The sequence below is a fragment of the Pseudomonas sp. TE31087 genome (assembly GCF_057284075.1).
Genome location: NZ_JBXVNN010000001.1, coordinates 2,872,501 through 2,928,382 on the forward strand (window position 1 = coordinate 2,872,501; position 55,882 = coordinate 2,928,382).

A 55,882-nucleotide genomic window follows, 5' to 3' on the forward strand; every position below is an offset into this window, starting at 1 on the left:
ACAGGAAATTCCACCACCCTCTACCGTACTCTAGCTTGCCAGTTTTGGATGCAGTTCCCAGGTTGAGCCCGGGGCTTTCACATCCAACTTAACAAACCACCTACGCGCGCTTTACGCCCAGTAATTCCGATTAACGCTTGCACCCTCTGTATTACCGCGGCTGCTGGCACAGAGTTAGCCGGTGCTTATTCTGTCGGTAACGTCAAAATTGCACGGTATTAACGTACAACCCTTCCTCCCAACTTAAAGTGCTTTACAATCCGAAGACCTTCTTCACACACGCGGCATGGCTGGATCAGGCTTTCGCCCATTGTCCAATATTCCCCACTGCTGCCTCCCGTAGGAGTCTGGACCGTGTCTCAGTTCCAGTGTGACTGATCATCCTCTCAGACCAGTTACGGATCGTCGCCTAGGTGAGCCATTACCTCACCTACTAGCTAATCCGACCTAGGCTCATCTGATAGCGCAAGGCCCGAAGGTCCCCTGCTTTCTCCCGTAGGACGTATGCGGTATTAGCGTTCCTTTCGAAACGTTGTCCCCCACTACCAGGCAGATTCCTAGGCATTACTCACCCGTCCGCCGCTGAATCAAGGAGCAAGCTCCCGTCATCCGCTCGACTTGCATGTGTTAGGCCTGCCGCCAGCGTTCAATCTGAGCCATGATCAAACTCTTCAGTTCAATACTGCTTGGGTTTTTAAGAAACCCTAAACTTGGCTCAGCAATCTCAAATGACTATGTGATTTCTCGCATGGCCACTTGTGATGCTGATAATCTTGGCGACTATCAGTCCATACTCACAAGCACCCACACGAATTGCTTGATTCAATTTGTTAAAGAGCGATTGGTTAAGAGCTTTTCATCTCAACCGAGGCGCGCATTCTACGCTTTCCTCTTTTGCTGTCAAGCGTTGTTTTGAAGTTTTTTTCGAAGCTGCTTTCTGCAAAACACCTTCAACCTCAACAACTTACCGCTTGCCTCGTGGCGTTCAACGCTGCGAGGAGGGCGAATAATACGCGGTTTGATTTCAGAGTCAACACCTTGATCTGAAAAAACTTTCGATCGCCATCCGGCGGCCGCTCGGCAACTATTCGGCGCGGTTGCCGCTCTGTAGAGAAACACGCAAGCGGAGCGGCTGCCATGAGCGATGCACAGAGCGAGAAGACCCCGGGGCTGTCGCCGGACGAAGAGCAGGAAGTCAGCCATAACCAGCCGCCCCGGGCGGCGGTGCTGCACGAGATCATCCGCGCCCAGGGCGACCAGGAGTTGGAGCGCACCCTCGCCGCCCTGTGGTGGTCGGCGCTGGCGGCCGGCCTGACCATGGGCCTGTCATTGATGGCCATGGGGCTGTTCTATGCTCGCCTGCCCGAGGGCGACAGCGCCCAGGTAGTCGCCAGCCTGGGCTACAGCGCAGGCTTTCTGGCAGTGATCCTCGCCCGCCAGCAACTGTTCACCGAGAACACCCTGACCGCCGTGCTGCCGTTGATGACCACCCCCACCCTCATCAACCTGTGCCGCCTGCTGCGCCTGTGGACCATCGTCCTGCTCGGCAACCTGGCCGGCACCCTGCTGGTGGCCTGGGTAATGCTCGAACTGCCGATCTTCGACAGCAAGACCGACATCGCCTTCCTGGATGTGGGCCGCAAGGTGATGGAGAACGGTATCGGCCAGATGTTCGCCAAGGGCATCGTCTCGGGCTGGATGATCGCCACCATGGTCTGGATGATCCCGTCCATGGAGCACGCCAAGATCTGGATCATCCTGATGATCACCTACCTGATGGCCCTGGGCGACTTCACTCATATAGTAGTGGGCTCGGTCGAGGTGTCCTATCTGGTCTGGGCCGGCGAGCAGAGCTGGAGCGCCTTCTGGCTCGACTTTGCCCTGCCCACCCTGGCCGGCAACATCATTGGCGGCAGTTTCATCTTCGCCTTGATCAGCCACGCCCAGGTGCGCAGCGACAGCGGCAAGCCGCCCTCGAAACTGTTGAAGGACGACAAGCAGGTCAAGGACTAGCGCGCTGCCACCGCCCGCTCGGATGACCTGCCCCGCTGCGGCAATGGCCGCGGCCGCCACCAGTTCTGCCCCGGATGCGGCGAGTCAAGGCTGACCCGCTCGCCCATCTGCGGCGTACTCAGTTGCACCTGGGCGGCATTGGCCAGCGCCAGGATGCGCTCGAAGGGTTCCTGCCAGCTGTGGATCGACAGGTCGAAGGTACCGTTGTGAATCGGCAGCAGCCAACGGCCTTTCAGATCCCGGTGCGCCTGCAGGGTCTGCTCCGGCTGCATGTGCACATTGGGCCAGGCAACGTTGTAGGCGCCGGTCTCCATCAAGGTCAGGTCGAACGGCCCGTAGCGCTCGCCGATCTCGCGAAAACCGGCGAAGTAACCGGTGTCGCCGCTGAAGAACAGCCGCAGCCCTTCGTCGATCATCACCCAGGACGCCCACAGCCTGCGGTTACTGTCGAACAACCCGCGCCCAGAGAAGTGCTGTGCCGGCGTGGCGGCGAAGCGCACGCCTTCGATTTCGGTTTCCTGCCACCAGTCCAGCTGCCGCACCTTGGCCGGCGGCACGCCCCACTCGATGAGCAGGTCGCCCACCCCCAGCGGTGCGAGAAAATGCTCGGTGCGTGGCGCCAGCCGGCGGATGGCCTGCTCGTCGAGGTGGTCGAAATGGTCATGGGACAGGATCACCGCGGTCAGCGGCGGCAGGTCGTCGAGCGCCAACGGTGGCGCATGGAAGCGCAACGGCCCGGCCCACTGTACCGGCGAGGCGCGCTCGGCGAACACCGGGTCGGTAATGAAGAAGCGCCCGCGCAGCTTGAGCAGTACGGTGGAGTGGCCGAGGCGCCACAGACTGTGATCCGGCGCGTCGGCCACCTGCTGGCGGGTCATCGGCTGCAGGCTCAGCGCCGCATCTGGCCGGGTGTGCGGCGGCTTGCGCAACAGCAGGTACTTGACGCCGATGCGCAGCTTCTTGAGCACGCCATCCCGGGGCAGCTCGACCCTGGTTGTGAAAGCGTCCGTCCCGGTGCGGTGCCGGCTCGCCGGCGGGGGTAGCCATGGGGACCATGAGCAGCAGCACTCCGCATAAGAGGAAAGCCTTCATATTACTCCACAGGGTCGGATCAACCGTGAAATGGCTTGTAAGGTCATTTTTCGCCGATGAACGATTGTTCAACAATATTCACACGACTTATGCGATAAACGGCGCCCCACAGAAGAACGACAACCATGATCGACAACCGCAGCGGCAAGGGGCTCTCTTTCGTCAGGCGCATCTACCTGCCGCGCATCATCGGCCTGGGGATCGGCCTGTTCAGCGTGATGGCCGCCATCGCCCCGCTGAACCCGCCGCAGTGGGCCTGGGCCCTGCTGCTGTTCAACGGCTTGCTCTGGCCTCATGTGGCCTATCAGTGGGCTCGGCGCTCGGCCACGCCCTACCAGGCCGAACAGCGCAACATCCTGCTGGACTCGCTGATGGGCGGGTTCTGGACCGCGGCGATGCATTTCAACCCGCTGCCCACCGTGACCATCCTGTCGATGATGACCATGAACAACGTCGCCGCCGGTGGCAAACGGGTGCTGCTGCGCGGCCTGCTGGCCCAGCTGGGCGGCATGCTGCTGGCCAGCGCCCTGCTCGGCACCGGCCTGCAGCTCCAGGCCACGCAGTTGCAGGTGCTCGCCTGCCTGCCGATGCTCACCTTCTACCCCCTGGCCCTGGGCTGGGTGTGCTACCAGCTGGCGATCAAGCTGGCCGAGCACAAGCGCCGCCTCAGCGCCCTGAGCCGCACCGACAGCCTCACCGGCCTGCTCAACCATGGCTCATGGAAAGACCTGCTGCTGCTCAAGTTCCAGATCTGCCAGCAACAACAGCTGCCGGCGGTCATCGCCCTGATCGACATCGACCACTTCAAGACCATCAACGACACCTACGGCCATGTGGTCGGCGACTGCGTGCTGCGCCAGCTCAGCCAGGAACTGCGGCGCAGCCTGCGCGAGGACGACCTGGCCGGGCGCTACGGCGGCGACGAGTTCTGTGTGATCCTCCCCGGCGCCCAGGAGGCCCAGGCCTGCCAGGCCATGGAACGCCTGCGCGAGCGCGTCGGCGCCTACCGCAACCCGCAACTGCCGGACCTGCGCATCAGCCTGAGCATCGGCCTGGCGGACTTCCGCGCCACCCTCGCCTCGCCCGAGCATTGGCTGGAACAGGCCGACAAGGCCCTGTACGCCGCCAAGCACCAGGGCCGCGACCAGGTCAATTTCGCCCGCGGCGAGGCCGCCATGCTCAAGCTGGCCTATCCTGACTGAACCTTCGCCCAGGCCGCGGGCGCAGACAGCAGTTGAAGGAGTCGCCCGTACATGGACAGGAACGTCGACCTTTCATCCTCCAGCCCCACCTCGCGCCTGCAGGTGCGACGCCTGGTCGGCGGCTTCTGCGCGCTGTTCGGGCTTGCCTGCGTGTTCACCCTGGTGGCGCTGTTCAACATCGCCGCCACGCTGGACCGCCAGGCGCAGGAGCAGAGTACCTTCCAGGCTACCCAGGCGCTGGAGCAGCGGCTGGTGGCCTCGCGGCAGTTCCTCTCCAGCTACGCCGTCTGGGACGTCGCCTATGAACATCTGGTCGGCAAGGTCGACTGGCAGTGGGCCTATGACGAGAAGAACGTCGGCGAGTCGCTGTACAGCGCCAGCGGCTACGAAGGCGTGTTCGTGGTCGAGGATGGCCGCACCACCTACGCCCTGTTCAAGGGCAAGCCCACCGACTCGCCGGCCAGCGCCCATATCGACAGCCCCTTGGCGGCGCTCATCGACGCGGCGCGCAAGGCGGCCCCCGCCCGCGAGCAGGTGACCCACTTCGTGCGTTTCAACGGCTGGCCCGCAGTGCTCAGCGCGGCGGCGGTGCGCCCGGATAAAGAGGTGAGCGAGGCGGATGTGCGCCAGGCGCCGGTGATGGTGTTCGTCGACCAGCTGACCGAGGCCAAGCTCGCCGTGCTGGGCAAGGGCGCTGGCCTGACCGGCATGCGCCTGGAGAAGAACGGCTCTGCCCAGGCCGGACAACCGTATATAGCCCTGGGCGAAACCGGCTATCACCTGGCCTGGAACACGCCGCTGCCGGGCCGCCAACTGCTCCACGCCTTCCTGCCACCGCTGCTGGCGGTGCTGCTGGTGCTCGGCCTGGTGCTGCTCTACCTGTTTCGCCATGCCCTGCGCAGCTCCCGCGCCATCGACGACAGCCTGCTGCGCCTGCAGCAGAGCAACCGTGCCCTGGAGGCGAGCGAACAGCGCTTTCGCGCGGTAGCCGAGGCCGCGTCCGACTGGATCTGGGAAACCGACCGCCAGCACCGCCTGACCTACCTGTCGCAGCGCTTCGTCAGCGTCACCGGTTACCGGCTAGAGGACTGGATAGGCCAGCCGCTCAACCAATTGCTGGCCTGCGACACTACACCGCTTTTGCCTTGGCTCGACAGCCAGGCCGACGAAAACCCGCAGCAACTGGCCAACCTGCGCTGCAACTACGATGACGCCAGCGGGCAAAACCGTTACTGCCGCGTATCGGCGCGCTCGATCATCTACGAGGGCAAGCTCGCCGGCTTTCGCGGTACCGCCAGCGACATCACCGACGAGGTCGCCGCCCATGCCCGCATCCAGCACCTGTCGATGCACGATGCCCTGACTGGCCTGGCCAACCGCAACAAGTTGTCGCGCCACCTTGAGCAGGCACTGTTGCGCGGCAGCGATTCACCGCCGCTGACCTTGCTGCTGCTCGACCTGGACAGCTTCAAGCCGATCAACGATTCCCTCGGCCACCCGGCCGGCGACGCGGTACTGCAGGAGGTGGCCGGCCGCCTGCGCGACACCACCCGCGACAACGACCTGGTAGCCCGCCTGGGCGGCGACGAGTTCGTCCTGGTGCTGCATGGCCTGGACAACCGCAGCGAGATCGACCGCTTCTGCGCCCGCCTGCTCGACCTGCTGCAGCAACCCATCGCCTACGAGGAACACCAGTTGCACATCGGCGCCAGCATCGGCATCGCCCAGACCCGGGCCCAGGGCTACGATGCCGGCGAGCTGATCCGCTGCGCCGACATCGCCTTGTACCAGGCCAAGGCCGACGGCAAGAACACCTGGCGTTACTTCTCGCCGGAGATGAACCAGCAGATCCAGTACCGCCGGCAACTGGAAAACGACCTGCGTCGGGCGATCAAACAGCACGAGTTCGTCCTGCACTACCAGCCGCGCTACCGCCTGGACGACCTGAGCATCGTCTCGGTGGAGGCCTTGTTGCGCTGGCAGCATCCCGAGGAAGGCCTGCTCGGGCCGGACACCTTCATTCCCCTGGCCGAGCAGAGCGACCTGATCGTGCCTCTTGGTCGCTGGGTGCTGGCCGAGGCTTGCCGCAATGCCCGCGACTGGCCCGACGAACTGCTGGTCTCGGTCAACCTGTCGCCGGCGCAGTTCTCCCGCAGCGATGTGGTCGCTGATGTGCGCCAGGTGCTGCTGGACACCGGCTTCCCGGCCCAGCGCCTGGAACTGGAGATCACCGAGAACGTGATGCTCAACGACATCGAAGGCGCGTTGGGCACCATGCTCGCGCTCAAAGAGCTGGGCGTGCGCCTGAACATGGACGATTTCGGCACCGGGTACTCGTCGCTGGGTTACCTGCGCACCTACCCGTTTGACAGCATCAAGATCGACAAGCGCTTCATCGCCGGGCTCAGCAGCCAGAGCGGCAACGACCGTGCGGTGGTCCAGGCCATCATCAACCTGGGCAAGGCCATGGGGCTGACGGTCACCGCCGAGGGGGTGGAGACCGAGCAGCAGCTGCAGGCGCTGGACAAGGAGCAGTGCCATGAGGTCCAGGGCTACTACCTGAGCAAGCCGGTGGACCGGGCGGGGTTCGAGGCGCTGCTGGCGGGCCGGGAGGTGCGCCAGCAGGATGTGTCTTGAGTCCCTCGGGAGAGGGAGCTGTATCTCTGTGGGAGCGGTCTTGTCGGAACGCCGCACCGCCCGGATCACCGGCAAAGCCGGTGCCAAACATCGCATCGCGGGGCAAGCCCGCTCCCACGCAGGTGATGCTTAAAACTCTTTTTCCTGCGCGACAGCGCAGCCCGAAGGACTGGGCGGGTTCTACAGGGATTGCGTTTGCCCTTGGGAGACGCCTTCAGCGCAGGCTGCGTTCGGCCACGATCTCCGGCAGGTCGGTGCGCTGGAGGTAGATGCGCAGCGGCTCGCCGATGTTCAGCCGGTCGTCCACATGCTGCTCCAGCAACAAGGCCAGGCGCTCCCGGCACAATGCCATGCGCGTATCGGACTCGTGCCGCCAGACGAACTCGTTGCAGGGGGTAATGCTGTCGTCGGCGACATCCATGCCGAACGAATCTTCGGAAAACCGCACGATATGAATGCCGCGCTTGCCGTGGAAGCCGACAAAGCCCTTGAGCTGGTCGGCGGCGTTGCAGATGTCCTGGGAAGTGATGGCCATGGCGTAACCTCGCAAAATTCGGAAGTGACGCACGCAGGGAACGGTCACCTCTGACGGGCGACGCGCAGGTGCCAGCCTAACGCAACTGGCGGAACCTTCGCCACGCTTTCTCACCCTTCCCGTGTCAGCCGGTTGGCGCCGTCACCGGGTCGACCTGCGACGCCAGCAGCGCCGCCAGCCAGTTCATGAACGCCTGCACCCGGCGCGGCACATGGCGCTGCCGCGCATACAAAAGCGACACCGGCATGGCCCGCGCCTGCCAGGGTTCGAGCAGCGATACCAGTTCACCGTTGCGCAGGTGTTCATCGACGCCCACCGCCGGCACCTGGATCAGCCCGAGCCCGGCCAGGCAGGCGGCGGAGTAGGCTTCGGCATTGTTCACCGTGACCACGCCGGCCATGTCCTGAAAGCGCAGCTCGCCATCCTGCTCGTATTCGAACCCGGCGCTGCGGGCACCGAGGTTGCGCACATAGTGGACCAACCGATGGCCAGCCAGGTCCTGCAGGTTCTGCGGCACGCCGTACCGCTCGAGGTAGGCGGGGCTGGCGCAGTTGCGCATGCTCAGGCGCCCCACCGGACGGGCCACCACATCCAGGTCGCTGAGCGCGCCGATGCGCATCACGCAGTCGAAGCCTTCGCGCAGCAGGTCGACCTTGCGGTCGGTGCAACTGAGCTCCACCTCCAGACGCGGAAAACGCTCAAGGAACCCTGGCAGCGCCGGCACGATCAGCCGCCGCGCCATCATGGTCGGCAGGTCGATGCGCAAACGCCCGGCCAACTCGGCATCGTCGGCGCTGAACAGGCTTTCGATCTCGTCCATGCCCGACAGCAGGTCCTTGCTGCGCTCGTAGAGCAAGGCGCCGTCCTGGGTGGTCTGCACCCGTCGCGTGGTGCGGTTGAACAGGCGCGTGCCGAGCAACCGCTCCAGCGCCCGCACCTGCTCGGAGACGGTCGAGCGCGGCAAGCCCAGGCTTTCGCCGGCCAGGGTGAAACTGCTCAGTTCGCTGACCCTGACAAAGGTGCGCAACAGCTCCAGCTTGTTCATCACGGGCTCCGATTGTCCATTCTATACGAACAGTATTTCCGGAATCCGTGGATTTAACAGCCATCAACCGATCAATAACCTGTCATTCAACAGCCACCCCACCGAGGTAATCGACATGACTCGCAAGATCGCACTGATCACCGGCGCCAGCCGCGGCCTGGGCAAGAACACCGCCGAACACCTGGCCGCTCGCGGTATCGACATCATCGGCACCTATCACAGCAAGGCCGACGAGGCCCGCGCCGTGGCCGCCTCGCTGGAGCAGGCCGGCGTGCGCGCCGCCATGCTGCAACTGGATGTCAGCGACAGTGCCAGTTTCGCCGCCTTCGCCGAGCGCCTGGGCGACATCCTCGAACAGCAGTTCGGCCGCCGCCAGCTGGACTTCCTGGTGAACAACGCCGGCATCGGCCTGAACGCGCCGTTCAGCGAGACCAGCGAGGCGCAGTTCGACCAGTTGCTGAACATCCAGCTCAAAGGGCCGTTCTTCCTCACCCAGCGCCTGCTGCCGCTGCTGGCCGACGGCGGGCGAATCGTCAACATCTCCACCGGGCTGACCCGCTTCGCCCTGCCCGGCTACGCTGCCTATGCGGCCATGAAGGGCGCCATGGAGGTGCTGACCCGCTACCAGGCCAAGGAGCTGGGCGCGCGCGGCATCCGCGTGAACATTCTTGCGCCGGGCGCCATCGAGACCGACTTCGGCGGTGGCGTGGTGCGCGACAACCAGCAGGTCAATGACTACATCGCCGGCAACACGGCGCTGGGACGCGTCGGCCTGCCCGACGATATCGGTGCGGCCATCGCCCTGTTGCTGGAGGATGGCAATGGCTGGATCACGGGGCAGCGGCTGGAGGTGTCTGGGGGGATGTTTCTCTAGGCGCGCGTTGTCCAGTCGATGCGCAGTTCCTGTGTAGGAGCGGCCTTGTGCCGCGAAAGGGCTGCGCAGCAGCCCCGGGATTTCAGCGTTGATGCAAAGATTGCCGGGGCTGCTGCGCAGCCCTTTCGCGGCACAAGGCCGCTCCTACACGTAGAAACGCCTACCACCCTTCAAACGCGGCTCAGGGCCTGATGCAGCGCCGCCACGGCGGGCAGTGCCAAGGCCTCGTGGGACATGCACAGCCCGACCCGACGCCGCAGCGCCAGGCCACTGCCCGGCTGCCAGTAGACGCCCGGGCAACGCTCGACCAGCGACTGCGGCAACCAGGCCGCGCCTTGCCCGGCGGCGACCATGGCCAGGACCAGTTGCAACGAACCGGCCTGGCCGACCTGCTCGCCCCCGTCATACAAGCCCATCAGGCGTTGGTGCGAAGGGTGCTGCGGGCAGGTGACCCAGCGCCCGTCCGGCTGGCTGCCGGTGGCCATCACCCGCACGAACGCTTCCTCCCACAGCGCCAGGAACAGTTCATCCTCGCAACGCTGGGCCTCGTCGGCCAAGCGAGCGTCGCCGTCGCAGCCTTCCAGCAGGGTCAACTGCAAACCAGCCACCGCCTGGCTGGCCAGGCGCACGCAGGCCTCGACCTGAGCCGGCGCAATGTCCGCCTCGATGCCCAGCGCCAATGGCACCCGCTCCTGCCCCTGGCGAAACCTCAGGCGCAAGGCCTCGGCCTCGGCCACCATGCGGCAGGCCTGGGGATACAGCTCGCGGGCGTGTTCGCTGACTTCGACGCCGCGGGCCTGGCGCAGGAACAGTTCGGCGCCAAGGTCCTCTTCCAGCTGGCGAATGGTCACCGACAAGGTCGGCTGGGCCACGCACAAACGCTGGGCGGCTACAGTGATGTTGCGCGCTTCGAAGACCGCGATGAATGCCTTGAGATGACGGATATCCATAGATAGAACCGATGCCAGCCAGAGAAATAAGCCGTTTTTCATGGCCGCGAGCGCTATCTAGAATCCTGGCCATCGAAAGCGATTATGCCTTGGAGGCAACCATGAACAAACCCCTGATCATCGTCACTGGCGCCAGCTCCGGTATCGGCGCCGCCACCGCCCGGCGCTTTAGCGCCGCAGGGCATCCGCTGCTGCTGATCGCCCGGCGCCTGGAACGCCTCGAGGCGCTGGCGCTCCCCGATTGCCTGTGCCGCGCCGTGGATATCCGCGACCGGGCGGCGCTGGTCGCCGCCGTGGCCGAGGCCGAAGCGCTGTACGGCCCGGCCGATGCCCTGGTGAACAACGCAGGCGTGATGCTGCTGGGGCAGATGCACGAGCAGGATCCGGAGCAGTGGGAGCGCATGTTCGACATCAACGTCAAGGGCCTGCTCAACGGCGTGCATGCGCTGGTCAGCGGGATGATCGAGCGGCGCCACGGCACGCTGATCAACGTCAGCTCCGTGGCCGGGCGCAAGACCTTCCCCAACCATGTCGCCTACGTGGGCAGCAAGTTCGCCGTGCACGGGCTGTCGGAGAACCTGCGCGAGGAGCTGGCGCCGCACAATGTGCGGGTGGTGACCATCGCCCCGGGCGCGGTGGAGACCGAGTTGCTCGGGCACACCACCGACGAGGGCATCAAGCGCGACTACGAGGCGTGGAAGGCCAATGACATGGGTGGCGTGGTGCTGAGCGCCGAGGATGTGGCCGGGGCGATCGTCTGGGCCTACCAGCAGCCGCAGCAGGTGTGCATTCGCGAGATCGTGCTGGCGGCGACCGCCCAGCAGCCCTGAGATGGATGTATCCGGGGCGCGATGCGCCCCGTTCGTCGGCAGGCCCCACCCCGTGATGAAAATACAGGCAAAAAAAATGGGCGACCGAAGTCGCCCTAAATGCCTTGCGTGCTCGTGAATCGGGAAGGATCAGCGCTGATTGCGCTTTTTCGAGTCCTTCCAGATGAAAATGCCCAGACCGGCGAAGAACGCCAACATCAACCCGACCGTTACCACACCGGCGATAACCACGTTGTCGAAGAACATGTCGGCCCCTCCCTTGATGTGCCGTCATCCGATGGGTGCAAGGTAACCAATGCCGGGAGGGGGAAAATTGACCGGAGTCCAATGGCGCCCGAGGCCGGGCGCGCGAGGCGGGTGCAGGGTTGACCTGCATCAAGTTTCAGCGCTTCTTGGGTTTGCCCTTGGGCTTTTTCTTCTTGGCCTGGGCCAGCGGCATGGCCTGCTCGAAGGCCTGGCGCATGTCGTTCAGGCGCTTGTCGTTGAGGTCGTGGATGCGTTTGGCGCGTTCGGCACCGAAATCGATCAGGTTGTCTTGGCTCATGGTGGGCTCGACGGACAGCAGAGGCCTTCATGATGAAGGCAAGCGACAGTGCTGACTAGGGTCTGTACGAAATGTGTCTGCGCGAAGGCCAGACAAGGCGAAACGGGGGGAGGAAGCGGAGTGTACTGGAGTACATGAGCATTCCGAGCCCCGTTTCAACGCAGTATGGGCGAGTGCAGATACATTTCGTACAGAGCCTGGTCAGACTTCGATATCCACCAACAGCCCCTGGCGCGTGCGCTCGCCCATCGGCGCCACCGGCACGGTGTTGTCGGCGTTGAGCTCCTCGCCGGGCACGGCTTCGTAGCGGTCCCCTTCGGCCTGCTTGCGCCGTTGCTGCTGGCGGCGCTGCTCCTCGCGCAGCAGCAAGGTCTGCTCCTCGGGGTCGCGGTGGTGCTTGAGGTCGATGGTGCCGTCGCTGGAGGTCGGCTGCGCGGGTACCACCGGCGGGATGGTCGGCGGCGGCTTGACCGGATCCTGTTGCGAGGTCACGGGGGCGGCACTGAGCGGGATGATCGGCGGCAGCATGATGGGTCTCCTGTAGCCTTGTTATCGGCTGGTGGTGCGCCGCCTTGAATGCCCGCGGTCAAAGGTGTGCGGCGTATCACAAGGCCACACTGCGCTGGAGTATAGCGCGGGCTTACTCGGCTTCTTCGTCCGGGTCGTCGTCGGGCGCGGCGCTCGACTCGCTCCAGGGCCGCTTGTAGACCTGTTGCCAGACAGCATCCATGTGCTCGCGCACGACCTGCGGGGCGCTCTTGAGCGAGGCGCTGTCCTCGCGCTCGCCGCCGAACGCGTCTTCACCGGGCGGGCTGATCAGCGACTGGCCGGTGATGGTGTAGATCGCCTGGCCCTCACGCATCTCGATGGCGATGTCATGGGGGTCGATGCCGCCGCCGCAGAAAGCATGGCTTGCCACCGTCACTTCGGCGACACCGTCCTTGTTCAGGTCGCCGACATCGCTGACATCGGTATAGAAGTCGACGTCCAGGTCCAGCCCGGCGCAGGTGGTCTCCTGTTCGATCTGCCAGCGCGCCTTGAAGGCGTCACCACCGGCAGCGCGGCCATACAGTGTGGCCTTGAGCACCACCTTGTCGACTTCCTCCTCGGTATCGGGGTCGGTGGCCTGGCCATCGACCCGGCTCAGCACCAGCAGGCCTTCGCCCTCGCGGTCATGGAAGTGCACGCTCTTGATCGGCGTCTGCACACCGAGCACCTCCAGTTGCTCGACCGGAATCGGCGGCAGGACTTCGAAGCTCTTCTGTTCGCAGGCGGCCAGCAGCGCGAGGCTGCCCAGGCCCAGGGTGACGTTCAACCAGCGGTGCTTGGCAACCATGTTGGCGCGTGGCCCTCGTGACGGGACGGTGTTCGTCGATGAAAGCGCTAGACTCTTCACATTCATTGGTCTGGCGAAGCCGATCCGTTAACATAGTCGGCTTTTTCATCGCGGGAGTTTTGGCAGTATGGCGCAGCAGTATCAACCGGGGCAACGCTGGATCAGCGACAGCGAAGCCGAGCTCGGTCTTGGGACCATCCTGGCGCAGGATGGCCGCCTGTTGACCGTGCTCTACCCGGCCACGGGCGACACCCGCCAGTACTCGCTACGCAATGCGCCGCTGACCCGCGTGCGCTTCTCGCCCGGCGACCTGATCACCCACTTCGAAGGCTGGAAGCTGACCGTGCAGGAGGTCGAGGACATCGACGGCCTGATGGTCTACCACGGCATCGACGGCCAGAACCAGCCGCGCACCCTGCCCGAGACGCAGTTGTCGAACTTCATCCAGTTCCGCCTCGCCAGCGACCGCCTGTTCGCCGGGCAGATCGACCCGCTGTCGTGGTTCTCGCTGCGCTACAACACCCTGCAGCACACCAGCAAGCAGATGCTCTCGTCGCTGTGGGGCCTGGGCGGCGTGCGCGCCCAACCCATCGCCCACCAGTTGCACATCGCCCGTGAAGTGGCCGACCGCATCGCCCCACGGGTCCTGCTGGCCGACGAAGTGGGCCTGGGCAAGACCATCGAGGCGGGCCTTGTGATCCACCGCCAGCTGCTGTCCGGGCGCGCCAACCGCGTGCTGATCCTGGTGCCCGAGAACCTCCAGCACCAGTGGCTGGTGGAAATGCGCCGACGCTTCAACCTGCAGGTGGCGCTGTTCGACGCCGAGCGCTTCATCGAGAGCGACGCCAGCAACCCGTTCGAGGATGCCCAGCTGGCGCTGGTGGCCCTGGAATGGCTGGTCGAGGACGAGAAGGCCCAGGACGCGCTGTTCGCCGCAGGCTGGGACCTGATGGTGGTCGACGAGGCCCACCACCTGGTCTGGCACGAGGAGCAGGCCAGCGCCGAATATGCGCTGGTCGAGCAACTGGCCCAGGTCATCCCGGGCGTGCTGCTGCTCACCGCCACCCCGGAACAGCTCGGCCAGGACAGCCACTTCGCTCGCCTGCGCCTGCTCGACCCCAACCGTTTCCACGACCTGGCCGCCTTCCGCGCCGAGAGCGAGCACTATCGCCCGGTGGCCGAAGCCGTGCAGGAACTGCTCGACGAAGGCCGTCTGTCGCCGAAGGCCCACGCCACCATCCAGGGCTTCCTCGGCGCCGAAGGCGAGGCCCTGCTGGCCGCGGTCAGCGATGGCGACAGCCAGGCCAGTGCCCGCCTGATCCGCGAGCTGCTCGATCGCCACGGCACCGGCCGCGTGCTGTTCCGCAACACCCGCGCGGCGATCCAGGGCTTCCCCGAGCGCCAGCTGCACCCCTACCCGCTGGCCAACCCCGACGCCTACGCCGAGCTGCCCTCGGGCGAGCGCGCCGAGCTGTACCCGGAAGTGGCCTTCCAGGCCCAGGGCGAGAGCGGCGACGACGAGCGCTGGTGGCGTTTCGACCCACGGGTCGACTGGCTGATCGACACCCTGAAGATGCTCAAACGCACCAAGGTCCTGGTGATCTGCGCCCACGCCGAGACCGCCATGGACCTGGAAGACGCCCTGCGCGTGCGCTCCGGCATCCCGGCCACGGTGTTCCATGAAGGCATGAGCATCCTCGAGCGCGACCGCGCCGCCGCCTACTTCGCCGACGAGGAATTCGGCGCCCAGGTGCTGATCTGCTCCGAGATCGGCAGTGAGGGCCGCAACTTCCAGTTCGCCCATCACCTGGTGATGTTCGACCTGCCGGCCCACCCCGACCTGCTCGAGCAGCGCATCGGCCGTCTCGACCGGATCGGCCAGAAGCACACGATCCAGCTGCACATCCCGTACCTGCAGGACAGCCCGCAGGAGCGCCTGTTCCAGTGGTACCACGAAGGCCTCAACGCCTTCCTCAACACCTGCCCGACCGGCAACGCCCTGCAGCACCAGTTCGGCCCGCGTCTGCTGCCGCTGCTGGCCGACAGTGACGAGAAGAGCTGGGGCAAGCTGGTGGCCGAGGCCCGCGCCGAGCGCGAGCGCCTGGAAGCCGAGCTGCACACCGGCCGCGACCGCCTGCTGGAGCTCAACTCCGGGGGCGCCGGCGAAGGCCAGGCGCTGGTCGAGGCCATTCTCGAACAGGACGACCAGTTCGCCCTGCCGATCTACATGGAAACCCTGTTCGACGCCTTCGGCATCGACAGCGAGGACCATTCGGAAAACGCCCTGATCCTCAAGCCGAGCGAGAAGATGCTCGACGCCAGCTTCCCGCTGGGCGACGACGAAGGCGTAACCATCACCTACGACCGTGGCCAGGCGCTGTCACGCGAGGACATGCAGTTCCTGACCTGGGAACACCCGATGGTTCAGGGCGGCATGGACCTGGTGCTGTCCGGCTCGATGGGCAACACCGCGGTTGCGCTGATCAAGAACAAGGCGCTCAAGCCCGGTACCGTGCTGCTCGAACTGCTCTACGTCAGTGAAGTGGTCGCCCCGCGCAGCCTGCAGCTGGGCCGTTACCTGCCGCCGGCGGCGCTGCGTTGCCTGCTGGACACCAACGGCAACGACCTGGGCCCGCGTGTGGCGTTCGAAACCCTCAACGACCAGCTCGAAAGCGTGCCCAAGGCCAGCGCCAACAAGTTCGTCCAGGCCCAGCGCGACGTGCTGGCCAAGCGCATCGCCGCCGGCGAAGCCAAGGTCCTGCCGATCCACGACGAGCGCGTGGCCCAGGCCCGGCAGCGGCTTACCGCCGAGGCCGACGAGGAGTTGGCGCGCCTGACCGCGCTGAAGGCCGTGAACCCGAGCGTGCGTGACAGCGAGATCGATGCGCTGAGCAAGCAGCGCGAAGAAGGGCTGGCGGCGCTGGAAAAAGCGGCGCTGCGTCTCGAGGCAATCCGGGTGCTTGTCGCCGGTTGATCAGGACTCACGCATCCTCTGTAGGAGCGGCCTTGTGCCGCGAAAGGGCCGCAGCGCGGCCCCAGCTTTTTGGCAGTGTCGCTGAAATCGTGGGGCCGCTACGCGCCCCTTTCGCGGCACAAGGCCGCTTCTACAGGGATCGTGCGGGGCAGCGGTATCCGTTTAGACCATCCAGCTATTGCCTTCATATCCAAATGGTAGAAACCAAAGTGCCATTAATCAGGAAGGCTTAAGCACCCGTTCCTATACTCCAGCAGGAACAGTCTCCATCCGTGCTTTTTGGGGACGAGTGAAGACTCGACGAAGAGGCCTGCAATGGAGTGGCTGGGACTGCAATTGTTCGCCGAGCTGCCGGCGACCGGACAGATCATCCTCGACTGTCGACACAACCCCTTCCTGGTGCTGCTCGCCTTTATCGTGGCCAGCGCCGCCTGTTTCGCCACGCTGGACATGAGCGAAAGGCAAAGCCACTGCGATGACCGTTTCGCCCGCCGGCAATGGCGGGTGCTCGGCGCCTGCTGCCTGGCCGGCGGGATCTGGGCCATGCACTTCATCAGCATGCTGGCGTTCCAGGCGCCGCTGGAGATCCACTTCGACGCGCCATTGACCGGCCTGTCGCTGCTGGTGGCCCTGCTCGCCGCCTGGCTGGCGATGAACAGCCTCAACCGCAGCGAAATGCGCATGCGCCACTACCTGCAGACCGCGCTGTTCATCGGCCTGGGCATCAGCCTCATGCACTACACCGGCATGGCCGCCCTGCAGACCAGCGCCCAGCAGTACTACCAGACCGGCCTGCTGCTCGCCTCCATCGGCATCGCCGTACTCGTCAGCCTGCTGGCGCTGCTGATGGCCCGTTATTTCAACAAGGGCAGCGGCACCTTGCACCTGCTGCTCAAGTACGGCGCCAGCCTGTTGATGGCCGGCGGCATCGTGCTGACCCATTTCACCGGCATGGCTGCCATGACCCTGGTGATTCCTGGCGAAACCGCCCTGCGCCTGCCCTCGGCCGACAACAGTCTGCAACTGGCGCTGACCATCGCCGTCATCACCCTGCTGATCAGCGGCGGCAGCATCAGCGCGGCGCTGGCCGACAAGAAGCTGCAAAGCAAGGAACACGACCTGCGCCGGGTCAATGTGCTGCTCAGCCAGCTCGACCAGGCCCGTGCCTCACTGCAGCAGGCCGCCCACTACGACGCCCTGACCAACCTGGTCAACCGCCGCGGTTTCAACCAGGTGTTCGCCGAGCGCCTGGCCGAGCAGGCCGCCCATGAGGGCATGCTGGCGGTGATGTTCCTCGATATCGACCATTTCAAACGCATCAACGACAGCCTCGGGCATGCCGCCGGCGACGAGCTGCTCAAGGTCATCGCCGACCATATCAAGGCCGCCACCCGCGGCCAGGACCTGGTGGCGCGCTTCGGCGGCGACGAGTTCTGCATCGTCACCAGTCTCAACAGCCGCGACGAGGCCCGTCATCTGGCCCAGCGCATCATGCAACGAATGAAGGAGCCGATCGACCTGGCGGGCCGCCGCATGGTGATGACCACCAGCATCGGCATCAGCATCTTCCCCGACGATGGCCAGAGCACCGAGGAACTGCTGAAGAACGCCGACCTGGCGCTGTACCAGTCCAAGGGCTGCGGGCGCAACAGCCTGAACTTCTTCAACAACGGCCTGAAGACCCGCGCCACCCTGGAGCTGCAACTGGAAGAGGAACTGCGTGTGGCGCTGTTCGAGGAGCGCGGCCTGTGCGTGCACTACCAGCCGATCTTCGACCTGCGCAGCGGCCAGGTCGCCAAGCTCGAGGCCCTGGTGCGCTGGCAGCACCCGCAACACGGCTTGCTCAGCCCCGACCGCTTCATCTGCATCGCCGAGGCCAATGGCCTGATCGCCGAGCTGGACCTGTGGGTGCTGCGCCGGGCCTGCGAGGACCTGGCCCAGCTCAATCGCCATGGCTATGGCGAACTGAAGGTCACGGTGAACTGCTCGGCGCTCACCCTCGGCCGCGAGGAGCTGGCCACCGAAGTGGAGATGGCGCTGTTCCAGGCCGGCCTGGCGCCGCGCCAGCTGGAGCTGGAGGTCACCGAAAACGCGCTGATGGGCGACATTCACCACACCATCAGCCTGCTCAAGCGCATCCGCGCCCAGGGCGTGGCGCTGTCGATCGACGACTTCGGCACCGGCTATTCGTCACTGGCCTACCTCAAGCGCCTGCCGCTGGACGTGCTGAAGATCGACCGCTCGTTCATCCAGGACGTGCCGGGCAGCCAGAAGGACCGGGAGATCGTCCAGGCGATCATCATCATGGCCCACACCCTGCACCTGAAGGTGGTCACCGAAGGCGTCGAGACCGTCGAGCAGCATGAGTTCCTCGCCAGCCATGGCTGCGACTACCTGCAGGGCTACCTGCTCAGCCGGCCGGTGCCGCTGTCCGAGCTGCGGCCGATCCTCGAACGGCTCGACCGCCAGCCGGGCGACCTCAGTCCTTGTTGCGATACAGCGCTACCAGGGTCGCCGGATCTTTTTGCAGATAACCCTGGCTACCGTGCAGGCGCATCAATTGCGCGGCGAGGCCACTGAGCGGCGTCGCCGAGCCCTGCTCGCGGGAGAATTTCACCGCGGTGTCAAGGTCCTTGAGCAAGGTACGCACATGCCACTTGACCGGCTCGAAGCGGCTCTCGGCCATCTGCGGGGCAAGGATCTGCAGCGGCCTGGAGTCGGCAAAACCTCCGGCCAGCGCCTCGGCGATCAGCCGCGCATCGACCCCTGACTGCTCGGCCAGCGCCACTACCTCGGCGATTACCAATGCATTGCAGGCCACGATCATCTGGTTGCACGCCTTGGTCACCTGGCCGGCGCCCACCGCGCCCATGTGCGTGACCCGCTGGCCCAGGGTCAGCAGCACCGGCCGCGCCCGCTCGAGATCATCCGCCTCGCCACCGACCATGATCGCCAGGGTGCCGGCCTCGGCCCCCGGCGTGCCACCGGACACCGGCGCATCGAGCCAGGCCATGCCGCACAGGGCGGCCAGCTCGGCGGCCATCTCCCGAGTGGCGGTTGGCTCAAGGCTGGAGAAGTCCACCAGCAACTGACCGTTGCGCCCGCCCTGGGCCACGCCCTGCTCGCCGAACACCACCTCGCGCACCACCGCCGTGTCGGCCAGGCACAGCAGCACCATGTCCGTCGCCTGGCACAGCTCGGCGGGGCTGGCGGCCAGTCGCGCACCGGCGGCGACCAGCTCGGCGCATTTGTCCGGGCTGCGGTTCCACACGGTCAGCGGATACCCGGCGGCCAGCAGCCGACGGCACATCGGCAGGCCCATCAGGCCGATCCCGGCAAACCCCAGCGAAGGCAATGCAGTACTCATGAGCAACTCCAGATTAAAGAAGCGTGACAAACGGACGATGCAATGCGGGTGCGAAGGGAAAAACCTTAGTCCGACTAAGGAAACCCCCTATCGCATAAGAAAAAGACGCACTGATAAAGTCGCGAAATTTCTCCGTGATGGCTAGATGATATGCATCACCGGGAAGCCAACCACTCCAGGCAAATGGCGCACTATGACCTCTACGAACACTTCTGCCAATGCGGCTCCCGAGCCGACCCTCAGCCCCACCTCGCTGACCGCCGGCAGTGCTCGAGACCTACCCGCCGCCCGCAGCACGCCGGCGCAGCAGTACCTGTACTTCACCGAGCAGGACATCCAGCGCATCCTCGAAAACCTCGACGGCCTGCGCGACCTGGTGTTCCCGCCGAACCTGCACGTCGAGGACGAGGACCAGCTGCGCCTGGAGCAGCAGTTCCCGTCGGTGTGCCTGATCGGCCTGGGCCGCTGCGGCTCGAACATCGCCCTGGACGTGGCGGAGCTGGTGTACAACGCCCGCACCTTCTTCCTCAACGAGTACAACAACGAGGACCGCTTCAAGGGCGAGGCCGGCTACAGCCCGGCGCGCTGGATCCGCCAGAACCTGCGCCTGGTGCAGAACAAGGCCGCCAAGCCGGTGTTCCTGGTCGAGCCGCTGGTGATGCTGGGTGACCTGGACAAGGACATCGCCGGGCGCATCCGTTTCTCGCGCAAGGGCGAGCGCGGCGGCTTCCTGCGCGACTACAGCAAGATGAAGATCATGGACCTGTCCGAGGTGCATGCCGGGGGCGCCGGTAACGCGCCGATCCTTGGCCAGTACCTGGCCAAGATCATCCTCAACAAGGACACCCAGCGCTTCTCCAGCGCCGACTGGAAGCTGATCCACTCGTACCTGATCGACTCCTGCGGCATCAAGGCCAACCAGTCGCGCCTGTACTTCTACATCTTCAGCGCCGGCGGCGGCACCGGCTCGGGGATGGCCTCGGAGTTCGGCCTGGCCCAGCAGTACTCGTACATGAACAAGACCTTCGACACCAAGCCGGCCGACGAGAACGACGGCAAGAGCGGGCACTCGTTCGTCTTCGAGCCGATCTTCACCAGTGGCATCTGCGTGCTGCCCAACGCCTCCGACCACCGCAGCGAGATGTCCGAGGCGCTGCACATCAACGCCGGCCGCCTGCTGTGCAAATACCTGTCGGAGGAATGGGACTTCTCGTACAACTTCGACAACGAAGACAGCAGCGAAGCCAGCGTCATGGGCCGCATCCGCCCGTGGAACGCGATGATGCTGATTTCCAACGACATCATGCGCTACGCCGAAGAAAGCGATGACGGCACGATCCAGAACATCGACGTCAACGCCATGGAGAAGCACGCCAACCAGTACATCTCCCAGCAGATCTTCAACATCCTCACCGCCCAGGCGGTGACCACCGACTACGACCAGAACTACTTCCGCCGCGCCGGCATCGACATCGGCGAGACCATCCGCCTGGACGCCAACGACCTGTTCATGAGCCTGGCCGGCCCGGTGGCCATCGCCTACGCCGAATCGGTGGTGCCGGAAGTGCCGCCGGCGGGGTCGGACAAGTTCAAGGTGTTCGAGCGCGAGCAGCCGCGCCTGGACATCGACGACCTGTTCTTCCGCTCCATCGACCTGCCGCACTTCAACAAGCAGACCCAGGCCATCGAAGGCATCAGCCTGCTGCCGATCGAGTCGCGCCGCTACCGCGCCGCGCTGGAGCAGTACCAGGCCTCGGGCTACGACGCCGCGGCCCTGCACGACCTGCACTTCTTCAAGAACTGCTCGTCGGTGGTGTCGATCGTCTCCCTGCCCAAGGACTACAAGCTGTCGTACATGGACCTGAACCGGCTCAAGACCCACCTCAACAGCCTGTTCCCCAACACCACGCTCAAGCGCTACGCGCTGGTGATCGGCGCCTCGGCCAACCTGTCGCTGACCACCCTGATCGCCAAGAGCCCGTGCCTGTCGGACGACTTCCTGACCCTGATCGTGGCGTTCATCAAGCGCTGCTTCGCCCGCAATCCGTACCGCTTCGACGACACCATGGACAACGCGATCCTGGAGTTCATCACCAGCGAGCACTTCGATGAAGACAGCATCGACGACCTGCTCAACGAGTTCGAGAACCCGGCGAAGATCCTCGACACCAACTGGTACGCGATCAAGCCGATGTACGAGAAGAAATACCGCGAGCTGATCAACGACAAGAGCCGGTTCGTGTCGATCAACGATATCCGCCTGTCGCGCGAGTGCGTGAAGAAGGCGGTGAAGTACCTGCGCGAGATCTTCCGCCACCGCATCGGCAAGACCCGGGTGATTTCGCTGAACAGCCATACCGGGCGCGTGGATTACTGAAAACAATCGCGGGGCAAGCCCGCTCCCACGAGGAGTCTTGGTGGGAGCGGGCTTGCCCCGCGATCATTTCGGCGGCGTATTACGCATTCCGTAAACTGTTACCGCCCCGCCAAATCACCCCGCCACTGTTACCAACTTCCACCTTACGTGAGCGTCAACGCGCACCAGAGCGGGGCGCTTGCGCATTTTTGCGCACTAAAAAAGCGCGTGCTTATTCCGCTTTCTTCGCCTGGATCACGATGAACGGCGAAACCACCACCGCCCAGATCTCTGGATCGCGGGTTTGCAGGTCGAGCGCCTGCTCGGCGGAAACCGCTCCGACAGTGCCATCATTACGCCACTTGGCGAAGATCTCGCTGCGATTCTCGGCCATCGCCTCGGCAACGGTGATCAGGTCGAGGCTGGGGTCGACCCAAATCAGGTCACCCTTGGCCCAGAAACGCTCCAGGGCTTTCCACTCGATGACGGCGGTCTCGCCGAGCAATTTGGCATAGAGGGTGCTTACTTGATCAGTCATGGGTTTACCTGCGCAAAGATCGTCCAACAAAAAGGCCGGCATTTTTGCAGAAAAACCTGGTTTCAAATACGTAATTTGGTCGATCAGGCCCGAACTTGTGGGGGCGGGCCGCAGATACCGGCAAAGTGATGGCGCTTTTCTGTATCTTTATGTCGACCAGGCGACACCCCTCGAAACAGACGCTTTTCGCCCGCTTTTCAAGCGCTCGGACGGCGCTCTACACTGTACCGGTACAGTTCCGGGACATGTTCCGGGGGAAGGTGGGCTCACGGCATGGCGTAGCCAGGCCGTAGATCCCGCCCGGTCTGTAGCCCTGGCCTCAGGACTATAAGAATTACAACAGAATGAGTGGAGCACTATGATCAAGATTTCCAAGCTGTTTGCCGCGATGGTTCTGGCCGGAGTCGCCAGCCATTCGTTTGCCGCCGACACCATCAAGATCGGCATCGCCGGTCCCAAGACCGGGCCGGTGACCCAGTACGGCGACATGCAGTTCGTCGGCGCCAAACAGGCCATCAAGGACATCAACGCCAAGGGCGGCGTCGATGGCAAGATGCTCGAAGCCAAGGAATACGACGACGCGTGCGACCCTAAACAGGCCGTGGCCGTCGCCAACAAAGTGGTCAACGATGGCGTCAAGTACGTGATCGGCCACCTGTGCTCCAGCTCCACCCAGCCTGCGTCCGACATCTACGAGGACGAAGGCGTGATCATGATCACCCCCGCCGCCACCTCCCCGGACATCACCAGCCGTGGCTACAAGATGGTCTTCCGCACCATCGGCCTGGACAGCGCCCAGGGCCCGGCCGCCGGCAACTACATCGCCGACCACGTCAAGCCGAAGGTCGTCGCGGTCCTGCACGACAAGCAGCAGTACGGCGAAGGCATCGCCACCGCGGTCAAGACCACCCTCGAGAAGAAAGGCACCAAGGTCGCCGTCTTCGAAGGCCTGAACGCCGGTGACAAGGACTTCTCCTCGATCATCCAGAAGCTCAAGCAGAACAACGTCGACTTCGTCTACTACGGCGGCTACCACCCAGAGCTGGGCCTGATCCTGCGCCAGGCGCAAGAGAAGGGCCTGAAGGCCAAGTTCATGGGTCCGGAAGGCGTGGGTAACGACTCCATCTCGCAGATCGCCCAGGGCGCCTCCGAAGGCCTGCTGGTCACCCTGCCGAAGTCGTTCGACGCCGACCCTGCGAACAAGGCCATCGTCGACGCCATCAAGGCCGACGGCAAGGACCCGAGCGGTCCGTTCGTGTTCCCGGCCTATTCGGCTGTCCAGCTGATCGCCGAAGGCATCAAGGCCGCCAAGTCCGAAGACACCGACAAGGTGGCTGCCGCCATCCACGCCGGTACCTTCAAGACCCCGACCGGCGACCTGTCCTACGACGCCAAGGGCGACCTGAAAGACTTCAAGTTCGTGGTCTACGAATGGCACTTCGGCAAGCCGAAGACCGAAGTCTCCCCTCAGTAACTGCGTGACTAATAGCTGACCGAGAAGCCCACTGTGCGAGCAGTGGGCTTTGTTTTACGAGGTTCTATGGACCTGATTCCCGTGATCCGGGAGCCGGTTCACCTGAAAATCTTAAAACCGTCACCCGCGGTTTCCTGGTTGTGCCCGCACAAGATCACGTGGCGTAGACCACGAGAACATGGGCCGGGGTCATCCCCCGCCAGAGAAATGCAAATCAGGTTTTTAGGAGCGCTGTAATGCCTGAGATCTACCATTTCCTACAACAACTGGTTAACGGATTGACCATCGGCAGTACCTACGCGCTGATCGCCATCGGTTACACGATGGTGTACGGCATCATCGGCATGATCAACTTCGCCCACGGCGAGGTGTACATGATCGGTTCCTACGTGGCCTTCATCGCCCTTGCCGGGCTGGCCATGATGGGCATTCACTCGTTGCCGATCCTGATGACCGTGGCTTTCGTCGCCACGATCTTCGTCACCAGCGCCTACGGCTACAGCATCGAACGGGTCGCCTACCGGCCGCTGCGCAACAGCAACCGGCTGATCCCGCTGATCTCCGCCATCGGCATGTCGATCTTCCTGCAGAACACTGTCCTGCTGTCGCAGGACTCAAAAGACAAGTCCATCCCCAACCTGATCCCCGGCAGCTTCTCGTTCGGCCCGGGGGGCGCTGAGGAAGTACTGGTCTCGTACATGCAGATCCTGGTGTTCGTGGTGACCCTCGTCGCCATGACCTGCCTGACCCTGTTCATCTCCCGTTCCCGCCTGGGCCGCGCCTGCCGCGCCTGCGCCGAGGACATCAAGATGGCCAACCTGCTGGGCATCAACACCAACAACATCATCGCCCTGACCTTCGTCATCGGTGCCGCGCTGGCGGCGGTGGCGGCCGTGCTGCTGAGCATGCAGTACGGGGTGATCAACCCCAACGCCGGTTTCCTGGTGGGCCTGAAGGCCTTCACCGCGGCGGTACTGGGCGGCATCGGCAGCATCCCGGGCGCCATGCTCGGCGGGCTGGTGCTGGGCGTGGCCGAAGCGTTCGGCGCCGACATCTTCGGCGACCAGTACAAGGACGTGGTGGCATTCGGTCTTTTGGTTCTTGTCCTGCTGTTCCGGCCGACCGGCATCCTGGGCCGCCCGGAGGTTGAAAAAGTATGAACAGAAATCTCAAACAGGCGTTCTTCAGCGCCTTGCTGGTCTGGGCCGTGGCCTTCCCGGTGCTGGGCCTGAAACTCAGCATCGACGGCATCAGCCTGATCGTGCACAGCCAGGGCTCGTTCACCATCAGCATCATCGCCGCTTGCTCGGTGCTGATGTTCCTGCGCGTATTGTTCGACAAGCAGTGGAGCGCGGTGATGGGCCGCCGCTCGGAGCGCAAGCTGGTTCCACCTTCGGTGACCAACTTCCTCACCCTGCCGAAGACCCAGCGCTGGGTCATCATGGGGCTGATCGTGGCGGCGCTGATCTGGCCGTTCTTCGGCTCGCGCGGCGCGGTCGACATCGCCACGCTGATCCTGATCTACGTGCTGCTGGGCCTTGGCCTGAACATCGTGGTAGGGCTTGCGGGCCTGCTCGACCTGGGTTACGTCGGTTTCTACGCCGTCGGCGCCTACAGCTACGCGATGCTCTCGCACTACCTGGGCTGGAGCTTCTGGGTATGCCTGCCGATCGCCGGCCTGATGGCCGCCACCTTCGGCTTCCTGCTCGGTTTCCCGGTGCTGCGCCTGCGCGGTGACTACCTGGCGATCGTGACCCTGGGCTTCGGCGAGATCATCCGCCTGTTCCTGCGCAACCTCACCGACTGGACCGGCGGCCCCAACGGCATCAGCAACATCCCCAAGCCTGAGTTCTTCGGCCTGACCTTCGAGCGCCGCGCCGCCGAAGGGATGCAGACCTTCCATGAGTTCTTCGGGCTGGAATACAACTCGATCAACAAGGTCATCTTCCTCTACCTGGTGGCCCTGCTGCTGGCACTGCTGGCGCTGTTCGTCATCAACCGCCTGCTGCGCATGCCGATCGGGCGCGCCTGGGAAGCGCTGCGTGAAGACGAGATCGCCTGCCGTGCGCTGGGCCTGAACCCCACCGTGATCAAGCTCTCGGCGTTCACCCTGGGTGCCTGCTTCGCCGGTTTCGCCGGCAGCTTCTTCGCCGCCCGCCAGGGGCTGGTGACACCGGAGTCGTTCACCTTCATCGAGTCGGCGATCATCCTCGCCATCGTCGTGCTGGGTGGCATGGGTTCGCAGCTGGGCGTGATTCTCGCGGCCATCGTGATGATCCTGCTGCCGGAGATGATGCGTGAGTTCAGCGAATACCGGATGCTGATGTTCGGTGCGCTGATGGTGTTGATGATGATCTGGCGTCCGCAGGGCCTGCTGCCCATGCAACGTCCGCACATGGAGCTGCCTCGATGAGCCGCGAAATTCTGCAAGTCAGCGGCCTGAGCATGCGCTTCGGCGGCTTGTTGGCGGTCAACGGCGTGGGCCTGACCGTCAAGGAAAAACAGGTGGTGGCACTGATCGGCCCGAACGGCGCCGGCAAGACCACCGTGTTCAACTGCCTCACCGGCTTCTACAAGCCCAGCGGCGGCACCATCCTGCTCGACGGCCAGCCCATCCAGGGCCTGGCCGGCCATCAGATCGCCCGCAAGGGCGTGGTGCGGACCTTCCAGAACGTGCGCCTGTTCAAGGAAATGACCGCGCTGGAAAACCTGCTGATCGCCCAGCACCGTCACCTGAACACCAACTTCTTCGCCGGCCTGTTCAAGACCCCGGGCTTCCGCCGCAGCGAGAAGGAGGCCATGGAGCGCGCGCAGTACTGGCTGGAGAAGGTCAACCTGACCGAGTTCGCCAACCGTACCGCCGGCACCCTCGCCTACGGCCAGCAACGGCGCCTGGAAATCGCCCGCTGCATGATGACCCAACCGCGGATCATCATGCTCGACGAACCGGCCGCCGGCCTGAACCCCAAGGAGACCGAGGACCTCAAGGCCCTCATCGCCTACCTGCGCGAATCCCACAACGTGACCGTGCTGCTGATCGAGCACGACATGAAGCTGGTGATGAGCATTTCCGACCACATCGTGGTGATCAACCAGGGCACGCCCCTGGCCGATGGCACGCCGGACGAGATCCGCGGCAACCCTGATGTGATCAAGGCCTACCTGGGGGAGGCGTAAATGCTGAAGTTCGAGAACGTTTCCACCTTCTACGGCAAGATCCAGGCGCTGCACAGCGTCAACGTGGAGATCAACCAGGGCGAGATCGTCACCCTGATCGGTGCCAACGGCGCCGGCAAGTCGACCCTGCTGATGACCCTCTGCGGCTCGCCCCAGGCGAGCAGCGGCAGCATCAAGTATCTGGGCGAGGAACTGGTCGGCCAGCCGTCCTCGCACATCATGCGCAAGAGCATCGCGGTGGTGCCGGAAGGCCGCCGCGTGTTCTCGCGCCTGACCGTCGAGGAGAACCTGGCCATGGGCGGTTTCTTCACCAACAAGGGCGACTACCAGGAGCAGCTGGACAAGGTCCTGCAGTTGTTCCCGCGCCTTAAGGAGCGCTACATCCAGCGCGGCGGCACCATGTCCGGCGGCGAGCAGCAGATGCTGGCCATCGGCCGGGCGCTGATGAGCAAGCCCAAGCTGCTGCTGCTCGACGAGCCGTCCCTGGGCCTGGCGCCGATCATCATCCAGCAGATCTTCGACATCATCGAACAGCTGCGCCGCGATGGCGTGACCGTGTTCCTGGTGGAGCAGAATGCCAACCAAGCGCTGAAGGTCGCCGACCGGGCATATGTACTGGAGAACGGCAAGGTGGTGATGCAGGGTACCGGTGAAGCGTTGCTGACCGATCCGAAGGTGCGCGACGCGTATCTGGGGGGTTGAATGATCAAAGGGCCTTCGGGCCCTTTTTTCTTGCGCCTGCACAGGCCTCATCGCAGCGTGGGAGCGGGCTTGCCCCGCGATGAGGCCCTTGTGATCCCAGCGCACCCTGCGTAACGTGGCCAGCTCTTTTGCAACGTCTCCCGGAGCCCGCCCCATGCGCCTCACCCCTTCCCTGCTGCTTACCGCCCTGCTGCCGCTGTTCGCCGGCTGCCAGATGCTGGCCGAAAAACCGGTCGACCCGAACCTGGGCACCACCCGCATGCAAGGCGAACTGAGCGCGGCCGGCGGTCATCTGCTGTTCAAGCCCTGCAGCGAAAGCCGTCGCTTCATCGTCAACGACGTTGCCGCCACCGGCATCCTGCAGGAAGCCGCCAACCTGGCCGACGACGCCGGTGACAAGCTGTTCGCCGACGTCCGCGCCCGCATGACCGGCAGCAAGCAGGCCGGCAGCGACGGCCAGCTCGACGTGACCCGCCTGTACCGCCTCGAAACCTCCGAGTATTCCGGCTGCGAAGATCCGAACTTCAAGCAACTGACCCTGCGTGCCGGCGGCCACGAGCCGGACTGGGACATCAAGGCCAGCGGCAAGGGCATGGTGCTCAACCGCATCGGCCAGGATCCGCTGGCGCTGCCCTACCTGGAAGAGGCAATGCCCGGCGGTGGCCTGAGCCTGTCCAGCGAGGCCAACGGCCAGCGCGTCGAGCTGTGGGTCGCGCCGCAGCGTTGCGTCGACGGCGCCACCGGTGCCATCCGCCACCTCAAGGCCGAGCTGCGCATCGACGGCAAGACCCTGCTGGGCTGCGCCTACTACGGCGGCGCCCGCGACCTCTGATCGCCAGGCACTTTTATCCTGCCAGTCGGGGCGGCTAACAGCTTATACTTGGCGGTTTGTGTAAAGCCGCCGGCCGCCCATGGCCGGGATACTGGACCCTGCCATGCTACGAATCACCGAACTGAAGCTGCCCCTGGACCACTCCGACGACGAATTGCGCGCCGCCATCGTCCAGCGCCTGGGCATCAGCGATGAGCAACTGCTCGGCTTCACCCTGTTCAAGCGCAGCTACGATGCGCGCAAGAAGAACAGCGAACTGCTGTTCATCTACACCATCGACCTTGAAACCAGCAACGAAGCCGAGCTGCTGCGCCGATTCGAAGGCGACACCAAGATCGGCGTGGCCCCGGATGTCAGCTACAAGTTCGTTGGCCAGGCCCCGGCCGAGCTGCCTGCGCGGCCGATTGTGGTCGGCTTCGGTCCCTGCGGCATCTTCGCCGGGCTGCTACTGGCGCAGATGGGCTTCAAGCCGATCGTGCTCGAGCGCGGCAAGGAAGTGCGTCAGCGCACCAAGGACACCTGGGGCCTGTGGCGCAAGAGCGTACTCAACCCCGAGTCCAACGTGCAGTTCGGCGAAGGCGGCGCCGGTACCTTCTCCGACGGCAAGCTGTACAGCCAGATCAAGGACCCGAACCACCACGGCCGCAAGGTACTGGAAGAGTTCGTCAAGGCCGGCGCACCGGACGAGATCCTTTACATCAACAAGCCGCACATCGGTACCTTCCGTCTGACCAGCATGGTCGAGAAGATGCGCGAGGAAATCATCACCCTGGGCGGTGAAGTACGCTTCGAGCAGAAGGTTACCGACCTGCTGATCGACGGCGACCAGCTCACCGGCGTGGTACTGCAGAGCGGTGAACAGCTGCACTCGCGGCATGTGGTGCTGGCCTTGGGGCACAGCGCCCGCGACACCTTCCGCATGCTCCACGCCAAGGGCGTGTTCATGGAAGCCAAGCCGTTCTCGGTCGGTTTCCGTATCGAGCACCCGCAGTCGCTGATCGACAAGGCGCGCCTGGGCAAGTACGCCGGCCACCCGAAACTTGGCGCCGCCGACTACAAGCTGGTGCACCACGCCAAGAACGGTCGCTCGGTCTACAGCTTCTGCATGTGCCCGGGCGGCACCGTGGTCGCCGCCACCAGCGAACCGGGCCGCGTGGTCACCAACGGCATGAGCCAGTACTCACGCAATGAGCGCAATGCCAACTCCGGTATCGTCGTCGGTATCGACCCCGAGCGCGACTACCCGGGCGGCCCGCTGGCCGGCATCGAGCTGCAGGAACGCCTGGAGGCCCATGCCTACGTGATGGGCGGCAGCAACTACCAGGCACCGGCGCAGCTGGTGGGCGACTTCGTCGCAGGCCGCCCGTCCACCGCGCTGGGCAGCGTCGAGCCGTCCTACAAGCCGGGCGTGACCCTGGGCGACCTGGCCCCGAGCCTGCCTGACTTCGCCATCGAGGCGATTCGTGAGGCGCTGCCGGCCTTCGACCGCCAGATCAAGGGCTACAACCTGCACGACGCGGTGCTGACCGGCATCGAGACCCGCACCTCGTCGCCGCTGCGCATCACCCGTGATGCCAGCTTGCAGAGCCTCAACCTCAAGGGCCTGTTCCCGGCGGGCGAAGGCGCGGGCTACGCTGGCGGCATTCTTTCGGCCGGCGTGGATGGCATCCGTATCGCCGAGGCGGTGGCGCGGGACATGCTCGGCCTGTAATCCGATCGCGGCTACAGGTAAAAGAAAACCCCGAACAGGCCTGGCCCGTTCGGGGTTTCTTTATATGAGCCGCGATCAGTGAGTGACGCGGCTGGTGCCATCGACGGTCATGATGCGCACACGCTCGCCCACGCGGAAAACCTCGTTCTGCTGCACTTGCTGCACATAGGCGCGCATGCTGCCATCGTCTTCACGCACGGTGATCTCGACGCCCTGGGTGCGGGTCAGGCCTTCTTCGGCGGCAGAGCCGGCCAGACCACCGGCCACGGCACCGATCACCGCAGCCACGACGCTGCCACGGCCGCCACCGATGGCGCTGCCGGCGACGCCACCGACGATGGCGCCAGCACCACCACCGATCGGGGTCTTGGTGCCTTCGATCTTCACCGGACGCAGGGATTCGATGGTACCCATGCGCACGGTCTGCACGCGGCGGGCCTCATCACGGGAGTAGCTGTCGCCGGTCAGCGACGACTGGCAGCCGCCCAGCAGCAGCGACACGGTGGTGAAGCTGGCCAGCAGCAAAGCGGATTTACGCATGGGTCAATCTCCATAAGACAGGTGTCCATTAGACTCCGCGCCTTGACAAGTGTCACGGTGCAAACGTTATAAAATTGTTTTCATTCAGCCCAGGTACAGCCTGCGCCGACTGTGTGGCGGGCTTTTACGTTCGACCAAGGATAGCCATGGATTACTTCATCGTCGTCGTGGTGACGATCGCCGGCCTGTATTTTCACGGGTGGCTGTATGTGCGCATGCGTCGCTGGATGGACCGGGACCTGGCGCTGTCACTGGCCGGGGAGGATCCGGCGAAGCGGGATTTCATGCTCAAGCTGCTGGAGCGGGCACGGGTGGAGAAGGTGCGGCGCAAGGAGTTGGCGGCGTGGCTGGAGCGGGAGGCGGCGGGGTATCGGTAATGCTGGGGCTGCTTTGCAGCCCATCGCGGCACAAGGCCGCTCCTACAGGGGTTACGCGATCCCTGTAGGAGCGGCCTTGTGCCGCGATGGGCCGCGCAGCGGCCCCAGATGTCAGGGCGCCAAACGCTCGCGCAGCCACTGGCCATCGACCAACCGGAAGTTCAGCCGGTCGTGCAGACGACTGGCACGCCCCTGCCAGAACTCGACACGCTCCGGCACCAGGCGGTAGCCGCCCCAGTGTTCCGGGCAATGCGGTTGGGTGTCGGAAAAGCGCGCCTCGGTGGCCTTGACCAGCCCTTCCAGTTCCTCGCGGTCGGCAATCACCCGGCTCTGCGGCGACGCCCAGGCGCCCAGGCGGCTGCCTAAAGGACGTACCTGGTAGTAGTCATCCGACTCCTTGGCCGTGACCTTTTCCACCCGCCCTTCGATCCGCACCTGACGCTCCAGCGCCGGCCAGAAGAAAGTCATGGCCGCGAACGGGTTCGCCGCGATGTGCTGGCCCTTGGCGCTTTCATAGTTGGTGAAGAACGTGAACCCTCGGGCATCGAGGGCCTTGAGCAACAGCACCCGGCAATGCGGACGGCCATCGGCGTCGACGGTCGCCAGGGTCATGGCGTTGGCTTCCACCGGCAGCTGCTCGGTCTTCAGCGCATCGGCGAACCAGTGGTGGAACAGCGCGAACGGCTCCCCCGGGGCCTGGGCTTCAGCCAGGCCATCACGGGTGTAGTCGCGGCGCATATCGGCCAGGGATTGGGTCATGACTGCGTTTCCTTGACGATCAGTTGGTCTTCGCAGGGCTGTTGGCGGCGACTTTCTTGTCGGTGGCGGCCTTCTTCGCGGCGGGCTTGGCCGGAGCGGCTTTCTTCTTCGCGGCGGTGCTGGCCTTGGCAGGCGCCTTGGCCTTGGCGGCCGGCTTTTTCGCGGCTGGCTTGGCAGCGGCCTTGGCGGCTGGTTTAGCCGCCGGGGCCTTGGCGTCCTGGGTGGCGACCATTGCCGCCGGGGCTGGCGCCGGGGCGGCCTGCTGGTACTTGGCCAGCAGCGCGATCATGGTGTTCTGCGGGGTCAGCAGCAGCTCGACGCGGCGGTTCAGGGCGCGGCCCTCTGCGCTGTCGTTGGCGGCGCGCGGCATCACCGAGCCCATGCCCTTGAGCATCAGGCGGTCACGCTGCAGGCCGCTGAGACGGAAGATCGCCGACACCGAAGCAGCGCGCTCGAGGCTGAGCTTCTGGTTGGCGGCGGTGGCGCCGCTGCTGTCGGCGTGGCCAAGCACCAGCACGGCGGTCTTGGTGTCGGTCTCGACGGCCTTGGCCACCTGGGTGATCGGGCCGAGGGTGACCGGCAGCAGCATGTTCGGACGGTCCGGGTTGTAGGAGCTGTCCACCGGAATGGTTACCGCCAGCACATCTTCACGGCGTTCGAGTTCAAACTTGCTGCCCTTGATCGCCTCGCGGACCTTCGGCTCGTACTGGTCGAGCCAGGCCTGGGTGGCCTTCTGGTCGATCTTCGGCACCGCCGCGACCTTGTCCTTTTTCTCATCGCTACCGAACGGCCACCACCAGCGGCTGGCGCTTTCGGACTTGGCATCAGCCTTGGCGACGTTTTCGACGACGGCCTCCTTCACTTCCTTGTCGGCGACCTTGTCGGAGCCGAAGGGCCACCAGTTCAAGCCACTGTCCTTGGCGGCGTCCTGGGAATGGCTGGCGCAGCCGGTCATGGCCAGGCACAGGGCGAGTGCTAAGGTTTTATGTGAAGACATCAGCGATACACCATGAAATAGAAAGAAATTTTGCCCATACGCGTCAGGCGTTGGCATTGAGGATAGTCAAAGGGTCCGGGCAATACCCGCGTTACCCGATCAAAGGCAACTGCCAAGGACCCGCACCAGGCGTTGGGCGCGCGGGTCCATCAGCACGTAGGGGCCCAGGGTATTGGTGACGAAGCCAAAGGCCACGTCGTGTTCGGGATCGGCAAAACCGACCGAGCCGCCCGCACCGGGATGGCCGAACGCCCGTGCGCCAAGGCCGAAGGTGGCGTTGGCCAGCTCCGGCTGGTCGAGCATGCAGCCCAGGCCGAAGCGGGTCTGGGTCAACAGGGTGCGGTCCTGGCCGAGGCTGTGCTCGCGGGTGAGTTCGTCAAGCAGTTCGGACTCCAGCAGGCTGCCGTCGAGCAGGCCGGCATAGAAGCCCGCCAGGCTGCGGGCGTTGCCGTGGCCATTGGCCGCCGGCTGCTGCATGCGCCGCCATTCGGGCTTGTTGGTGCTGGTGAGGATCGCCGGCGGGTTGGTGAAGGCCCGGGTGGACAGGGCCTCGGGTTCGCGCAGGGTGACCTGCAGCAGGCGCTGGGCCGCGGCATCGCCGGGATTACCCTTGCCGCGGGCGATATGCGCCACGCGGTGGAATTCGTCGTCCGCCAGGCCAACATGGAAATCCAGCCCCAATGGCCGGGCGGTTCGGGCCACGATCGAGTCGCCGGGGCCGCGACCGTCGGCGCGGCGGATCAGCTCACCGATCAGCCAGCCATAGGTGATCGCCGCATAACCGTGTTCGCTGCCGGGCGTCCACCAGGGCGCTTCGGCGGCCAGGGCATCGACCATGGTCTGCCAGTCGTACAGCGCCTCGGCTGGCAGCAGCTCACGGATGGCCGGCAGGCCGGCGCGATGGCTGAGCAGCTGGCGCAGGGTGACCTGCTCCTTGCCGGCCTGGGCGAACTCCGGCCAGTAGCGTGCCACCGGCGCATCGAGGGCCAGCTTGCCCTCGCCCACCAGTTGCAGGGCGGTGACGGCGGTGAAGGTCTTGGTGCAGGAGAACAGGTTGGCGATGGTATCGCTGTGCCAGGCCTCGCGGCCGTCCTTGTCGGCGCTGCCGGCCCACAGGTCGACCACGGTCTCGCCGCCAACCTGGATGCACAATGCGGCACCACGTTCCTGGGGATCCTCGAACAACGCGGCGAAGGCATCGCGCACCGCCTCGAACTTCAGCTCATAGTGACCCTGGATCTGCACCCGACTACCTCTCTGTACGACCTGGCTTGCAAAGGGGTGCATTGTTTCAGTAGTTGGGCGATTTGCAAACTGGATATGGCTGGGTGGTTGTCAGGGGCGTCCTTGTTCCCTGGTGGAACGCTATCGCGGGGCAAGCCCGCTCCCACGAAAGCGCTCCCAGGGACAGCGCTCATTTTTTGGGGGCGGGCTTGTCCAGTTCGGTGCGTAGCTGCGTGAGGATCTGCAGGTTGCTCCGGCGCACCGCCTCGACGAAGCCCGGGTAGCTCACGTCGGTAATGGCCACCAGGCCCAGGTGGCCGTTCTCGCCGTCCAGCAGCCTGCCGCTGGCGGGCTGGTCGAGGTACTGGAACCAGTGAGCGCCAACGATCGTCGGCTGGGCCATGGCGGCCTTGAGGAAGTTGGCATAGGCCGGGCCTCGATCCTCCTCGCGGGCCACTTCAAGCGGACCGGGCCAGAACGGACCGCGATCGCGGGAGCCGAACTGGAACTCCGAGACCAGCACTGGCTTGTCGAGCTCGGCCAGTTGGGCGAAGTCGTAGCCGTCTTCAGGCTTCAAGGTATAGAAGTTGAAGCTCAGCACATCGCAGAACCTGGCGCAGGCCTTCACCGCCTCGGGCGTGCTGACCGCATAGCGCCCGCCCAGCAGCAGATGGTTGGGCGCATGCCATTTCAGGGCATCGGAAATGGTCTTGAAATAGGTTTCGGCAAACACCTGCTGGAAATACTGGTAGTCGCGCTCGATTTCCGGGTGCTCCGGATTGGGCAATGGCGCCTCGAACCCTGGGTCTTCCATCAACTCCCAGGCGGTCAGCTCGATCCCCCAGGCCTTCGACAACCCTTGCTGGTTGCGGTATTTGTCGCGCAACTGCTTGAGGAAGGCACGCTTGGCCGGCACATCGGTGGTCAGGCGCAAGGTGCCATAGGCCAGGCCGTAGCGTGCCTTGGGGTCGCCGCCGGGGGCGGCCCAGGCCAGTTCGTTGTCGGCGAAGTAACCGATCAGCCAGGGGTCGTCGCGGTGATCCCGGGCGGCGATGGCCACGGCGCGCTCAGTGGCCATGGCGAAGCGCGGGTCGAACGGGTCGGGCATGCGACCCCACCAATCCATGCCGGTGCTGATGCTGGCGTAGTCACCAACGATCGACAGCGGCAAGGTGAACGGCAGGCGCCTGGCTTGAGCGAGCGCCGGGTCGCTCCAGTTGCCGAGTGTGTTGAAGCCCCAGGCCTGCAGGCGATCCAGGGTGTGGGCCTGCCAGCGCAGTTCGTCCAGGGCCGGCGCCGGGCAGGCCGTGCCATCCTGCGGGCAAGGCTTGCCGTACGTGCGCTGCAGGTTGGCCGCATAGAAATCGAACCAGCGCCCTTGCTTGAATCCCCGGCCTTGGGACGAGGCATTGCCGTCGTCGTTGTTGCCTTCGCCGTAGAAGGCAGTCAACGCATCGCCTTCGCCCGGCAAACCCTTGAACATGCCTTCGCGACCGGCAACATAGGTGCGCCCACCATCGGCGGCAACGGCATTGACGCCAAGCGAATAGAACGGATGCCCGTCCGGCGTCACCAGGTACCAACGCCCGTCGCGTTTCTCGGTGCGGAAGAAGCCCTTGGCTTCGAAGGCCGGCCCCGCGAGCAGACCGCCATAGGTGTCCAGCTTGAGTTTTTCGCGCTCGGCCAACCAGGCTTTGAGCAATGCCTGTTCGCGGTTGTCGGCGGCCTTGAGCTGCTCATCGCCGACGATCTTCTCCGGCCAGCGGCCACGGGTCGATTGCCCATAGGCATCGATCAATTCGCTGTAGGCAGCCTTGAACGCCTGGTCGTCATCCTGCAGGCCGACCTTCTCGATCAGCAGGCTCTGGGCCACCTTGGGGCCGGGAATGCTCAGGCTGACCGAAGTGACCTGCGCCAGGTCCACCGCACCTTCGCTGCTGGTGAGCAGCAGGCGCTGTCCTTCGAAAGTCCAGGGCATCGGAGGCCCGGCGCGCATGCCCCGGCTCAATGGTGAACTGGCCTTGAGCGGAATCATCACGGTCTGTGCGGGCCCAGCCGGCAGATCGATACGGCTGGTGAGGGTGCGCCCGTCGCTGCTTTGCACCGTCACATCGACGGTCAGCGCCCAGTCCATCCCGCTCTGCAGGCGCAGGGTCAGTGCCTGGCCGGTGCTCCAGTCCCATGCTCCGCCTTGCGGTGCGAGGCGCAGGGTCGGCTGCGCCACCGGGTTGAACACCACCCGCCGCAACACTTCGCCTTCGGCTGTCTGTTCCGCGTTGTACTGCGGCAGGCTGGCGTCCTGGGTGACGACATTCACCACCGAGGCCGGGCGCACGAAACTGAACAGCGTCTGTTGCCCGGCCAGCAAGGGCGCACTGAACAACAGGGAGAACACGACAGGCAGGGTGCGGCGGATCATAGGGCGGTGACTCTCCTTCGGAGCCCGTCATGGGCTCGCAATCGAGTAATGGACAACGGGTTGGGCGTCTTGCTCCGGCGCTCAGCCGATTTCCCGTCGGAAAGGTGGCAGCGCATTGAGGATAGCCTTGCCGTAGCGCTGCGTGACCAGACGGCGATCAAGCAAGGTAATGACGCCACGGTCCTGCTCGGTGCGCAGCAGCCGGCCACAGGCCTGGATCAGGCGCAGCGAGGCATCGGGCACGGCGATTTCCATGAACGGGTTGCCGCCACGGGCCTCGATCCACTCGGCCAACGCGGCCTCGACCGGATCATCCGGCACGGCGAAGGGGATCTTGGCGATCACCACGTGCTCGCAGTAGGCACCCGGCAGGTCGACACCTTCGGCGAAACTGGCCAGGCCGAACAGCACGCTGTGCTGGCCGTCGTCGACCCGCGCCTTGTGCTTGTTCAGGGTCTCCTGCTTGGACAGGTTGCCCTGGATCAGCACCAGCTTGCGCCAGTCGCGGTCCAGGCCATCGAACACGTCCTGCATCTGCTTGCGCGAGGAGAACAGCACCAGTGCGCCACGCGCGTCCTCGACGATGCCTGGCAGCTCGCGGATGATCGCCGCTGTATGGGCCGTTGCGTCCCGCGGGTCGGCGCCCAGGTCCGGTACCCGCAGCAGGCCGGCGTCGCCATGCACGAACGGACTGGGCACCACGCACTGCACCGCGTCGCGGGGCAGGCCCGAACGCATGCGGAAACGGTCGAATTTGCCCAGGGCAGTGAGCGTCGCCGAAGTCACCAAGGCGCCATAAGCGACGTTCCACAGGCTCTTGCGCAGCATCTCGGCGGCCAGGATGGGGCTTGCATTGACCTCGATGTCGAACAGCGCGCCGCTTTCGGCCAAGGTCAGCCAGCGGGCCATGGGCGGATTGTCTTCCGGGTCTTCGGCGGTGAAGGCGGTCCACAGTTCCCAGTTACCCTGGGCGCGGGTCACCAGGCTGCCGAACAACGGGTACCACTCCTCGGCCTGGTGGCTGGCAATCCCGATGTTGTTCTCGCCGTCCATGCCTTCCTTGAGCAGGTCGGCCAGGCGGGTGAACAAGTCGTTGAGGCGGGCGAAGCCTTTCTTGAGCTCGATGCCGACTTCGCGGATCTGCTCCGGCACCACGCCACCTTCGAAACGGTAGCGCGGGCGGTCGCGGCCTTCCATGTCCTCGCCGGCGCGGAAATCCGCCACCTGCTCACAGAGGGTGAACATGAACTGCTGCTGGGTGCGGACCTCACGCGCCAGCTCCGGAACCTGCTCGATGTACTTGCCAAGGTCGCCCGGCAACGGATGCTGGGCCAGCAGCTTGGTCAGGTTCTTGGCGGTCTGCTCCAGCCAGTCGGCGGTGGAGCGCAGGCGCGAATAATGGGCGAAGTGGCCGATGGCCTTGTCGGGCAGGTGGTGGCCTTCATCGAACACGTACATAGTGTCGCGCGGATCGGGCAGCACGGCGCCACCGCCCAGGGCCAGGTCGGCCAGGACCATGTCGTGGTTGGTGACGATCACGTCGACCTTGCCCATGCCTTCACGGGCCTTGTAGAACACGCACTGCTGGAAGTTCGGGCAATGCCGGCCGGTGCACTGGCCATGGTCGGTGGTAAGGCGAGCCCAGTCCTGGTCTTCGACAGCCTCCGACCAGCTGTCGCGGTCACCGTCCCAGCGGTTGCCGGCGAGCTTCTCGATCATGCTGTTGAACAGCTTCTGGCTGCGCTCGTCGACCTCGATGCGAAAGCCTTCCTCCTCGAACAGCTGGGCGGTGGCCGACTGGGCATGGCCTTCCTGCAACAGGACGTCGAGCTTGGACAGGCACAGGTAGCGCCCGCGCCCCTTGGCCAGGGCGAAGCTGAAGTTCAGCCCGCTGTTGCGCATCAGGTCGGGCAGGTCCTTGAAGACGATCTGCTCCTGCAGGGCCACGGTCGCGGTGGCGATCACCAGGCGCTTGCCGGCGGCCTTGGCGGCGGGGATTGCGGCCAGGCTGTAGGCGACGGTCTTGCCGGTACCGGTGCCGGCCTCGACGGCCACCACGGCGGGCTCACCGGCACGGCGGCCGTCGTCGTCGCAGGCGATGTCGCCGAGCACCTTGGCCACTTCGGCGATCATCAGGCGCTGACCGTAGCGTGGCTTGAGGCTTTTGGCTTCGAGGAAACGCGAGTAGGCGCCCTGGATGGTGGCTTTGAGTTCGTTGCTGATCATGGTCTGCAGGCGCCCGGAGGGCTGGATATATTTTCAGTGTTTCGCATGGGCCGGCTATCATACCCCGCTATTGCCCTTTGTGCCGCATGGAGATCCGGATGCTTGCCTTTGCCCTGCCCTACACCTTGCATGTCCTGGCCGCCCTCGTCTGGGTCGGGGGGATGTTCTTCGCCTGGCTGGTGCTGCGGCCGGCAACGGTTGCCGCGCTGGAGGGGCCCGCGCGGCTGCGGTTGTGGGTGGAGGTTTTCCAGCGGTTCTTCAGATGGGTCTGGCTGGCGGTGGCGGTGTTGGCTGTCAGCGGGGTCGGGATGATTCACCTGCGGTTTGCCGGGTTCGAGACCGCGCCTCGTTACGTGCAGGTGATGATTGGCGGGGGGATTGTCATGTTTGCGTTGTTCATGCGGGTTCAGTCTTTGTTGTTGCCTGAACTGCGGGCGGCGGTGGAGGCTGGGGATTGGGCTTCGGGGGCTGGGGTGCTGGGGCGGATTCGGCGGTTGGTGGGGGTTAATTTGTTGATTGGGGTTTTGGTGGTGGGGGTGGCTAGTTCGCGGGTTTGGGTTTGAGGGGTTCGGGTTCGGGTTCGGGTTCGGGTTCGGGTTCGGGTTCAAAGATGATTGTTTTGGTTTTTGTAAGCACATTCGTAGGTGATGTCGACATTTAGTCACCTTTCCGCCCTTACGGCGGCCTACTTTTCTCGTGGGAAAAGTAGGCAAAACCGTTTGGCTCCGTTCATCCGGCCCCTACGCTTCGCTCCGGGGTTCCCTCGCTCCGTTCTTGCTCCCGGGAGGACCGCGCTGAACGCCCCATCCTGGGGCGCAGCGCTTGACGGCCATCCATGGCCGTCACCTCCCTCCGCAAGAACTCCGCTCGGCCTCCTGAAGTCGCAATTGGTGTTGCCTGACCTACCGCGCGCTTAGAAGCAAGAGCAAGAGCAAGAGCAAGAGCAAGAGCAAGAGCAAGAGCAAGAGCAAGAAGCGCGAAGTTAGTTGTTTGACCTTTAGATATATATTGGCTGTTCCGGCCTATCGCGGGGCAAGCCCGCTCCCACGTTAATTCCAAGTCAAGCCGTGTTATCTCTGTGGGAGCGGGCTTGCCCCGCGATGGGATAGAGAGGTTAATTACCAATTCAACTAGCGACAGCTGCGCCAGCCCAGGCGCCGCTCGTAACTTCGCGACTTCAGGAGGCCGAACGCAGGTCTTGCGGAGGGAGGTGACGGGCATGGATGCCCGTCAAGCGCTGGGGCCCAGGATGGGCCCTACAGCGCGGTCCTCCCGGGAGCAAGGCCGGAGTGAGGGGACCCGGAGCGAAGCGCAGGGCCGGATGAATGGAGCGCAGCGTTTTTTGGTTACTTTTTGTCGCGTTTGACAAAAAGTGACCCGCCGTAAGGGCGGAAAGGTGAATAAGCGTCGACATCGCAAATGAATGCGCATACAACCCTAAATACCAACTAAAACAACCAAACAACACTAACCCAGAAAACTCAAAGCCGCTGAAGAATCAACTCCCCCGAGCCCCCAGCCAACCCAGGCTGCCCGGCCTGCCCAGGCCGCCCATTCCCCCCAGCATCAGTCCGATAAACCAGACACCCCTTACTGGCCCCACCCAAACCAGCCTTCCCAGCAGCCCCCGCCTTCCCCGGCGCCCCACCATCAAGCCGCACCACAATCCGCTCCTGCGCAAACCCTTCAGGCACCGCCAGACGAACCCGCCCACCGGCAGCACCATCGTGCCCATTGCCACCATCATCACCATTGGCCCCCCGGCTGGCCTGCCCCCAGGTACACCCCCCGGGCTTGCCATTGGCCCCATCGAGCCCGACATACCCAGGCGCCCCAGCCCCACCCCGGGCATCGATCGACAGCCGATCCGCCTCCAGCGCCTGCAACCGCAGATCCAGGTTACGCCCCGGCCGCGCGGCACGTTCATAGGTCCCGGGCGCCCCGGGCGCGCTGAACTCGCTGCCTTCGCCCAGGTAGGCACTCAAAGCCTCGATACTCAGGTCCCGCTCGGCCGGCGCAATGGCGATCCGCGCATCACGCCCCAGCTCGAGCCGGTCGATCTTCAGTTCGGTAAGCGTGGCCGGCAGCAGCAACGTCGCCGAGTCGGCCACCCGCAACTGCTCCAGGTGCACGCTGGCCGCCTTGTTGGGCAGACGCAGCATCGAATGGGCGGCGACCTCCAGGCTTTCGGCCTGGACCAGGGGGCTGGCCAGTGCGGCCAGCAACATCAATTTACGCATGGCTCGACGCCTCCTGCGGACGGGGGATGGACATGACATGGAAGATACCGGTCAGCAGGATCTGCAGGCGGTCGAACCAGCGATGGCTGCGCCCGCGCAGGCTGCCGTTGAAAAACAGCACCTCCAGCGCATGCAGCGACAGCAGGACGATACCCGCGGCATTGATCAGCAGATTGAGCGGCAACGGCTGCGGCATGAACAGGTTGAACAGCACCACGCCCCAGAACGCCACCGTCAGAGCCTTGCCCAGGCCCAGGATGAACTTCATGTCCGGCCCCCATGGATTGTTGTTATGTCGGCGCGGCCCGTTCGAGCGGACCGCGCCAACAACAGTAACCCTACTGCCGAGGTATGCGCCAGAGGGGTCAGTTCAGGTGCAGTTCCACCCGACGGTTGCGCGAGCGGCCCTCGTCGGTGTCGTTGTCGGCCACCGGCTCGCTCTCTCCGCGACCCTGGCTGGTCACCTTGTTCGGCGCCAGCCCCTGGCTGATCAGGTACTCGGCAACACCGCTGGCGCGGCGCTCGGACAAGCGCTGGTTGTAGGCGTCCGAACCCACGCTGTCGGTGAAACCGAGAACCTTGACACTGGCCACGCCGGGCTCGTTGAGCTTGGGCAACAAACCTTGCAGGCGCTGCTGGGCGCCCTGGGTCAGCTCGGCGGAGTCGAAGGCGAACAGCACCTGGCCCTGGTCATCGAGGGTGATCACCTCCGGGGTTGCCGCAGGTTCCGGTTGCGGTGCCGACGCCGGATACTGCGGCAACGGGCAGCCCATGTGATTGACCTGGGTGCCTGCCGGAGTATCCGGGCAGCGGTCGCGGCGGTCGAATACGCCATCGCCATCCTCGTCGCCATCCTGGGCATAGCAGATCAGGCCACCGGCAATCGCACCGGCAACACCGGCACCAGCCGCCCAGGTGGAACTCTCGATGGCGCCCAGGCCGCCGCCGACCAGTCCGCCAAGCAGGCTGCAGATGGGCCAGGTCCTTTGATTGAGGGGCGCGCTGCCATCGCTGTGGGTGGCGCAGCCTGTAAGCAGGCTTGTGGCCACCAGCAACGGCAGTGCCGCTTTCGACAAAACACGCATGGTGATTGCTCCTGTGTCACCGGCCGCTACCGGTCACACAGGAGTAAAGACGCGCCCGCGCCACTTCTCAAGGCGCGGGCGCACGGCACTCAACGCTGGATCTTGATCTCGGTGCGGCGGTTCATGGCACGGCCGTCGGCGGTGGCGTTATCGGCCACAGGCTGAGTCTCGCCAGCGCCCACCACCGAGACAAAGCTCGCACGCGGTACACCGCTTTCGACCAGGTAGTTGGTCACGGACTGGGCACGACGCTCGGACAGCTTCTGGTTGTAGCTGTCGGAACCGACACTGTCAGTGTGGCCGGAAACGCTCAGGCGGGCGCCCGGGGCTTCCTGCTTGAGGCGTGTCGCGATGGTGTTCAAGCGCTCCTTGTCAGTGGCGGTCAGGCGCGCCGAGTCGAACTCGAAACGCACGTCACGGATGACAATGACTTCTTCCTTCTGCACCACCACTTCCTCGACCACCGGCGCCGGCTCAGGCGGGCAACCGTTGGCATCGACCTGCACGCCTCGCGGGGTGCCGGGGCACTTGTCGCGGCTGTCCGGCACGCCATCGCCGTCCTCGTCGCCATCACCGTGGGCCCAGCAATAGCCAGCCGCCAGACCGCCACCGAGCAACGCGCCCCAGCCGGCCCAGCTGGAGCTTTCGATCGCGCCCAGGGCCGCGCCGCCCACGCCCCCGACGGCAGCACACTTCGGCCAGTCGGTTTTTTGCAAACCTGCACAACCAGTCAACACACTGGTGAGCAGAACCAGGGGTATCGCTGTGCGTACTATGCTCATCTTGTTGCTTCTCCTAGGGGGAATCGGTGCATTACCGATGCTCTGGGAGTAAAGACCGGCGATTACCGCTCTGCCAGCAATAAGCCACGACGTGGCGACGCGCCTCTTTGCCCGATCGCCTGGGACCGCTAGTCTTGAGCGACCTGAACGAGGAATGGCAATGACCGAGGTTTTCTCACAACGCACGCCGCAGCAGGCCCTGGCCGCCCTGCTCGATCGCTTCACCCCGCGCCACCTGCTGCTGGTGGGCAGCCGCTTCCCGGCCCTGGAGGCCTTCAGCGCCGCCCATCCCGAGACCCGGATCGAGGTCGCCGCACCCGGCCCGCTTCCCGCCGAACAAGCAGCCCGACGCTTCGATCTGGCGGTACTGGTCGACTGCCTGGAGCACCTGCCCAAGCGCACCGGCCTGGAGCTGCTGGGCGGTATCCGCAACCTCAATGCCAGCCGCGTCGCGGTGCTGGCGGATCTGAACGCCTGCGGCTGGCAGGACACCGACTTCTATTCACTGGCACTCTCGGCCAGCGAGAAATTCCAGCGCGACGAACAGGTGCTGAGCCTGTTCACCTATGATCTGCATGACTACAAGCAGGTCCCGGACTGGCTCAATGCAAAGTTCTGGGCCAACCCTGAAAACTTCGGCAAGTACTGGTGGTGACTGGATGAGTGTCTCGATCTGCCCCTGCGGCAGCGGCAACCTGCTCGACGCCTGCTGCGGGCATTATCACAGCGGCCCCCCGGCGCCGGACGCCCAGGCCCTGATGCGTTCGCGCTACAGCGCCTACGTGCTGGGCCTGGTGGACTACCTGGTCGACACCACCCTGCCGGCCCAGCAGGCCGACCTTGATCGCACGGCCATGTCGGCGTGGAGCGCGCAGAGCACCTGGCTGGGGCTGGAGGTGGAAAGCGCCGAGGTACTGGGCGGGCAACCCGAACACGCCTTCGTCACCTTCACCGCGCGCTGGCACGACCTGGAAGGCGACCACCGGCACCGCGAGCGCTCGGCATTCGTCCAGCATGCAGGACGCTGGTACTTCATCGACCCGACCGTGCCGCTCAAGGCCGGTCGCAACGATCCCTGCCCCTGCGCCAGCGGGCAGAAGTTCAAGAAATGCTGCGCCAGTTACCTCGGTAGTTGAACATGCGCCCCCTGGCCCGCCTGCTCACACTCTGCCTGCTGCTGGGCTGGCTGACGGGCTGCGCCGGCTGGGGCGGCGACACCTGGCGCGAGCCACAGCTGCACCTGCTTGAGGTGGAGCCTGTGAAGATGCGCCTGCATCAGCAGGAGTTTGTCCTGCACCTGCAGGTCGACAACCCCAACGACGGCCGCCTGTTCATCCGCCACCTGGCCTACTCGGTGCGCCTGGGCGACCTGCTCCTGGCCGAGGACGAGGCAAGCCTGTGGCGTAGCGTCGGCGGCCAGGCCCGGCGCACCTTCAAGATCACCGTGCGTACCAACCTCTGGCAGCACCTCAAGCCCCTGGCGAAGCTGCTCAAGAGCGGCCAGCCACTGCAATACCAGCTGCGCGGCGAACTGGCCACCGGGCTGATCGTCCATCGGGACCTGCACTTGTCGCAAAGGGGTGAGATAATCCCCGGCGATCTACAACCGGAGTAACCCCGCAATGACCCAGCAACCCCATGTCCATGGCCCCGACTGCAACCACGGTCACGACCATCACCACGACCACGACCATGGCCATGTGCACGGCCCGCACTGCAACCACGGCCACCAGGAGCCGGTGCGCAACGCCCTGAAGGACGTCGGCCGCAACGACCCTTGCCCGTGCGGCAGCGAGAAGAAATTCAAGAAGTGCCACGGCGCCTGATCGACGTCAAATCAGGCCATCGCGGGTCAAGCCCGCTCCCATGCAAATCGTCATGGGAGTGGGCTTGACCCGCGATCTGCACCTACCAGCACTACCACTGGTAAATAAAGCTTCCCGGCACCTTGCACGGCGACTGCGCGCTCACTACCTTAGCGCCTTTCAGAACCCCGCCACGCCCTGCAGGAGCCTAGTCATGGCCGCCCCCGTCCTTCCGCCCTTCCCTCTCCGCCTCGGCAATGCTGCCGCGTTGCTTGGCCTGCTCGCGCTCGGCGGCTGCCAGATGGGTGGTCACCAGGACAGCGTACTGCCGACGACCGGCGTGCAACCGCTCAAGGGCCTGGCGCAGAACGTCTCGGTTCGGCGCAACGCGATGGGCGCGCCGCTGATCGAAAGCAGCAGCTTCCACGATGCGCTGTTCAGCCTGGGCTACCTGCATGCCGGGGATCGCATCGAGCAGATGGTCGCCATGCGCCTGCTGGCCCAGGGGCGCCTGGCCGAGCTGGCCGGGGCCGACGCCCTGGAGATGGATCGTCTGATGCGTGCGGCCAACCTCAAGCAGAGCGCCGGCCAGCTCTATGCCGACGCCTCGCCGCGCCTGAAGCGCTTCTTCGAGGTGTACGCCCGCGGGGTCAACGCCTACCTGTTCCGCTACCGCGACAAGCTGCCGGGCGAACTCGCCCGCAGCGGCTACCGTCCGGAATACTGGAAACCCGAGGACTCGGCGCTGATCTTCAGTCTCTACGCCTTCAGCCAGTCGGTGAACCTGCAGGAGGAACTGTCGGCCCTGCCCCTGGCGCAGAAGGTCGGTGCCGACAAGCTCGCCTGGCTGCTGCCCGGCGCCCCCGACGAGCCACTGGCCGAAGGCGAGGTCGACAAACTCAAGGGCGTGAACCTGGCCAGCCAGCTGCCGGGGCTCGGCGCACTCACCGCCGCCGGCCAGCAACTGGCCGATCTCGGCCTGCTGGGCGCCCCCGGCTCGGCCAACCTGGCCCTGGCGCCCCAGCGCAGCCGCAGCGGCAATAGTCTGCTGGCCAGCGACAGCCGCGCCGCCTGGGCGCTGAGCCCGGTGCAGATCCACACCACCAAGTACCGGGTCGCCGGCCTGTCGCTGCCAGGCCTGCCGATCGTGCTGGCCGGCTACAACGGCAAGCTGGCCTGGAGCAGCAGCGCGGTGATGGCCGACAACCAGGACCTGTTCCTCGAGCAGGTACGCCGCCAGGGCAACCAGCTGAGCTACCTCGCCGACGGCAAGTGGCAGCAGGCCCGCGCACGCAACGAAACCTTCTTCGTCCGTGGCCAGCGACCGCAGCGCGAGGTGATGTACGACACCCGTCACGGCACCCTGCTGCCGGGTCATGGCAGCCTGGCCCTGGCCCTGCACCTGCCGCAGCTCAAGGAGGATCGCAGCCTCGACGCGCTGTTCGACCTGACCCGCGCGCAGAACATAGAACGCGCCTTCGACAGCACCCGCGAGGTCACTGCGGCGGCGCTGAACTTCGTGTTCGCCGAGCCGCAGCACATCGGCTGGCAGGTCAGTGGCCGCTACCCCAACCGCCGCGAAGGCCAGGGCCTGCTGCCCTCGCCGGGCTGGGACGGGCGCTATGACTGGGACGGCTACGCCGACGCGATGCTGCACCCCTACGACCAGGATCCGCCCGCCGGCTTCATCGGTCACGCCAACCAGCGCAGCCTGCCCAAGGGCTATGGCATGCAGCTGTCGAGCAGTTGGTACTACCCCGAGCGCGCCGAGCGCATGGCCCAGCTGGCCGGCAACGGTCGTCATGACAGCCGCAGCCTGATGGCGCTGCAGAACGATCAGGTGACGCTGCTGGCCGACAAGCTCAAGCAGATGTTCGACGCCCCCGGCATGGCCCAGCCGCTCAAGCAGGCCATCGATGCCCTGCCCGCCGCGCAGCGCGACAAGGCCCGCGATGCCCTGGCCCGGCTCAAGGCCTTTGATGGCCGACTAAGCCCGGTGTCGGCCGATGCCGCGCTGTATGAACTGTTCCTGCAGGCGGTCACCCGGCAGACCTTCCTCGACGAACTGGGCCCGGAATCCAGCCCGGCCTGGCAGGCCTTCGTCGGCAATGCCCAGCTGTCCTACTCCGCCCAGGTCGATCACCTGCTGGGGCGCGACGACAGTCCGTTCTGGGATGATCGCGGCACGCCGCAGAAAGAAGACAAGCCGACCATCCTCGCCCGCAGCCTGGCCGCCGCAGTAGATGCCGGCACCGCCCAGCTCGGCGCCGATCGCCGCGCCTGGCAATGGGGCAAGCTGCACCAGTACCGCTGGCCGGCACCGGCCTACCACGGCCTGGGCGACAAGCTCGACCGCGCGCCCCTGGCGGCGGGCGGCGACTTCAGCACCCTGGCCCTGACGCCCTATGCCTGGGGGAGCAACTTCGACACCCAGCTACCGGCCTCGGCGCGGATGATCGTCGACTTCGGCCAGGCAGAACCGCTGCAGGTACTGACCAGCAACGGCCAGTCCGGCAACCCGGCCAGCCGTCACTACAGCGACGGGCTCGATGCCTGGTCCAAGGGCCGCTTCACCAGCCTGCCGCTGCAACCACAGAACTTTGCCCGTGCCTATGGCAGCCAGCGGTTGACGCTGGTGCCTGGCAAATAAGTCCTATTGCGGTCCATCCGCGGTAGCCCTGGATGGACCGCAATAGAAGCTTCGCCAGGAGGTAAGCTCCCGGAGCCCTCTCAGGCAGCCACCACTGCAAGTTCGATGCGCTGCCCCAACACATGCAAGGCATGCTCGACCTGTTCGATCTTGGAGCGATGCAGCAGGTCGACCAGGCGATCCACCTGCGGTCGGTTAACGCCAAGCCGTCGGGCCATTTCAGTCTTGGTCACATTCTGGGCGATCATGGTGTTCCACAAGGCCGCCTTGGCTGCGGTCAGCGCCGGCAACCTGACAACGGCCTCGGCCGATTGCAATGACGTAGGCAACGGAATGGCGACCCGCCGCTCCACGTACAGTGAAAGCGCCGATTCCAGGCCATCCACGGCATCGAACAGCGCCTCATCGAGCGTATCCCCCGCACTGGCCATCTCGGGAATATCCGGGCAACTGATCCAGACACTGCCTGCATCACGGTGCACGTTCACCGGATAATCGAAATTCATTTAGTCACCTCGTTGCGTGGCCAATCGCGGACAACATATTTGTTGCGCATTACGATGAAGCCCCAGTAAACAACACCTGAAGGTTCAGCATTTCTTCATTTCAGGTAGTCCGTGTCTGTACCGTGCTCCTCGGTCCCGCGATCTGAATAGTGCGCCACTCCCGAAGTTATGCTTCTATCCTTGATCCCAGCCTTCGCCCTACAACGCTGACGACATCAGGACCACCATGCACCACTCGACCCACGACCTGCTCTCCCCTGTCCCGGGTATCGCCCGCCAGCTGCACAGCTTCCACTTCGGCCCGCGTGGCGCCGGCAAGGTGTACATCCAGGCCTCGCTGCACGCCGACGAGCTGCCGGGCATGCTGGTGGCCTGGCACTTGAAGCAGCGACTCGGGGAAATGGAGCAGCAGGGCCGGTTGCACAAGGAGATCATCCTGGTGCCGGTGGCCAACCCGGTGGGCCTGGAGCAGGTGCTGCTGGACGCGCCGCTGGGCCGTTTCGAACTGCAGAGCGGCGAGAACTTCAACCGCAGGTTCGTCGACCTGTCCGACAGCATTGGCGACCAGATCGAGGGGCACCTCACCCAGGATCCGGCGCACAACCTGGCGCTGATACGCGAATACCTGCGCCGGGGCCTGGATGCCCACCCCGCGCACACGCCGCTGCAGTCGCAGCGCCTGACCCTGCAACGCCTGGCCTGCGACGCCGACATGGTGCTCGACCTGCATTGCGACTTCGAGGCCGTCGAGCACCTGTACACCACGCCGGAGGCCTGGCCCCAGGTCGAGCCGCTGGCCCGTTACCTGGGCGTGCAGGCCAGCCTGCTGGCCACCGATTCGGGCGGACAGTCGTTCGATGAGTGTTTCAGCCTGGTGTGGTGGCAGCTGCAGCAGCGCTTCGGCAAACGCTTCCCGATCCCCCAGGGCAGTTTCTCGGTGACCATCGAGCTGCGCGGCCAGGCCGATGTCAGCCACCCGCTGGCGACCCGGGACTGCCAGGCGATCCTCGACTTCCTTACCCATGCCGGGGTCATCGAGGGCCAGCCGGCGCCGTTGCCCGCATTGGTTCACCCGGCAACGCCGCTGGCGGCGGTTGAGCCGGTCATGACGCCGCTCGGCGGGCTGCTGGTGTTCCACGCCGCGCCCGGCCAGTACCTGCAAGCCGGTGAGCTGATCGCCGAGGTCATCGACCCGCTCAACGACCGGGTCACGCCCCTGCGCAATACCCAGGCCGGGCTGCTCTATGCGCGCAGCATCCGGCGCATGGCCACGGCGGGCATGGTGGTTGCCCATGTGGCCGGCGAGCAGGTCTGTCGCAGCGGCTACCTGTTGGGCAACTGAGAAAAATCAGGCCACCGGGGCTGGAGGCGGCTCATCGGGCAGGGTCGGCTCGCCCGGTTCCATCGGCGGATGCTCGCCGGGTTCCGGCGGTTGCGGCGTGTCGGGATCGGGCTGGTGTGGCACGCCACCGGCCTGCATCGGTAGCGGTGTGTGGATCGGCGGGTGGGCCATCAGCGACCAGGCCAGCAATCCGATCTGGTTCGGCTGCAGGACGGCCAGCTTGGCACTGATTGAGGGGTCGAGTTTCATCGGCGGCTCCTGACGAGGCCCGGCGCACGGCATGCGCGCCGAAACTGTATTCTCGTTGGAGTGCCGGGCGCGGAAACAATTCCCGCGCTTTGTCGGCTCAGGTGCGTGGCAGGGTAACGCCGCGCTGGCCCTGGTACTTGCCGCCACGATCCTTGTACGAGACTTCGCATGCCTCGTCGGACTGCAGGAACAGCATCTGTGCCACGCCTTCGTTGGCGTAGATCTTCGCCGGCAGCGTCGTGGTGTTGGAGAACTCCAGGGTCACATGGCCTTCCCACTCGGGCTCGAGCGGCGTGACATTGACGATGATGCCGCAACGGGCATAGGTGCTCTTGCCCAGGCAGATGGTCAGCACGTCACGTGGGATGCGGAAGTACTCGACGGTGCGGGCCAGGGCGAAGGAGTTCGGCGGGATGATGCACACGTCACTCTTGATGTCGACGAAGCTGCCGGCATCGAAGTTCTTCGGATCGACGGTGGCCGAGTTGATGTTGGTGAAAACCTTGAATTCGTCGGCACAGCGCACGTCGTAGCCGTAGCTGGAGACACCGAAGGAAATGACCCGGCTGTCCTGCTCGCCGCGCACCTGGCGCTCGACGAACGGTTCGATCATGCCGTGTTCCTGCGCCATGCGGCGAATCCACTTGTCCGATTTGATGCTCATGGCGGGGTGTCCTGAAGAGTGCGGGGTAAAAAACGAGAGGTGCATCTTACCGGTCCCGGCGCCCGGGTTAAAGTTTCCTCGCCCTATCCCGCGCCGGACGGGGCCTGCACAGGCCGTCGATCCGAATTTCATCAAAGCGCTTCTTGGCCATTGGCAGGTCGTGGAAAGTGGGTTAAGGTGGCGCCACTGTGCTGCACGTGACACCGAGAATCTCTAGTTTGATGCACGATCCTGATCGGCCCATCGCTGAATTTTCTGCTCTCTTTGCGCTCAGTCCCGGTCAGGGTGTTTCCTGACCGTTATCAACTTTGTCCAAGGAGACAGAAAAATGTCCAACCGTCAATCCGGTGTTGTCAAGTGGTTCAACGATGAGAAGGGCTACGGCTTCATCACCCCTCAGTCGGGCGACGACCTGTTCGTGCACTTCAAAGCCATCCAAGCTGACGGCTTCAAAACCCTGAAAGAAGGCCAGGCTGTTACTTTCGTCGCTACCCGCGGCCAGAAAGGCATGCAGGCTGAAGAAGTTCAGATCGCCTAAGTCGATCTCGCTTCCTCGCTTTCAAAAAAAACCCGCCATTGGCGGGTTTTTTTGTGCCTGAAGATTGATGGTTTCGTAAACATATCTCTTCGTGGGAGCGGGCTGGCCCCGCGATGGCGCCAGCGCAGGCAACCATCATCGCGGGGCAAGCCCGCTCCCACGCCCCTCAGGTCCTGCTGCTACCCAGCCCGACTCAATCTTCGCTGATGGTAATGCTCGGCACCGCCGGCGCCGCCGCTTCCTGCAGCACGATCCGCGCCCCCACCTGCCGCGCCAGCTCCTGGTAGACCATGGCGATCTGGCTTTCCGGCTCGGCGATGGCGGTCGGCTTGCCGCTGTCGGCCTGTTCGCGAATCAGCATCGACAACGGCAGCGAGGCCAGCAGCTCGACACCGTACTGCGCCGCCAGCTTCTCGCCACCGCCTTCGCCGAACAGGTGCTCGGCATGGCCGCAGTTGGAGCAGATATGCACCGCCATGTTCTCGACCACGCCCAGCACCGGGATGTTGACCTTGCGGAACATCTCCACGCCTTTCTTCGCGTCCAGCAACGCCAGGTCCTGGGGCGTGGTGACGATCACCGAGCCTGCCACCGGCACCTTCTGCGCCAGGGTCAGCTGGATGTCGCCGGTGCCCGGCGGCATATCGATCACCAGGTAGTCGAGGTCGTCCCAGGCGGTCTGGGTCACCAGTTGCAGCAATGCGCCCGAGACCATCGGGCCACGCCAGACCATCGGCGTGTTGTCGTCGGTGAGAAACGCCATGGACATGACCTCGACCCCATGGGCCTTGATCGGCACGAACCACTTCTGCTCGCGCACCTGCGGGCGGGTGCCTTCGGCGATGCCGAACATCACCCCCTGGCTCGGGCCATAGATGTCGGCATCGAGAATGCCCACCCTGGCACCTTCGCGGGCCAGGGCCAGGGCCAGGTTGGCGGCGGTGGTCGACTTGCCGACCCCGCCCTTGCCCGAGGCCACGGCGACGATGTTCTTCACGTTGGCCATCGCCGGCACCTGGGCCTGGGCCTTGTGGGTGGCGATCACGCAGTCGATGCTGACGCTGGCCGAAGTGACGCCATCAAGGTTGCCGATGGCGGTCTGCAGCACCTGCGCCCAGCCGCCCTTGAACAGGCCGGCGGCATACCCCAGCTGCAACTGCACGCTGACCTGCCCGCCCTGGATGTCGATGGCGCGCACGCAACCGGCGCTGACCGGATCCTGGTTCAGGTAGGGGTCGGTGTACTGGCGAAGCACGCCTTCGACGGCGGCACGGGTAACGGCACTCATGGAGGCTCCCATTGGCAAACTGGATACGGAACAGGCGCCTATGCTAACCCGTCAATCGTCAGCAGATGCGTCCTTGGGGTGAAATAAATTCGCCAGCCCTTTATAGTGGCCGATCACCCTCATTTTTACCCCGTAGCCAGATAAGTAGCCGAGCCACCATGTCCGAGCCACGTCAGATTCTCGTCACCAGCGCCCTGCCCTATGCCAATGGATCGATCCACCTTGGCCATATGCTGGAGTACATCCAGACGGACATGTGGGTGCGCTTCCAGAAGCTGCGCGGCAACCAGTGCATCTATGTCTGCGCCGACGACGCCCACGGTTCGGCCATCATGCTGCGCGCGGAAAAGGAAGGCATCACGCCGGAGCAGCTGATCGCCAACGTCCAGGCCGAGCACAGCGCCGACTTCGCCGACTTCCTGGTCGATTTCGATAACTACCACTCCACGCACAGCGAGGAGAACCGCGCACTGTCGAGCCTGATCTACACTCGCCTGCGCGACGCCGGGTACATCGCCACCCGTTCGGTCACCCAGTATTTCGATCCCGAGAAGGGCATGTTCCTCGCCGACCGTTTCATCAAGGGCACCTGCCCCAAGTGCGCGGCTGAGGACCAGTACGGCGACAACTGCGAGAAATGCGGCGCCACCTACGCCCCGACCGAACTGAAGAACCCCAAGTCGGCGATCTCCGGCGCCACCCCGGTGCTGCGCGACTCGCAGCATTTCTTCTTCAAGCTGCCTGACTTCCAGGCCATGCTGCAGCAGTGGACCCGCAGCGGCACCCTGCAGGACGCGGTGGCCAACAAGCTCGCCGAATGGCTGGACTCGGGCCTGCAGGAGTGGGATATCTCCCGTGACGCGCCGTACTTCGGCTTCGAGATCCCGGGAGAACCGGGCAAGTATTTCTACGTCTGGCTGGACGCGCCGATCGGCTACATGGCCAGCTTCAAGAACCTCTGCGAGCGCCGTCCGGAGCTGGACTTCGACGCGTTCTGGAACGAAGGCTCCAAGGCCGAGCTGTACCACTTCATCGGCAAGGACATCGTCAACTTCCACGCCCTGTTCTGGCCGGCCATGCTCGAAGGCGCGGGCCTGCGCAAGCCGACCGCGGTCAACGTGCACGGCTACCTGACCGTCAACGGCGCGAAGATGTCGAAATCGCGCGGCACCTTCATCAAGGCGCGCACCTACCTCGACCACCTGCAGCCGGAATACCTGCGCTACTACTACGCCGCCAAGCTGGGTCGCGGCGTCGACGACCTCGACCTGAACCTCGAGGACTTCGTGCAGAAGGTCAACTCCGACCTGGTCGGCAAGGTGGTCAACATCGCCAGCCGCTGCGCCGGCTTCATCCACAAGGGCAACGACGGTGTGATGGTTGCCGGCGATGCCGCGCCCGAGCTGACCGAGGCCTTCCTCGCCGCCGCGCCGTCGATCGCCGAGGCCTATGAGGCTCGCGACTTCGGCCGCGCCATGCGCGAGATCATGGCCCTGGCCGACCGCGCCAACGCCTGGATCGCCGACAAGGCGCCGTGGTCGCTGGCCAAACAGGAAGGCAAGCAGGATGAAGTGCAGGCCATCTGCGCCCAGGGCGTCAACCTGTTCCGCCAGCTGGTGATCTTCCTCAAGCCGGTACTGCCACTGCTGGCAGCCGACGCCGAGGCGTTCCTCAACGTCGCCCCGCTGACCTGGAACGACCACCTGTCGCGCCTGGAAAACCACCAGCTCAACCCGTTCAATGCCCTGATGAGCCGCATCGAGCCGGCCAAGGTCGAAGCCATGGTCGCCGCCAGCAAGGAAGACCTGCTGGCCGCCGAAGCCAAGGCTGCTCCGGCGGGCAATGGCGAACTGGCCAAGGACCCGCTGTCGGCCGAGATCGAGTTCGATACCTTCGCCGCAGTCGACCTGCGCGTGGCGCTGATCGTCAAGGCCGAAGCCGTGCCCGGCGCCGACAAGCTGCTGCAGCTGACCCTGGACATCGGTGACGAGCGCCGCAATGTGTTCTCGGGCATCAAGTCGGCCTACCCGGATCCTTCCCAGCTGGAAGGCCGCCTGACCATGATGGTGGCCAATCTCAAGCCGCGGAAGATGCGTTTCGGCGTTTCCGAAGGCATGGTCATGGCCGCCGGCCCCGGCGGTGAAGAGATCTACCTGCTCAGCCCCGACAGCGGCGCCAAGCCAGGCCAGCGTATCAAGTAAGCCCTCCTGCCCCGGCCAATTGGCCGGGGCAGTTGCATCTGCCGCCCGCTACCCGATAATGATGGCACCCTCCGGCTTTCGACATCGCCATGAGTGACTACGTCCTGATCCTGGTCAGCGCCGCGCTGGTCAATCACCTGGCCCTGCAGGCCGAGCCGGTCGAGCGTGCGCGCCTGCATGCACTGGGTCTGTGTTCGGCCCTGTTGATCCTCGTCGCACTACCTGTCGGCGTCTGGCTACACCGGCAATTTCTCCTGCCCATGGGGTTGCAGGACCTGCAATTGTTCATCTTCCTGCCCTTGCTGGCGGCATTGGCCTGGACACTGCCAAACCTGCTCCGACATTTTCGGCCAGGCTGGCCCCTGCACGATCTGCAACCTCTGCTGAGCGCAAACGCCGTGGTGCTAGGCTTGCTGTTACAGCTTGCCAACGGCGCCGTCGACGGCTGGGGTATTCTGGCGTGGGCCACTGTCGGCGCGCTGGGATTCTGGCTGGCCCTGGCGCTGTATGCAGACCTTGACGCCCGCTGCCGCCATACCGAGATGCCCGCAGCCCTGCGCGGCCTGCCCGTCCAGCTGATCGGGGCTGGGGTGATGGCCATGGCGTTTTCTGGACTCAACGGACTCTTCACCCAATGAGCCCGGCTCCACGCATCGCCCTGCCCCTGGCAACGGAAGCCATCGCTGTGCAACACCTCGAGGACCTGTAAAGCCATGCCGACCACTGATCCGCGCCTGCGCAGCACCATGCAGCTGGTTCTGCTGGCCTGCGTCCCTGGCCTGCTGGTGCTGTTCTGGCTGCATGGCTGGGGCGTGCTGATCAACCTGCTGTTGAGCGGTTGCGCGGCGCTGGCTACCGAGGCTGTGCTATTGCGCTGGCGGAGAATGCCGGTCGCCTGCGCCCTTGGCGACGGCAGTGCACTGGTCACCGCCGCGCTGCTGGCCGCAGCCCTGCCCAGCCTGGCGCCCTGGTGGCTGCCCGTGACGGCGGCCTGCGTCGCCATCGGCCTGGGGAAACAAGCTTTTGGCGGGGTCGGGCGCAACCTGTTCAACCCTGCCATGGTCGGCTATGCGTTCGTCCTGTTGAGCTTCCCGCTACAGATGAACCACTGGCCCGGTCAGGCACCTGGGCTCGTGGAAAGCCTTGGCCTGAGCTTGGGCGCCAGCGAACGGATCGACGCCTGGGCCAGCCCCACGGTGCTCGATGTGCTGCGCCACAACCGCAGCCTGACCATAGACGAACTGTTCGCCAACCACCTGGCGTTCGGCCATCTGGGCGGGCGTGGTAGCGAGTGGGTCAACCTCGCCTTCCTGCTTGGCGGGTTATTCCTGCTGCAGCGCAAGGTCTTCGGCTGGCAGGCCCCCGTCGGTCTGCTCGCCGCCTTGTTCCTGTCCGCCCTGCTGGGCTGGAATGGCGCAGGCTCCGATTCCAACGGCTCGCCACTGCTGCACCTGCTGTCCGGCTCGACCATGCTTGCCGCGTTCTTCATCGCCACCGAACCCGTGTCCGGCTGCAAGCAACCACTGGCCCGCCTGCTGTTCGGTATCGGCACCGGCCTGCTGATCTACCTGATCCGCACCTGGGGCAGCTTCGCCGATGGCACGGCGTTCGCCGTCCTGCTGATGAACCTCGCCGTCCCCACCCTTGATCGCTGGGCGGAACGCCGCCAGCAACAGGCCTGTCCATGACCGCCCGCTGGCACAGTGCCGCAGCGCTGCTCCTGGTGGCAGGGCTGGCGATTGCCGCGACGCTGGCCTGGCACCGCTTCACCGCCGGGCCGATTGCCGAGGCTTCGCGCCAA

Annotated in this window: 51 protein-coding genes, 1 rRNA gene and 1 pseudogene (2 of these 53 running past the window's edge); 28 read left to right on the plus strand and 25 right to left on the minus strand. The window is 64.8% G+C overall.

Annotated elements, in window-relative coordinates; all coding sequences use genetic code 11:
• Positions 1-678 (minus strand): 16S ribosomal RNA (locus ACZ899_RS12910) (it extends 859 nt beyond the left edge of the window).
• Between the two features lie 459 nt (positions 679-1,137).
• On the opposite strand from ACZ899_RS12910, the gene ACZ899_RS12915 reads away from it, so the two are divergent.
• Positions 1,138-2,013 carry a formate/nitrite transporter family protein gene (locus tag ACZ899_RS12915; protein WP_234562516.1) on the plus strand — a complete coding sequence of 292 codons (876 nt, stop codon included), beginning with the start codon at positions 1,138-1,140 and terminating at the stop codon, positions 2,011-2,013.
• On the opposite strand, the pseudogene ACZ899_RS12920 reads toward ACZ899_RS12915, so the two are convergent.
• Positions 2,010-3,105: pseudogene (locus ACZ899_RS12920) on the minus strand (MBL fold metallo-hydrolase). The gene ACZ899_RS12915 and the pseudogene ACZ899_RS12920 sit on opposite strands and share 4 nt — an antisense overlap.
• 125 nt (positions 3,106-3,230) lie before the next feature.
• On the opposite strand from ACZ899_RS12920, the gene ACZ899_RS12925 reads away from it, so the two are divergent.
• Both ACZ899_RS12925 and ACZ899_RS12930 read left to right on the plus strand, forming a co-directional pair.
• Entirely contained in the window at positions 3,231-4,307 is a 1,077-nt protein-coding gene (locus tag ACZ899_RS12925; RefSeq protein ID WP_234562514.1) for a diguanylate cyclase, read from the plus strand.
• 51 nt (positions 4,308-4,358) lie between these two features.
• The gene (locus ACZ899_RS12930) at positions 4,359-6,944 is read left to right on the plus strand and encodes a bifunctional diguanylate cyclase/phosphodiesterase (protein WP_234562513.1); all 2,586 of its coding nucleotides are present in this window, start codon (positions 4,359-4,361) and stop codon (positions 6,942-6,944) included.
• Between the two features lie 214 nt (positions 6,945-7,158).
• Here ACZ899_RS12930 and ACZ899_RS12935 read toward each other — a convergent pair whose 3' ends face one another.
• Complete coding sequence (locus ACZ899_RS12935) at positions 7,159-7,479, minus strand: DUF2025 family protein (protein WP_234562512.1); 321 nt, start codon at positions 7,477-7,479, stop codon at positions 7,159-7,161.
• A 124-nt stretch (positions 7,480-7,603) separates the two neighbouring features.
• On the minus strand, positions 7,604-8,524 hold the full coding sequence (locus ACZ899_RS12940) for a LysR family transcriptional regulator (RefSeq protein ID WP_234562511.1): 921 nt from the start codon (positions 8,522-8,524) through the stop codon (positions 7,604-7,606).
• Positions 8,525-8,639: 115 nt separating this feature from the next.
• Here ACZ899_RS12940 and ACZ899_RS12945 point away from each other — a divergent pair, with 115 nt between their 5' ends.
• Positions 8,640-9,398 carry an SDR family NAD(P)-dependent oxidoreductase gene (locus tag ACZ899_RS12945; RefSeq protein ID WP_234562510.1) on the plus strand — a complete coding sequence of 253 codons (759 nt, stop codon included), beginning with the start codon at positions 8,640-8,642 and terminating at the stop codon, positions 9,396-9,398.
• A gap of 170 nt (positions 9,399-9,568) precedes the next feature.
• Here ACZ899_RS12945 and ACZ899_RS12950 read toward each other — a convergent pair whose 3' ends face one another.
• Positions 9,569-10,348: a LysR family transcriptional regulator gene (locus tag ACZ899_RS12950; protein ID WP_203647727.1), complete on the minus strand. Its 780-nt coding sequence runs from the start codon at positions 10,346-10,348 to the stop codon at positions 9,569-9,571.
• Positions 10,349-10,449: 101 nt separating this feature from the next.
• Between ACZ899_RS12950 and ACZ899_RS12955 the strand changes: the two genes are divergently transcribed.
• Positions 10,450-11,178 (plus strand): SDR family oxidoreductase, encoded by a 729-nt coding sequence (locus ACZ899_RS12955; protein WP_203647728.1) that lies wholly within the window; start codon positions 10,450-10,452, stop codon positions 11,176-11,178.
• A 129-nt stretch (positions 11,179-11,307) separates the two neighbouring features.
• On the opposite strand, the gene ccoM is transcribed toward ACZ899_RS12955, so the two are convergent.
• From ccoM to ACZ899_RS12975, 4 genes are all read right to left on the minus strand, one after another.
• Entirely contained in the window at positions 11,308-11,424 is a 117-nt protein-coding gene (ccoM, locus tag ACZ899_RS12960) for a cytochrome c oxidase subunit CcoM (protein ID WP_023629476.1), read from the minus strand.
• A 136-nt stretch (positions 11,425-11,560) separates the two neighbouring features.
• Entirely contained in the window at positions 11,561-11,722 is a 162-nt protein-coding gene (locus ACZ899_RS12965; protein WP_096048546.1) for a hypothetical protein, read from the minus strand.
• 201 nt (positions 11,723-11,923) lie between these two features.
• The gene (locus ACZ899_RS12970; protein WP_110739592.1) at positions 11,924-12,250 is read right to left on the minus strand and encodes an aspartate-semialdehyde dehydrogenase; all 327 of its coding nucleotides are present in this window, start codon (positions 12,248-12,250) and stop codon (positions 11,924-11,926) included.
• Positions 12,251-12,362: 112 nt separating this feature from the next.
• The gene (locus ACZ899_RS12975; RefSeq protein WP_062573086.1) at positions 12,363-13,058 is read right to left on the minus strand and encodes a M949_RS01915 family surface polysaccharide biosynthesis protein; all 696 of its coding nucleotides are present in this window, start codon (positions 13,056-13,058) and stop codon (positions 12,363-12,365) included.
• Between the two features lie 127 nt (positions 13,059-13,185).
• On the opposite strand from ACZ899_RS12975, the gene rapA reads away from it, so the two are divergent.
• Both rapA and ACZ899_RS12985 read left to right on the plus strand, forming a co-directional pair.
• Complete coding sequence (gene rapA / locus ACZ899_RS12980) at positions 13,186-16,032, plus strand: RNA polymerase-associated protein RapA (protein WP_234562509.1); 2,847 nt, start codon at positions 13,186-13,188, stop codon at positions 16,030-16,032.
• A 315-nt stretch (positions 16,033-16,347) separates the two neighbouring features.
• The gene (locus tag ACZ899_RS12985; protein ID WP_234562508.1) at positions 16,348-18,612 is read left to right on the plus strand and encodes a putative bifunctional diguanylate cyclase/phosphodiesterase; all 2,265 of its coding nucleotides are present in this window, start codon (positions 16,348-16,350) and stop codon (positions 18,610-18,612) included.
• Here the strand turns inward: ACZ899_RS12985 and ACZ899_RS12990 are convergent.
• Positions 18,512-19,399: an NAD(P)-dependent oxidoreductase gene (locus ACZ899_RS12990; RefSeq protein WP_234562507.1), complete on the minus strand. Its 888-nt coding sequence runs from the start codon at positions 19,397-19,399 to the stop codon at positions 18,512-18,514. The genes ACZ899_RS12985 and ACZ899_RS12990 overlap by 101 nt on opposite strands.
• 193 nt (positions 19,400-19,592) lie before the next feature.
• Here ACZ899_RS12990 and ACZ899_RS12995 point away from each other — a divergent pair, with 193 nt between their 5' ends.
• A complete protein-coding gene (locus ACZ899_RS12995; protein WP_234562506.1) occupies positions 19,593-21,776 on the plus strand; it encodes a hypothetical protein in 2,184 nt (727 codons plus the stop codon).
• A 211-nt stretch (positions 21,777-21,987) separates the two neighbouring features.
• Here ACZ899_RS12995 and ACZ899_RS13000 read toward each other — a convergent pair whose 3' ends face one another.
• The gene (locus tag ACZ899_RS13000; protein WP_062363838.1) at positions 21,988-22,293 is read right to left on the minus strand and encodes a DUF2288 domain-containing protein; all 306 of its coding nucleotides are present in this window, start codon (positions 22,291-22,293) and stop codon (positions 21,988-21,990) included.
• A 358-nt stretch (positions 22,294-22,651) separates the two neighbouring features.
• Here ACZ899_RS13000 and ACZ899_RS13005 point away from each other — a divergent pair, with 358 nt between their 5' ends.
• From ACZ899_RS13005 to ACZ899_RS13035, 7 genes are all read left to right on the plus strand, one after another.
• Complete coding sequence (locus ACZ899_RS13005) at positions 22,652-23,767, plus strand: branched-chain amino acid ABC transporter substrate-binding protein (RefSeq protein WP_186735311.1); 1,116 nt, start codon at positions 22,652-22,654, stop codon at positions 23,765-23,767.
• 236 nt (positions 23,768-24,003) lie between these two features.
• Positions 24,004-24,927, plus strand: a complete 924-nt coding sequence (gene livH / locus ACZ899_RS13010; protein WP_028692119.1) for a high-affinity branched-chain amino acid ABC transporter permease LivH — start codon at positions 24,004-24,006, stop codon at positions 24,925-24,927.
• Entirely contained in the window at positions 24,924-26,180 is a 1,257-nt protein-coding gene (locus ACZ899_RS13015) for a high-affinity branched-chain amino acid ABC transporter permease LivM (protein WP_028692120.1), read from the plus strand. The genes livH and ACZ899_RS13015 overlap by 4 nt, the downstream gene beginning before the upstream one ends.
• Positions 26,177-26,944, plus strand: a complete 768-nt coding sequence (gene livG, locus ACZ899_RS13020) for a high-affinity branched-chain amino acid ABC transporter ATP-binding protein LivG (RefSeq protein WP_110739584.1) — start codon at positions 26,177-26,179, stop codon at positions 26,942-26,944. The genes ACZ899_RS13015 and livG overlap by 4 nt, the downstream gene beginning before the upstream one ends.
• Entirely contained in the window at positions 26,945-27,646 is a 702-nt protein-coding gene (locus ACZ899_RS13025) for an ABC transporter ATP-binding protein (RefSeq protein WP_203647733.1), read from the plus strand.
• 154 nt (positions 27,647-27,800) lie between these two features.
• Positions 27,801-28,478, plus strand: a complete 678-nt coding sequence (locus ACZ899_RS13030; protein WP_234562505.1) for a COG3650 family protein — start codon at positions 27,801-27,803, stop codon at positions 28,476-28,478.
• A 103-nt stretch (positions 28,479-28,581) separates the two neighbouring features.
• A complete protein-coding gene (locus tag ACZ899_RS13035) occupies positions 28,582-30,189 on the plus strand; it encodes an NAD(P)/FAD-dependent oxidoreductase (RefSeq protein WP_234562504.1) in 1,608 nt (535 codons plus the stop codon).
• 75 nt (positions 30,190-30,264) lie between these two features.
• Here the strand turns inward: ACZ899_RS13035 and ACZ899_RS13040 are convergent, their stop codons facing one another.
• A complete protein-coding gene (locus ACZ899_RS13040) occupies positions 30,265-30,729 on the minus strand; it encodes an outer membrane lipoprotein (protein ID WP_050704227.1) in 465 nt (154 codons plus the stop codon).
• A 146-nt stretch (positions 30,730-30,875) separates the two neighbouring features.
• Between ACZ899_RS13040 and ACZ899_RS13045 the strand changes: the two genes are divergently transcribed.
• Complete coding sequence (locus ACZ899_RS13045) at positions 30,876-31,106, plus strand: hypothetical protein (RefSeq protein WP_028692125.1); 231 nt, start codon at positions 30,876-30,878, stop codon at positions 31,104-31,106.
• Positions 31,107-31,217: 111 nt separating this feature from the next.
• Here ACZ899_RS13045 and pdxH read toward each other — a convergent pair whose 3' ends face one another.
• The 5 genes from pdxH to dinG form a co-directional block, all read right to left on the minus strand.
• On the minus strand, positions 31,218-31,865 hold the full coding sequence (gene pdxH / locus ACZ899_RS13050) for a pyridoxamine 5'-phosphate oxidase (protein WP_203647735.1): 648 nt from the start codon (positions 31,863-31,865) through the stop codon (positions 31,218-31,220).
• A gap of 19 nt (positions 31,866-31,884) precedes the next feature.
• On the minus strand, positions 31,885-32,862 hold the full coding sequence (locus tag ACZ899_RS13055; protein ID WP_234562503.1) for an OmpA family protein: 978 nt from the start codon (positions 32,860-32,862) through the stop codon (positions 31,885-31,887).
• A gap of 99 nt (positions 32,863-32,961) precedes the next feature.
• On the minus strand, positions 32,962-34,107 hold the full coding sequence (locus tag ACZ899_RS13060) for a serine hydrolase domain-containing protein (RefSeq protein WP_234562502.1): 1,146 nt from the start codon (positions 34,105-34,107) through the stop codon (positions 32,962-32,964).
• 169 nt (positions 34,108-34,276) lie between these two features.
• Positions 34,277-36,505, minus strand: coding sequence for a beta-galactosidase (locus ACZ899_RS13065; protein WP_234562501.1), 2,229 nt, complete (start codon positions 36,503-36,505; stop codon positions 34,277-34,279).
• Positions 36,506-36,586: 81 nt separating this feature from the next.
• The gene (gene dinG, locus ACZ899_RS13070; protein ID WP_203647739.1) at positions 36,587-38,731 is read right to left on the minus strand and encodes an ATP-dependent DNA helicase DinG; all 2,145 of its coding nucleotides are present in this window, start codon (positions 38,729-38,731) and stop codon (positions 36,587-36,589) included.
• Between the two features lie 98 nt (positions 38,732-38,829).
• Between dinG and ACZ899_RS13075 the strand changes: the two genes are divergently transcribed.
• The gene (locus ACZ899_RS13075) at positions 38,830-39,294 is read left to right on the plus strand and encodes a CopD family protein (RefSeq protein ID WP_198744834.1); all 465 of its coding nucleotides are present in this window, start codon (positions 38,830-38,832) and stop codon (positions 39,292-39,294) included.
• Positions 39,295-40,212: 918 nt separating this feature from the next.
• Here ACZ899_RS13075 and ACZ899_RS13080 read toward each other — a convergent pair.
• The 4 genes from ACZ899_RS13080 to ACZ899_RS13095 all read right to left on the minus strand — a co-directional run bounded on the left by ACZ899_RS13080 (position 40,213) and on the right by ACZ899_RS13095 (position 42,838).
• Positions 40,213-40,971: a collagen-like protein gene (locus tag ACZ899_RS13080; protein ID WP_203647741.1), complete on the minus strand. Its 759-nt coding sequence runs from the start codon at positions 40,969-40,971 to the stop codon at positions 40,213-40,215.
• Positions 40,964-41,239, minus strand: a complete 276-nt coding sequence (locus ACZ899_RS13085) for a DUF1145 domain-containing protein (RefSeq protein ID WP_050704046.1) — start codon at positions 41,237-41,239, stop codon at positions 40,964-40,966. Before ACZ899_RS13085 ends, ACZ899_RS13080 begins: the two co-directional genes overlap by 8 nt.
• Before the next feature lie 97 nt (positions 41,240-41,336).
• A complete protein-coding gene (locus ACZ899_RS13090) occupies positions 41,337-42,056 on the minus strand; it encodes a PA1041 family peptidoglycan-binding anchor lipoprotein (RefSeq protein ID WP_234561819.1) in 720 nt (239 codons plus the stop codon).
• An 89-nt stretch (positions 42,057-42,145) separates the two neighbouring features.
• A complete protein-coding gene (locus ACZ899_RS13095; protein ID WP_110738786.1) occupies positions 42,146-42,838 on the minus strand; it encodes a PA1041 family peptidoglycan-binding anchor lipoprotein in 693 nt (230 codons plus the stop codon).
• Between the two features lie 160 nt (positions 42,839-42,998).
• On the opposite strand from ACZ899_RS13095, the gene ACZ899_RS13100 reads away from it, so the two are divergent.
• From ACZ899_RS13100 to ACZ899_RS13120, 5 genes are all read left to right on the plus strand, one after another.
• Positions 42,999-43,493 carry a DUF6231 family protein gene (locus ACZ899_RS13100; RefSeq protein ID WP_232855812.1) on the plus strand — a complete coding sequence of 165 codons (495 nt, stop codon included), beginning with the start codon at positions 42,999-43,001 and terminating at the stop codon, positions 43,491-43,493.
• 4 nt (positions 43,494-43,497) lie between these two features.
• Positions 43,498-43,974 (plus strand): YchJ family protein, encoded by a 477-nt coding sequence (locus ACZ899_RS13105; RefSeq protein WP_234561821.1) that lies wholly within the window; start codon positions 43,498-43,500, stop codon positions 43,972-43,974.
• Between the two features lie 2 nt (positions 43,975-43,976).
• On the plus strand, positions 43,977-44,453 hold the full coding sequence (locus ACZ899_RS13110) for an LEA/WHy family protein (protein WP_203647745.1): 477 nt from the start codon (positions 43,977-43,979) through the stop codon (positions 44,451-44,453).
• A 7-nt stretch (positions 44,454-44,460) separates the two neighbouring features.
• Complete coding sequence (locus ACZ899_RS13115) at positions 44,461-44,664, plus strand: SEC-C metal-binding domain-containing protein (RefSeq protein ID WP_012313055.1); 204 nt, start codon at positions 44,461-44,463, stop codon at positions 44,662-44,664.
• A 193-nt stretch (positions 44,665-44,857) separates the two neighbouring features.
• Positions 44,858-47,293 (plus strand): penicillin acylase family protein, encoded by a 2,436-nt coding sequence (locus ACZ899_RS13120; protein ID WP_234561823.1) that lies wholly within the window; start codon positions 44,858-44,860, stop codon positions 47,291-47,293.
• An 80-nt stretch (positions 47,294-47,373) separates the two neighbouring features.
• On the opposite strand, the gene ACZ899_RS13125 is transcribed toward ACZ899_RS13120, so the two are convergent.
• On the minus strand, positions 47,374-47,799 hold the full coding sequence (locus ACZ899_RS13125) for a type II toxin-antitoxin system HicB family antitoxin (protein ID WP_203647746.1): 426 nt from the start codon (positions 47,797-47,799) through the stop codon (positions 47,374-47,376).
• 226 nt (positions 47,800-48,025) lie between these two features.
• Between ACZ899_RS13125 and ACZ899_RS13130 the strand changes: the two genes are divergently transcribed.
• Positions 48,026-49,141 carry a succinylglutamate desuccinylase/aspartoacylase family protein gene (locus ACZ899_RS13130; protein WP_203647747.1) on the plus strand — a complete coding sequence of 372 codons (1,116 nt, stop codon included), beginning with the start codon at positions 48,026-48,028 and terminating at the stop codon, positions 49,139-49,141.
• A gap of 6 nt (positions 49,142-49,147) precedes the next feature.
• Here the strand turns inward: ACZ899_RS13130 and ACZ899_RS13135 are convergent, their stop codons facing one another.
• Entirely contained in the window at positions 49,148-49,390 is a 243-nt protein-coding gene (locus tag ACZ899_RS13135) for a hypothetical protein (RefSeq protein ID WP_203647748.1), read from the minus strand.
• A 97-nt stretch (positions 49,391-49,487) separates the two neighbouring features.
• Complete coding sequence (gene dcd / locus ACZ899_RS13140) at positions 49,488-50,054, minus strand: dCTP deaminase (RefSeq protein ID WP_050704036.1); 567 nt, start codon at positions 50,052-50,054, stop codon at positions 49,488-49,490.
• A gap of 328 nt (positions 50,055-50,382) precedes the next feature.
• Here dcd and ACZ899_RS13145 point away from each other — a divergent pair, with 328 nt between their 5' ends.
• Positions 50,383-50,592 carry a cold-shock protein gene (locus ACZ899_RS13145; RefSeq protein ID WP_003254922.1) on the plus strand — a complete coding sequence of 70 codons (210 nt, stop codon included), beginning with the start codon at positions 50,383-50,385 and terminating at the stop codon, positions 50,590-50,592.
• A gap of 193 nt (positions 50,593-50,785) precedes the next feature.
• Here ACZ899_RS13145 and apbC read toward each other — a convergent pair whose 3' ends face one another.
• The gene (apbC, locus tag ACZ899_RS13150) at positions 50,786-51,880 is read right to left on the minus strand and encodes an iron-sulfur cluster carrier protein ApbC (RefSeq protein ID WP_234561824.1); all 1,095 of its coding nucleotides are present in this window, start codon (positions 51,878-51,880) and stop codon (positions 50,786-50,788) included.
• Between the two features lie 158 nt (positions 51,881-52,038).
• Here apbC and metG point away from each other — a divergent pair, with 158 nt between their 5' ends.
• From metG to ACZ899_RS13170, 4 genes are all read left to right on the plus strand, one after another.
• Positions 52,039-54,081 (plus strand): methionine--tRNA ligase, encoded by a 2,043-nt coding sequence (metG, locus tag ACZ899_RS13155; RefSeq protein ID WP_234561826.1) that lies wholly within the window; start codon positions 52,039-52,041, stop codon positions 54,079-54,081.
• An 89-nt stretch (positions 54,082-54,170) separates the two neighbouring features.
• Entirely contained in the window at positions 54,171-54,719 is a 549-nt protein-coding gene (locus ACZ899_RS13160) for an Rnf-Nqr domain containing protein (protein WP_234561828.1), read from the plus strand.
• A gap of 75 nt (positions 54,720-54,794) precedes the next feature.
• Complete coding sequence (locus tag ACZ899_RS13165) at positions 54,795-55,769, plus strand: RnfABCDGE type electron transport complex subunit D (RefSeq protein ID WP_203647752.1); 975 nt, start codon at positions 54,795-54,797, stop codon at positions 55,767-55,769.
• A protein-coding gene (locus ACZ899_RS13170; protein WP_234561830.1) for an RnfABCDGE type electron transport complex subunit G crosses the window boundary here: on the plus strand, positions 55,766-55,882 show its beginning. The gene runs 495 nt beyond the window's last position; 117 of the gene's 612 nt are visible here — the first part of the coding sequence; its start codon is at positions 55,766-55,768; its stop codon lies beyond the right edge, outside the window. Before ACZ899_RS13165 ends, ACZ899_RS13170 begins: the two co-directional genes overlap by 4 nt.

Coding starts and splice junctions, on each gene's coding strand:
- ACZ899_RS12915 (WP_234562516.1), top strand. CDS start 1,138: ATGAGCGATGCACAGAGCGAGAAGACCCCGGGGCTGTCGCCGGACGAA.
- ACZ899_RS12925 (WP_234562514.1), top strand. CDS start 3,231: ATGATCGACAACCGCAGCGGCAAGGGGCTCTCTTTCGTCAGGCGCATC.
- ACZ899_RS12930 (WP_234562513.1), top strand. CDS start 4,359: ATGGACAGGAACGTCGACCTTTCATCCTCCAGCCCCACCTCGCGCCTG.
- ACZ899_RS12935 (WP_234562512.1), bottom strand. CDS start 7,479: ATGGCCATCACTTCCCAGGACATCTGCAACGCCGCCGACCAGCTCAAG.
- ACZ899_RS12940 (WP_234562511.1), bottom strand. CDS start 8,524: ATGAACAAGCTGGAGCTGTTGCGCACCTTTGTCAGGGTCAGCGAACTG.
- ACZ899_RS12945 (WP_234562510.1), top strand. CDS start 8,640: ATGACTCGCAAGATCGCACTGATCACCGGCGCCAGCCGCGGCCTGGGC.
- ACZ899_RS12950 (WP_203647727.1), bottom strand. CDS start 10,348: ATGGATATCCGTCATCTCAAGGCATTCATCGCGGTCTTCGAAGCGCGC.
- ACZ899_RS12955 (WP_203647728.1), top strand. CDS start 10,450: ATGAACAAACCCCTGATCATCGTCACTGGCGCCAGCTCCGGTATCGGC.
- ccoM (WP_023629476.1), bottom strand. CDS start 11,424: ATGTTCTTCGACAACGTGGTTATCGCCGGTGTGGTAACGGTCGGGTTG.
- ACZ899_RS12965 (WP_096048546.1), bottom strand. CDS start 11,722: ATGAGCCAAGACAACCTGATCGATTTCGGTGCCGAACGCGCCAAACGC.
- ACZ899_RS12970 (WP_110739592.1), bottom strand. CDS start 12,250: ATGCTGCCGCCGATCATCCCGCTCAGTGCCGCCCCCGTGACCTCGCAA.
- ACZ899_RS12975 (WP_062573086.1), bottom strand. CDS start 13,058: ATGGTTGCCAAGCACCGCTGGTTGAACGTCACCCTGGGCCTGGGCAGC.
- rapA (WP_234562509.1), top strand. CDS start 13,186: ATGGCGCAGCAGTATCAACCGGGGCAACGCTGGATCAGCGACAGCGAA.
- ACZ899_RS12985 (WP_234562508.1), top strand. CDS start 16,348: ATGGAGTGGCTGGGACTGCAATTGTTCGCCGAGCTGCCGGCGACCGGA.
- ACZ899_RS12990 (WP_234562507.1), bottom strand. CDS start 19,399: ATGAGTACTGCATTGCCTTCGCTGGGGTTTGCCGGGATCGGCCTGATG.
- ACZ899_RS12995 (WP_234562506.1), top strand. CDS start 19,593: ATGACCTCTACGAACACTTCTGCCAATGCGGCTCCCGAGCCGACCCTC.
- ACZ899_RS13000 (WP_062363838.1), bottom strand. CDS start 22,293: ATGACTGATCAAGTAAGCACCCTCTATGCCAAATTGCTCGGCGAGACC.
- ACZ899_RS13005 (WP_186735311.1), top strand. CDS start 22,652: ATGATCAAGATTTCCAAGCTGTTTGCCGCGATGGTTCTGGCCGGAGTC.
- livH (WP_028692119.1), top strand. CDS start 24,004: ATGCCTGAGATCTACCATTTCCTACAACAACTGGTTAACGGATTGACC.
- ACZ899_RS13015 (WP_028692120.1), top strand. CDS start 24,924: ATGAACAGAAATCTCAAACAGGCGTTCTTCAGCGCCTTGCTGGTCTGG.
- livG (WP_110739584.1), top strand. CDS start 26,177: ATGAGCCGCGAAATTCTGCAAGTCAGCGGCCTGAGCATGCGCTTCGGC.
- ACZ899_RS13025 (WP_203647733.1), top strand. CDS start 26,945: ATGCTGAAGTTCGAGAACGTTTCCACCTTCTACGGCAAGATCCAGGCG.
- ACZ899_RS13030 (WP_234562505.1), top strand. CDS start 27,801: ATGCGCCTCACCCCTTCCCTGCTGCTTACCGCCCTGCTGCCGCTGTTC.
- ACZ899_RS13035 (WP_234562504.1), top strand. CDS start 28,582: ATGCTACGAATCACCGAACTGAAGCTGCCCCTGGACCACTCCGACGAC.
- ACZ899_RS13040 (WP_050704227.1), bottom strand. CDS start 30,729: ATGCGTAAATCCGCTTTGCTGCTGGCCAGCTTCACCACCGTGTCGCTG.
- ACZ899_RS13045 (WP_028692125.1), top strand. CDS start 30,876: ATGGATTACTTCATCGTCGTCGTGGTGACGATCGCCGGCCTGTATTTT.
- pdxH (WP_203647735.1), bottom strand. CDS start 31,865: ATGACCCAATCCCTGGCCGATATGCGCCGCGACTACACCCGTGATGGC.
- ACZ899_RS13055 (WP_234562503.1), bottom strand. CDS start 32,862: ATGTCTTCACATAAAACCTTAGCACTCGCCCTGTGCCTGGCCATGACC.
- ACZ899_RS13065 (WP_234562501.1), bottom strand. CDS start 36,505: ATGATCCGCCGCACCCTGCCTGTCGTGTTCTCCCTGTTGTTCAGTGCG.
- dinG (WP_203647739.1), bottom strand. CDS start 38,731: ATGATCAGCAACGAACTCAAAGCCACCATCCAGGGCGCCTACTCGCGT.
- ACZ899_RS13075 (WP_198744834.1), top strand. CDS start 38,830: ATGCTTGCCTTTGCCCTGCCCTACACCTTGCATGTCCTGGCCGCCCTC.
- ACZ899_RS13080 (WP_203647741.1), bottom strand. CDS start 40,971: ATGCGTAAATTGATGTTGCTGGCCGCACTGGCCAGCCCCCTGGTCCAG.
- ACZ899_RS13085 (WP_050704046.1), bottom strand. CDS start 41,239: ATGAAGTTCATCCTGGGCCTGGGCAAGGCTCTGACGGTGGCGTTCTGG.
- ACZ899_RS13090 (WP_234561819.1), bottom strand. CDS start 42,056: ATGCGTGTTTTGTCGAAAGCGGCACTGCCGTTGCTGGTGGCCACAAGC.
- ACZ899_RS13095 (WP_110738786.1), bottom strand. CDS start 42,838: ATGAGCATAGTACGCACAGCGATACCCCTGGTTCTGCTCACCAGTGTG.
- ACZ899_RS13100 (WP_232855812.1), top strand. CDS start 42,999: ATGACCGAGGTTTTCTCACAACGCACGCCGCAGCAGGCCCTGGCCGCC.
- ACZ899_RS13105 (WP_234561821.1), top strand. CDS start 43,498: ATGAGTGTCTCGATCTGCCCCTGCGGCAGCGGCAACCTGCTCGACGCC.
- ACZ899_RS13110 (WP_203647745.1), top strand. CDS start 43,977: ATGCGCCCCCTGGCCCGCCTGCTCACACTCTGCCTGCTGCTGGGCTGG.
- ACZ899_RS13115 (WP_012313055.1), top strand. CDS start 44,461: ATGACCCAGCAACCCCATGTCCATGGCCCCGACTGCAACCACGGTCAC.
- ACZ899_RS13120 (WP_234561823.1), top strand. CDS start 44,858: ATGGCCGCCCCCGTCCTTCCGCCCTTCCCTCTCCGCCTCGGCAATGCT.
- ACZ899_RS13125 (WP_203647746.1), bottom strand. CDS start 47,799: ATGAATTTCGATTATCCGGTGAACGTGCACCGTGATGCAGGCAGTGTC.
- ACZ899_RS13130 (WP_203647747.1), top strand. CDS start 48,026: ATGCACCACTCGACCCACGACCTGCTCTCCCCTGTCCCGGGTATCGCC.
- ACZ899_RS13135 (WP_203647748.1), bottom strand. CDS start 49,390: ATGAAACTCGACCCCTCAATCAGTGCCAAGCTGGCCGTCCTGCAGCCG.
- dcd (WP_050704036.1), bottom strand. CDS start 50,054: ATGAGCATCAAATCGGACAAGTGGATTCGCCGCATGGCGCAGGAACAC.
- ACZ899_RS13145 (WP_003254922.1), top strand. CDS start 50,383: ATGTCCAACCGTCAATCCGGTGTTGTCAAGTGGTTCAACGATGAGAAG.
- apbC (WP_234561824.1), bottom strand. CDS start 51,880: ATGAGTGCCGTTACCCGTGCCGCCGTCGAAGGCGTGCTTCGCCAGTAC.
- metG (WP_234561826.1), top strand. CDS start 52,039: ATGTCCGAGCCACGTCAGATTCTCGTCACCAGCGCCCTGCCCTATGCC.
- ACZ899_RS13160 (WP_234561828.1), top strand. CDS start 54,171: ATGAGTGACTACGTCCTGATCCTGGTCAGCGCCGCGCTGGTCAATCAC.
- ACZ899_RS13165 (WP_203647752.1), top strand. CDS start 54,795: ATGCCGACCACTGATCCGCGCCTGCGCAGCACCATGCAGCTGGTTCTG.